Source organism: Vibrio sp., assembly GCF_984391705.1.
On record NZ_CFHWOM010000032.1, the window covers coordinates 1 to 48,352 of the forward strand.

Below are 48,352 nucleotides of genomic sequence, written 5' to 3' on the forward strand. Positions count from 1 at the left end.
CAGGTATGGACGCATCTCCAAAAGGTGTTGCAGCGTTCCTATCTGAGCACGCAGAAGACCTAAGCAAGTAATTGCTTAAACGCACCTAAGCTCAAAGGGTGTGATGGTTGGACGATATAAAGCTAATTAAAATAAGCACTAAGTGCACAGCAAACGCCAATCAGTTATAAGTAAAGTCTTAATCGAAAGCCCGAAGCAATGCTTCGGGTTTTTTTATACCTCTTTCTGCCCCTCCCCCTATATAGGCAGAAAGACAACATATCGCTAAAGAGACAAAAAATATCGGTTTACAGACTTTCTCGATTTCAGCCCTTTAAAGTCCCGATGGCTCTCTTTATGATGACTCTAACTTAATTTGAGAGAGCAACGACGCCCTCTAACCAAATACAAACACGGAGATTCAACATGGCTTACTTTTCTCTTGCTTTTGGTACCGCGACTAAAAACCGCGACGGCAAAATCATTGAAGCATTTTTTCCAAACCCAGTACTAAACCCTGCAGATGCACTTGTTGACGCAGTCGCAAAAGTGGCAGGTTACGAGCAAGGCAACCAAGCTATCGAAATCTCTGCAGCGCAAAGTGCTGAGCTTGTCGCAGCGTTTGAAGCAAACGGTGATACCGCAAACGCGGCATTCGCAGCGAAAGCAGCAGAATCAGCTCAACCACTTGTGCTTGTTGTTCTTGCAACTGATGAAAAACCTGCATCGGTTGCTGAAGGTTTCCTAAAGCTACAACTTATCTCTAACCGTCTAGTTCAGCCACACGGCACAGTACTTGATGGTATCTTTGGTCTGCTACATAACATCGCGTGGACAAATGAAGGCCCAATCGATCTACCTGAACTTGCTGAGCGTCAAATCGAAGCTCGCTTAGCGGGTCGCGCACTGTCTGTAGACTGTGTCGACAAATTCCCTAAAATGGTCGATTACGTTGTGCCAGCAGGTGTTCGTATTGCAGATACGTCTCGCGTTCGTCTTGGCGCACACGTTGGCGAAGGTACAACAGTTATGCATGAAGGCTTCATCAACTTCAACGCGGGCACAACTGGCGTGAGCATGGTTGAAGGCCGAATTTCTGCTGGTGTTGTCGTTGGTAACGGCTCAGACATCGGTGGCGGTGCCTCTATTATGGGTACACTATCTGGTGGTGGTACTGTTGTTGTTTCTATCGGTGAAAACTCACTGCTAGGTGCAAACGCGGGTCTTGGTTTCCCTCTAGGCGACCGTTGTACGGTTGAATCTGGTCTGTACGTAACCGCAGGCTCTAAAGTACGCATGCTAGACTCTTCTGGCCAAGAAGTAGAAGTGGTTAAAGCGCGCGACCTAGCTGGCGTGTCTGATCTTCTATTCCGTCGCAACTCTGTTACGGGTCAAATCGAATGTCTTGCAAACAAGTCAGCGGTTGAGCTAAACAGCGAACTACACAGCAACAACTAAAGCTAAGCGAATTCTATAAGCCGGGCTTCATAGCCCGGCTTTTTTGGACCCCGATTCCCTTAACGTGGCGCGATGCAGCGCACTCCTGACACTCGCCAAAGCAATCACTTTATGGAACGGAATAATCACAAATAAGTAGCTATACCCAATCCAGCTATAGGTGTTTACTAGTGTCGATAACGTAAACTGCCCTGGCCCACTTTTCAGTACCGACAAGCTCACCTGCATATGCTTGTCGCGTGTCGTACAAATTATCTCGCTCTCTGATAACCACTCGACTTGATGCAACCCAGGTGTGCAACCTTGCTCAAGCTGCTCTGCGCTTAAACCCTCTTCTCTTTTTGAAACCGCAAAACCTAAAGGTTCAACTAGGCGATTTCTAACCGCCAGCAAAGCTTCAACAAAAGCGGGCAGATGACCAAAAATATCCACATAGACTTGCGCTGGGCTACGCTCAAGATCAGCGAGATAAAAGCTCAAACTGTCACTAAAACCTCTTTTGTCCTGACGGCCTGCTAATCGGCTACATGTAGGAATACCTCCTGTTGTAATCCTCATCAAATCAGTTCCTTAACCATTTTCTTTAAAGCAGCCCTCACTTCAACGCCCCCGATAATGGCTAAGAACATTAAAGCTCCAGGTATCAGAATCATCATAAGCAGTGGCCGGAGAAGATAGGAGAAACACAATAGGCCCGGAATGAATATCCCCCACCGGCATAAATGAACGATGAAATTTCTAAGTATACTTTCCATAGTTGACCTCAAACAAAAAATGAGCGCGCTCAATTTTATAAATGAGCACGCTCAAATTGTCAATATCTCGTACAAAGAGTATGATTCAAACATAAGATCGAGAGCTGGAATCGAGATGAGTAAACGAGAGCAAACGAGACAAAAAATCCTTACAGCGGCATGGCAACTATTTGAAACCCAAGGCTATCAAGAAACTTCAACCCGTCAGATCGCTCGACATGCTGGCGTCGCTGATGGCACGGTGTTTAGCCACTTTGATACCAAACTAGCCATTCTTAGAGAAGGCATGTTGAGCCAACTTGCTCAACTTTCACAGCAAGCTCTCAGCTCCCCAACTCAAGATGCACTTGAACTGGGTATGCAATTTTCGCAAACCTACTATCGTTATTACTTTGCTAACATCAATCTTAGCCGCGCATTACTTAAAGAAGTCATATGGGATATGGACTACTACCAATCCTTTAATCGATCACTGTTCGAAGCGACCATCTTGCCTCCTTCAGTCATCAACAAGATGCCCGTGATCCTAGACTGCTATTTTATGACTCTGATTAGCCACCTAAGTAAAAACCAACCGGATGTAGAACTGGCACTCGAAGAGCTTGAATACAAATATCGAGTGCTACTTGGTGAGTCTTGATTAGCAATAATAAGTTTCGAACGAACAAATACTCGACATCACGGAACCACAACACTCAACAACATCCACTCCAAAATTAACATCTCATTGACATTTTTATGCTCGAACGCTCATTTTGAGCGTTTTTTGGTTTTCGTATTGATAGGACTGTGGAAAATGGGGAACGTGATAGAAAAGATCGCATGATGCGCTTGCTTACCATGCTAAAGACTAAAATATAGATAAGAGACCAAAAAAAGGATTGCAACCATGACTGAGCAAAAATACATTGTCGCGCTCGATCAAGGCACCACCAGCTCCCGTGCCGTGATTTTGGACCACGATGCAAATATCGTGAGTATATCTCAGCGCGAATTCACTCAGATTTATCCTCAGTCCGGTTGGGTAGAACACGATCCTCTAGAAATCTGGGCAACGCAAAGCTCAACCTTTATAGAAACTTTAGCAAAATCAGGGATTAGCAGCGATCAATTAGCGGCTATTGGCATTACCAACCAACGAGAAACCACCATCGTATGGAACAAAGAAACAGGCAAACCTGTTTACAATGCCATTGTTTGGCAATGCCGTCGTACAGCTGAAATCTGCGAGGAACTAAAAGCCCGTGGCTTAGAAGAATATGTAAGAGAGAACACAGGGCTAGTGTTAGACCCGTACTTCTCTGGCACCAAAGTAAAATGGATTCTGGATAACGTAGAAGGTGCGAGAGAAGCCGCTGAAGCTGGCAAACTATTATTTGGTACTGTCGATACGTGGTTAGTATGGAAAATGACCCAAGGCCGCGTTCATGTTACCGACTACACGAATGCATCACGTACCATGCTTTTTAATATCAATACCCTCACTTGGGACCAAAAGCTGCTCGATGAAATGGGGATTCCTGCATCAATGATGCCGGAGGTTAAACGCTCTTCCGAAGTGTATGGTCAAACCAACATTGGTGGCAAAGGGGGAACTCGCATCCCAATCGCTGGCATTGCAGGAGACCAGCAAGCAGCACTGTATGGGCAGATGTGTGTTGAAGCAGGACAAGCGAAAAACACCTATGGTACTGGCTGCTTCTTACTCATGAACACAGGGCAAGAGAAGGTAACATCAAAAAATGGCCTACTCACCACCCTAGCTTGCGGCCCCAAAGGAGAGCCGGCTTACGCATTAGAAGGCGCGGTATTCATGGGCGGTGCTTCTATTCAATGGCTGCGTGATGAAATGAAATTGCTCGCTGATGCGAAAGATTCAGAATACTTTGCGACAAAAGTAGACTCTTCAAACGGTGTTTATGTGGTCCCTGCTTTTACTGGCCTTGGCGCCCCTTACTGGGATGCTTACGCCCGCGGCACCATTGTCGGCCTCACTCGAGGCGTAAGTTCAAACCACATTATTCGTGCAACTTTAGAAGGCATCGCCTACCAAACAAGAGATGTACTCGATGCCATGCAAGCAGACTCTGGCATCCAATTAGCCAACCTTCGCGTTGACGGCGGAGCAGTGGCCAATAACTTCCTAATGCAATTTCAATCCGATGTTCTTAATACCGAAGTACACAGACCGCAAGTCACCGAAGTGACTGCGTTAGGGGCAGCATACCTTGCTGGCCTTGCGGTTGGCTATTGGGGTAGCATTGATGAACTGCAAGATAAAGCTGTGCTAGACCGCACGTTTGAGCCTCATGACTGTGAAGAAAAACGCAACCGCCGCTATAAGGGTTGGAAACGCGCAGTTAAGTGCGCTCAAGTATGGGCTGAGATGCACACTGAAGAGGATTAACCTTTAAAACCCCAGTTTAAATTACAAAAGAGCGTCAATTTAGACGCTCTTTTTTGCGCTTCAGCCCTGATTCCTTCGACACTAAACTTCTCACAACGAACGAATTCGAGCACAATAAACCAAAATATTGTTTTCGAATTTGACGCATTGAGTGCAATGCCTAACTCGCAGGAGCGATAAGTGAAGCAAGTACCAAGACATCAGCAAATTGTAGAGCTGGTGCAAAAGCAAGGTTATGTCAGTACTGATGAACTAGTAGAGCAATTCAATGTAAGCCCTCAAACCATTCGCCGTGATTTGAATGAGCTGGCAGATGCCAATAAAATCCGCCGTTACCATGGTGGTGCAACAATCCCATTAAGCTCGGAAAACACCTCTTATAACACGCGAAAAAGCTTAAACTTTAACGAAAAAGACGTTATCGCCGAAGAGGTAGTTAAACATATTCCTGATGGCGCGACCCTATTTATCGATATTGGCACCACCCCAGAAGCGGTAGCTCGGGCACTAAACAAAAATCATAAACAACTTCGGATTGTCACCAATAACATCAATGTTGCGACTATTTTGTTACCTAACCCTGAGTTTAAAGTGATATTGGCTGGTGGTGAGGTACGCAATAGAGACGGCGGGATCGTTGGTGAAGCAACACTAGACTTCGTAAAACAGTTTCGGCTCGATTTCGGTATCTTAGGTATCAGCGGTATCGACTTCGACGGCTCCCTACTCGACTTTGATTATCATGAAGTTCGCGTCAAGCAGGCTATCATCGAAAACAGCCGTAGCGTTTTCTTAGCGGTAGACCACTCTAAGTTTGGCCGCAATGCGATGGTGAAATTAGGTAACATCTCCCAGTTGCACATGCTGTTCACAGACAAACAACCTCCTAAAGAGATTCAAACCATATTAAAAGAATACGCCATTCCTCTAGAAGTGGTCGCAAGTTAACGCTATTTACATACTTGAAACACTGGCAACAAACCACAAGCCTCTATGACTATATAGAGGCTTTTTTTGTGCATAAATCACACAAAACGCTCACAAACGAAAATAAATAATGATCCAAAACGAAACTACCGCTACGATTCCATTATGTTCATTAATGCTCGTTCGCTCAAAAGGATCTATTTATGAGTCTCAATAACACTGCTGCCAATTCCCCTTTGGATCTTATTATCATTGGTGGCGGGATCAATGGAGCCGGAATTGCCGCTGACGCTTCTGGCCGAGGACTTTCCGTTGGTTTATATGAAGCCAGTGATTTTGCCTCTGCCACCTCTTCTGCTAGCTCCAAATTAATCCATGGTGGCCTACGTTACTTAGAGCATTACGAGTTCCGCTTAGTATCCGAAGCTCTTGCAGAAAGAGAAGTCTTACTAAGCAAGGCACCGCATATCGCACAACCGATGCGCTTTCGCTTACCTCACCGACCATTTTTGCGCCCTGCTTGGATGATTCGCTGCGGACTATTCCTGTATGATCATCTAGGCAAACGTACCACTCTGCCTGCCAGTGAATCGATCAACTTATCCGAATCAGGCTTACTCAAACAAGAAATGAAAAAAGGCTTTGAGTATTCTGACTGTTGGGTCGACGACGCGCGCTTGGTATTGCTCAATGTTATGGAAGCTCGAGAGAATGGCGCAGAGATCCGCAACTATTGCAAAGTTGAGGGGGCGACTCGTAAAGGCGATTTATGGCATGTTTCGATCCTAAACGTGATGACAGGAGAACGCTTTGAGCGTCGAGCGAAAGCCCTCGTTAACGCCGCTGGTCCTTGGGTAAAACAGTTCTACGATGATGGCCTAGAGCAAGTCTCACCAAGAAACATCCGTCTAATCAAAGGCTCCCATATCGTCATACCTCGAATTCATGATGAGCCTCAAGCCTACATTTTGCAGAACAAAGACAACCGCATCGTCTTTATGATCCCTTACTTAGATAAGTTCTCGATCATTGGCACTACAGACGTTGAATATAAAGGCGATCCAAGAGAGGTATCCATATCAAAAGAGGAAGTGGATTACTTAATTGATATCGTCAACCAGCACTTTGTTCAACAAGTCAGTCACGATGACGTGGTCTGGAGCTATAGTGGCGTTAGACCTTTGTGTGATGATGAGTCAGATTCGCCTCAAGCGATAACACGCGACTACACATTGGAGCTTGAGGCAGAGTTCGATCAAGCTCCTCTACTGTCCATTTTCGGTGGTAAACTCACCACCTACCGAAAACTGGCGGAATCAGCGATGAGAAAGCTAGAGCCTTTCTTCCCAAATATGGGCTCCCCTTGGACAGCAAGACAAGCGCTACCTGGAGGCAATTTTAGTTGTACGAGAGAACAGCTCGCCGAGACGATCCACTCTCAATACACTTGGCTGCCACTCACCCTAATTCAACGCTACGTGACCCAGTTTGGCACTCGAACTTGGCAACTACTTGAAAACACGAATGGGCTTGAAGAGATGGGGATTAAGTTTAGTGATTCCGCGGAAGGAATATTCCAGAAAGAGATCGATTATTTGATCGATAATGAGTTTGCCCAAACTTGTGAGGATATATTATGGCGCCGCACTAAGCTTGGGTTGTATATATCAGAGCAAGAGCAAAGCTCGATAACCGACTACGTACAAACTCTATCTGAAGAGGCTGTAATTAGCTTATCCCAAGTGGGCTAAAGAACCTTTTCCTCCAAGGTGAAGCCTCCTGTAACTTTCACCTTGGAGGCTTTTATTCTGCACTTTTAACCTGGGTGCCCATCGACTCTTGGCTTTGTGAGCATCGCGCCAAACTTGTAAACAAACAGACCAAATGCCAGTGCCCAAAGGGAAGCACTTATGTTTACCCACAGCATCATATTGGCAGGGTCGAAAGCGACACCTAAGCTACGCACCACCGCAGCAGCAATGATTGCGGCAAATGCGATCGCCATATTCGGTCCTTGATAGATAGCGCGCCCTGTGTGACCCATTGTCACTCGTGCAATCATCGCCAAGATCACCCCACCTATCGCGCCTATGGCGAACAAGTGCAACATATTGTGTGAAGCAAATGGGTTAGTCATCAGGCCACGCAACAATAGGCTGACGGGAATACATAAATAGGTAGCGTGCAGTGACCATACTAGTGGCTCACTAAGAGTTCGCCACGGCTGCCAGCGCATCACTCGAACTAAATGTGCTAAGCCAGAAATCACCATTAACGGTTGACCTAGCTGAGCAAAAGTCATGGGGAAAAAGCTTAAAATAAACAAACCCGCCAATGGGAGATTCGCGATCCAATCTAACCATACGAGCGGTTGAGGCTTGTCAAAGCTAAAGCGGCGCGCCGTAAAAAACGGAATGACTCGGCTGCCCATAATGGAAAGCAGCAAGGTAAACCACCAAAGCATCGCTTGCCAAACCGCAGATGCTGGAAATGGAGGCATCCCCTTTATCGCTGCATAACTGGCAAAATTCGCAGCAATGGCCAAAACAAACAGAGGAACAAAAAACAGGTTACGCCAACCTTTTGCTTTTACAACTCTGTGACCAACTTCGTACGCAGTCAGTGCAAGAAACAGAGCTTCAATACTGGAAATTAACCACAGTGGCGCTGGTGTCCAAAACAAGACTCTAGGTAAAAGCCAGAGTACGACTAACAACCCTAAACGGTGATGCTTGGTACCATTAATTCCAGTCCAGTTTTGTACCGCAGTTAAGACAAAGCCAACCACAATGGCCATGGCAAAGCCAAATAGCATCTCATGAACATGCCACCAAAGCGCCGGGACCTTTAGCGCTGAAGGCTGACCCGATTGAAACATCCATACCCAGACAAGAATAGAAAAAACGGCATAAACAGAGCCGAGTAAAAAGAAAGGTCTAAAGCCTAAACGTAACAGAGGTGGGATTGCCTCTTCGACTTTTTTGTCGGTAATATTGAGCACTGAGTGACTCCTAATGCATACACTATCAAAAACATACTTACTTCGTATCGCAAGAAACGTTCCAACTTACTAAGCCCCTACATTTCTGGCTTTAGTCACGCAAAATTAAACAGTATAAGTCAATATGACCCTACAAAAATAAGTCATTAAGACTCAACGATGTCATTGTTATCACTTTTCATCTTCCATTAAAGTCGGTAGTTTAAAACCGTATGAATTGGCAAATTTAAATCGAGCCAGACAGAGGAGAAAGGGATGACCCACTACATTTTCGGCTATGGCAGTTTAATGAACTCTGCATCACGTCAATTGACGGGGCAAACCTCGCCGGCGATTCCCGCGACCGCGCATGGGTTTAAACGTTATTGGGGAAAAGTGGATGACAGTTACATACTCTCTCCACTTGTCGTCGATAAAGGGGAAGGCCTAGTTAATGGCGTTTTATTGAAAGTCGACGAGAAAGGGTTACAAGAGTTTGACCGACGCGAGCGTGGTTATCAAAGAGTCAATATTGAACTCGTACAGCTCGATTGCCAGCAAGACCTGTCTGAACACGATCGTATTTGGGTTTACATTAAAGATTGCCCAGAGCCGCCCTGCTCACTTAGCCCCATCATGCAAACTTATGTCGATACGGTTCTAGCCGGCTGTTTAGAAATCTCAGAACATTTTGCCAAGCAGTTTGTTGAGCACACAATTGGTTGGCATTTCCCATTAGAGAATGACCGCCACCAGCCTAAGTACGGAAATTTAGCAGGAGTAAAACCAGAGCACCACAATCAGATCGATGCTCTGGTGGCTGAAGCGAGAGCCTGAACGTCAGCCAAATTAAAAGCGAGAGTAATCACTCTCGCACACTACTTTTCTTAAGCCACGCCATGGCCTTTTGATGCCGTCCAAATTCGGTACCATTGCTCTTTCGTCAAAGACAGCTCTAGCGCACCAACCGCCGTTTTAACGCGCTCGATTTTACCACTACCAAGGATAGGCAAAGGATTAGAAGGTAAGCGCATTACCCAAGCGTACACCACTTGATCAATAGAGCTCGCGCCAATTTCTTCGGCCACTTCATTAAGCGTCGTTCGTAGACGGCTCAACTGTTCACTGTCACCACTAAACAACTCACCTTTTGCTAAACATGACCACGCCATTGGTTGAATGCGCGCCTGTTGGAGCAGCTCAAGCGTACCATCTTCCGTCACTTGTAAGTTAACTGGGTTGATTTCAACCTGATTAGTGATGAGTGGCGTGTCTAAGCGAGATTGAAGCAATGCAAATTGTGCTGGAGTAAAATTCGAAACTCCGAAATGCTTTACTTTGCCTACTTGCTTAAGCTGAGCAAACGCTTCAGCGGCCTCATCAGCATCCATCAACAAATCTGGACGATGAAGAAGCAACACATCTAAGTGATCAATGTTAAGACGCATTAACGATTCATCGACAGATTTTAGAATCGCATTTTTACTGCTGTCATAGTGATTGACCTGGTTACCATAACCACGGTAGATCCCACACTTTGATACGATTTGAATTTGTTCTCGCAAACCACTATCAAGCGCCAGTACTTCACCAAACAATCGCTCACACGCTGATTCAGGACCGTAAACGGGAGCATGATCGACGGTGGTGATACCCAACTCCACATGTTGTTTTACAAAGGCATGGTGCTGCTGAGTCGTCATCCCCCACTCAGCCATACGCCAGTAGCCTTGAATCATTGGTGAAAACACAGAGTGTTCTTTTTGCATGCTTACATCCCTACTCATATAGGCCAACCAAAGCGTAGGCCAACTATTTAACTGCTTTCACTATACGCCCGAGTTACGCAGTGATTAACCCCACGTTTGAGAAAATATAATTCTATATAGAGAACAATAAATATAACTTAGTGCACTATGTTGAATTATAATCTCCCAAACGGGGTAGATAATGGGTGATAAACTATGCATAAAATGCACAAGCGATTTGAGCGTTACGCTCTGTTTAGTGAGGTCGCCAATCAGCTCAGTTTTTCAAAAGCCGCCGATCATTTAGGCATATCGCGAAGTTACCTCTCTTCACAAATTCAGGAGTTAGAGCAAGAGCTAGAGACGAGCTTGTTAATACGCTCAACTCGAAGTGTGAGGCTCACCTCTGCCGGCGAGAAGATCTTACATAAGATGCAAGGCGTTAATGCGGCTATCTTACAACTGGAGAAAGAGCTAGAGCATACCAAAAACGAGGTGTCAGGAGTGTTAAGGATCACTGCACCAACTATCTTCAGTCACCGCTTTCTGATTACAATCTGCCGCGAGTTTCAAACTCTCCACCCTCAAATTGAATTTGATCTCGACATTGGTTACACCCGAGCAGATCTGACCAAAAGTAACTTTGATCTGGCCATTCGCGCCACTAACAACCCTCCAGAGAATATGGTGGCTAAAAAGCTGATGTCATATCAGCATATTTGCTGTGCCTCACCGAAATACTTAGCGCAAGCAGGGCAGCCAAGTCATCCTCAGCAACTAACACAACACAATTGCTTATCTGATCCCCACCTGACGCGCTGGTCGTTTTTTGATGGCAAACAGCCAATTGAAGTTACCACAGATGGAGACATGTTCATCAACGATAACTTATTGTTACTTGAAGCAGCAAAACAAGGCAAAGGCGTCATTAAAATGCCCAATTATCTTGTCCAGCCTGCCATAGACAGCGGTGACCTAGTTCAGATCCTCGACGATTATTTCATTACCGAAAGTGGCATTTACTTGATATATCCACCTCAACTACGAAGTAGTACCAAGCTATCGGCATTTACTGAGTTCATGCAGCAATGGTTTAATAACAACATTGGAACCTTATCGACAAGCACTTAACCTATGCTTTCTATCACTCTCAATAGCTTTGTACATCGAGTCGCTGATAAATCGGCCGTACTATCGTTGGTCACCCAATTGGGTTGCCAACTTAAACGTATTCGCCGCTCTAGGCACTGGCAACTTAGAGGTGATGAGGAACAACTGCGTGAATTGTGTCAAAGACTCGATACAGAGAACGATCAATGGATAGTCGCAGCGATAGAAAAGTCACTACCAGCACCAGCTATCTGTTTCGAGACTCTGCTTGCTGAGACCCCTTCGATGAGTGTTAGTCAATTGGTGACCCAAACGGGTTGCTCATTAATAGAAGCGCGCCAAGCTCTAGATAAGCTTGAAGGTTTTGAATAGTTGTCACTGGTAACGAGAGGTAGAGTAAACTTTTCTCAATTTGAACCAATTAAAATGACACTCAGTTTCGGCCAATTTACTGTTCGCAAACAGCGAAGTTAAGAGAGCACTATGACCAAGGACCAACTAATACAAGCGCTAAAAGACAATGATTGCCTAGACTTGTTTGAACTCTATTACGAGAACCAACATCGCTCCTTTTACGGTTTGGTTGAAGAGCTGTACCAACTGCGTACTGAGCATGGCTTATCCACGCGTATTTCTCCCTTGCAATCCGAAATTGACACTTTAATCGATGGGAAAGCTTTGCAAGAACTGCCACCCGAGCATTTATCTCGAATCCAGCAAAGCCTCGACTTGAATCAACGAGCACATAAGATGAGCCGATTTATCCTCACCCAAGATAACCATTCCGCATTTGCACCAGCCGTTGAGCTGGTTATGTTTGGCGATTCAATAACCGAATGGGGGCCATGGCATGACGCGTTGCCAAGCATAAAATTGGCTAACCGTGGCCTTGCAGGAGATACCACCTCAGGTATGATTCGTCGACTCAGTACCACCAAAGCATGTCAGCCTAAACTGGTGTGCGTTATGGCAGGAATCAATGACCTTTCCCAAGGCTATTCGGTATCAAAAGTCGTCGAGAACTATCGCCAAATGCTCGATTTTTGGTCGAGTGAAGACATTGAGGTTTGGGTACAATCAACACTTTATGTGGGAGAAAGAATTGGTTCACTCAACCGGCTTGTTGCTGAACTCAACCAAGAGCTGCAAACACTATGCTCCGCCAGAGGACTGCGCTTTATCGATCTCAACGCAACTCTCTCACCACAAGGCAGCTTACCTTTAGAACACAGTTGTGATGATCTGCACTTGAACTCAAACGCTTACAACTTGTGGCTAGACACTTTGTCGCCTTTACTCAGTAGTTACTTTAAAACTAAATAACCAACATACGCCATAGACACCAACCGTAGAGCACGCCTGAAGTATCCTTCAGGCGTATTTCAACAAGCTCTCGCCCAGTGAGCCTGTTTTCGCCTTCGCGGTACATAAAACCGCCTTTTCAGATCATTAACAATGCTCGCTCTATTATTGAGAAAACTCGTAAACTCACACATTGGTTCACCTCCATATGGATTCAATCAATAGAGCGATAAGCGCGAGCAGAACTTGATGATACAAATGTTCCCCTACAAAGCGAGAGCTTGCCGCCCTTTTTCTTACGCACTGAGAATATATTTACCCTTACTATAAGTGTGAATATATAATCGCCAGTTAGACTTTCCTTTTACGCATCCCTATGCCAAATTCAGCCTCTTCCATCGATAAACGAATGAACATTGTCGCGCTCACCTGGCCACTGTTTGTAGAGATCTTGCTGCGAACAGCCCTGAATACCAGTGATGTGTTCATGCTTAGTGGGTATTCAGACAAAGCAGTCTCAGCCGTTGGAGTGATCTCTCAACTGTCATTCTTTTTGATTATTGTTTCTTCAATGGTCAGCAGCGGAACGGGTATACTCATTGCTCAGTACAATGGTTCTAATCGTCATCAAGATTCAGCCTACGTCGGCGTGGCAAGTATTGCCTTATCCATTATTCTTGGTATCAGCTTAAGTGTGATCGCTTTAATTGGTGCCTATCAATTCCTACCTTTGTATGGATTAGAGGCGCAAGTTGAGCAATATGCTCACGAATATCTCGTGATAAGTGGAGCGGTCACATTCAATATCACCATAGGTATTGTACTCACCACCATATTGCGCAGTCATGGCTACTCTCGCTCGCCGATGGTGGTCAATTTGATCAGCGGAGTGATCAATATCATCGGCAATTACATTGCGCTTTATCAGCCTTTTGGCCTACCGGTATATGGTGTAGAAGGCGTAGCCATCGCAACTGTAATCAGCCAAATTACAGGCACATTAATCCTTTGGGCAGTGGTAAAACGTACCGACATACCACTGCCTTTCAATGAATTTCGCCAAATCCCTAAACTTATCTACTCGCGTATTATTAAAATTGGCGTAATGAATGCTGGCGAAGTGCTGTCCTATAACATGGCACAGATCTGCATTACCTTTTTTATTGTTCAAATGGGCACCGCTTCACTAGCGGCATTCACATATGCACAAAATATTGCACGGATCTCATTTGCTTTTGCTTTAGCACTCGGTCAAGGCAGTCAAATCCAAGCGGGCTACTATATCGGTCGAGGATGGATAGATTCGATACTCAAACTGGTTCAACGGTACTTTGTGATTGGGTTTATTGTCTCGACTATTTTGACTGTAATGATCTATTTGCTGCGCGACAGCATTATTCCACTCTTTACTACAGAGCCTGAAATTGCCGCACTTACAGCAACATTAATTGCAGGTTCCATCCTTCTTGAAGCAGGTCGAGTGTTTAACCTGATTTTCATCTCTGCCCTCAAGGCTGCTGGCGACATCAAGTTTCCGGTAAAAATGGGCATTATCAGTATGTGGGGTTGGGGCGTCGCAATGAGTTACCTGTTTGGTGTGCATTGGGGTTATGGGGTGCTGGGCGCATGGATGGCCATAGCCCTCGACGAATGGTTCCGAGGCATCATCATGGCATATCGCTGGCGTTCAAAAAGCTGGACTCGCTTTACCCTCAACTAACTGATTCAAAGCTATAAATTCCACTTGGTCTGGCTTGGTGTTCTACACTTTAAAAAAGCATGGAGAATACCAAACTTGACCATGAACAATTCCAGTTCACATCAATCTCAGTGGCAACAAATAAAGCGCGATATTGTCGACGATAGGCTGTTGTACGGCTATGTTCTTGTCACCAGTGCTCTGCTTTATTTCGCATCCCAATGGTTTGTCGAGCAATCACAACTTAAGTACGACTTAACGACCTACTTGCGGGCATTACTCACGATTTGCTACATCACGTTTCTCGCATGGAGTTCGGGGTACTATATCTATTTGGCTTACCACAGAACGCCCCACCCTCTGCTTGTTTATTTAAAAACCATACGCAGCTTTTTTAATCCTATCGCCAAACCCATTAGCTTCGTTCTTTTGGTCTTATCGCTTAACTTTACGTTTTCTTGTTACACCTATTTAAAGTCGATCATCCCAGACATTAACCCCTTCCAGTACGATCTTCTCTTCTATCAAATAGATAACTGGCTTCACTTTGGCCATGATCCTTGGAGGCTGACGCACCAGTGGTTTTCTTCTATCTACAGCTCTTTCGTGATCAACTTTCTCTACAACCTATGGTTTTTGCTGATGTGGGGCAGCGTGCTGTTTTTTATCGTCCGACGAGATATGACCATTTTACGTAATCAATACTTGATCACTTTTATGTCGAGTTGGTTGGTAATCGGTGGTATTATCGCAACCTTGTTGTCTTCGGCAGGTCCTTGCTATACACACTTGATCGATGTGAACCACACTCATTATTTGGAGTTAATTGACCGGTTGTCTAACCAAAGCTTGGCACTAGAAAAACTCGGCTTCCCTCCTCTTTGGGCTCTGGATGTACAAGATCTCCTTTGGCTCAAATACTTGGGTAGGGAAAGCGGTATTGGTACTGGTATTTCAGCGATGCCCAGTATGCATGTGTCAATTGCCGTCTTGATGGCTCTTGGCGCTTACCGTCTTAACGCGCGACTAGGATACCTTATGTGGTGCTATGTGGTCGCCATTCAAATCGGCTCTGTTCATCTCGCGTGGCATTACGCCATTGATGGCTACCTGAGCATTATTCTAACGGTACTTCTGTGGACATTCAGCGGTGCTATTGTTCGCAAGCTACAAGCCGCCTGAAAACTACTTAACAACTTTAGTGACAACATCTCGAATACAGATGTTCTTTTCCTCATACTGGTTGGCCTTGAGATAAACTAAACAAATATCAAAGTCAGGGACTTCAATCGGAGTGGGGACAGCGAGTAAACCGTGACTTACTGTTTCCATTTCAGCAAAGCGATTCGGCACTATGCAGATCAGCTCTCTGCCAACTAACAAACGGCGAATGGTTAGAAAGTGCCTGGAAGCAACCCCCACCCTACGTTCATAACCTAACTTAGCTAATCGCTTATCCACTTGAGTTTGTAAGCTTCCATCAGGGCTGACCAAAGCGTGTTGCATCGAGACGAACTGCTCCAAAGTGAGTGGTAAAGACAACTCAACACTTTGTGGGTCGTACATACACACATGCTGCTCAGTATAAAGGTACTGGGAAAGGAATCGACGATTGAGGTTTTCAATACTACCGATCACCACATCCAGCTCCTCGCTCTCTGCTATATCCCAATAATTACTGCGGTTAACATTGTAGAAGCTAACCTGAGAATGTGGAGACATCGCTTTTAACGCATCGTATAGCTGTGGAGCAAACAATTGCTCCGCATAGTCAGTTAACCCAATTCGCCAAACACCTTGATAGCTTTGCGCTGAAAAATGCTTTTTGCTCAATAGATCATTTTTGATACTAGCAAGTAACTTGTCGATCAAAGGCGCCAGCTCATGAGCACGTAAAGTGGGCTCCATCCGTATGCCCACTCGCTCAAACAGGGGATCATCAAATAGCGCCCGCATTCTTTGTAAGGTGTGACTCATCGCAGATTGACTTACAAAACACTGCTCTGCGGCTAGGCTGACACTTTTCGTGAGATAAACGGCTTGAAAGGCCACCAGCAAATTGAGATCGACCTCTTTCCAATTAAACTCTTTCATCCCTTATCCCATTTGATTCATAATGTTTATTAAAACTATCAATTTGAGTCATTTTAGTCGATTCTGTACATTATCGGCAGTATTTATCACACGAGTAATGTTTCATGCTGTCGATTTTTAAAACCTTTTTCTGGCTCGGCTGGATCAGTTTTGGTGGGCCAGCCGCTCACATCGGCTATTTTCGTAACACCTTTGTAGAAAAGCTAAAATGGCTTGATGACAAAGAGTACGGACAGATTGTCGCACTGAGTCAGTTCCTACCAGGTCCGGGCTCTAGCCAAGTGGGATTTGCGCTAGGTTATAAACGTGGTGGACTTGGTGGCGCATGCATGGCGTTTCTTGGTTTTACCCTGCCTTCAGTGTTAATCATGCTTGCCTTAGCTATCTTAAGCAGCCAATTAACAGAAACCAACGCCTTTCAAAACATAGTTCATGGATTGAAGCTGCTGGCTGTCGTTGTAGTGGCTGATGCGACTTGGGGAATGTACAAAAACTTCTGTAAAGAAAAGCTCTCGGTTGCCTTATGCCTTATCACAGCTATTGCTTTGCTTCTTTTTCCAGGTATCGCGACCCAGATGATTGTCTTGCTGGCGGCGGGCCTTGTTGGCATGACATTCTTAGGTAGCCAAGATCAAAGTAAAGCTTTTGAGTTCAAGCCATCCATATTGCCACTAGCACTATTTGCCGCATTACTGATTGGTTTACCTCTCGCCTCCCAAACTGTACCGGCATTAAGCTTGTTCAACGACTTCTTTCAAGCAGGTAGCTTAGTATTTGGTGGTGGGCATGTGGTTTTACCCCTACTGCAAAACATCGTTGGCGACCAATTAACTCAGGATGCCTTTCTAACGGGCTATGCTGCAGCCCAAGCAGTACCCGGCCCAATGTTTACCTTTGCTACCTACATAGGTTATGAGTTGCTACCACAGGCACCTATTGCAGGAGCACTTATCGCGACACTCGGTGTATTCGTACCTGGTTTCTTACTATTACTAGGCGTATTGAAAAACTGGCAATCTTTGGCTCAGAACGCCAAAGTCTCAGGTGCGGTGAACGGCGTGAACGCCTCTGTTGTTGGCCTACTTGTTGCGGCACTCTACCAGCCGGTTTTCACGAGTGCTGTCCTTAATCCGCTTGATATCTCATTAGTGTTGGTCGGCTTCTACTTACTGAAACAATTAAAGCTGCCGATTGTTTGGATGGTTACCTTCTTTATCCTAGCGGGATTAATTACAGGCTACTTAATCTAACGACCTAAATTACAAGGAGAGCTATAAGCTCTCCTTTTTCACTATTGCTTCGAATCTACCTGCTCTTCCCTTACCATCGCTAGTGCCCGCTCTAGGTTTTCATTCGCAACTTTGTAATAGGTCGGTTTACTGTCTATCGCTTGCTGTAAGTATGGGATCGCTTTGTCTGGCTTACCCTGCAACATTAAAAAGTAGCCAACGTTATTCAAGGCTTCAGGTTTATCCATATGACGAGTAAACACATTCAAGGCACGGTTTATTTCACCTTTACCTAGGTAAATAAGTGCTAAGTTATTCAAGGCTTTTTCATTGTTCGGATCTTGCTCTAGTGCTTGCAGACTCAAACGCTGCGCTTGACGATAGTCGCCCGACATATAGTAAGAGTATCCACTGTTGGTCAATGTCTTCACAGAGTCAGGTTTAATACGCAGTGCATGCTGATAGTAGGCTTGCGCAAGAGTATGATCAGCATCTAAATCCGCTAATACCCCCAATCCCATGTAGGCGTAGTCAGGTGAACTCGAATCTGTTTTTAATGCAGAGACGGCTTCAGCGGTTGCGAGATCTTGATCCGACAATGTCTTCTTACTGCCAAAACGAAGTTGATCCGCATTAATCGCTTTCAAGAAATAACTCTCTCCCTGACGAATGTCCCCTGAACGACTGTAAATAATACCTAGCTGCTCTAAAGACTGAATATTATTAGGGTTTCGCTCTACGGAAAGAGTAAAAGCCCTGTCAGCTAACGCTAGATTGCCTCTGCTTTGATGGATACGTCCTATGTTATACAAGGAGCGATCTTGGAACTGGCCATTTTCAAACGACAATGAACGTATGTATTCATACAACGCGAGGTCGGTATTACCTTGGCGTAACGCGAGATCACCTCGGGTAATCGCTTCTTTCTCTGTTTTTGGAGGCTCTTCTAACGAAAGTGTGTCAATCGGCCTGCCATCGTACAACGAGGTATCCAAGGTGTTTTCATCGCTCGCGGCGCACCCGACAAGTACAAAAACAGGTAATAACCAGACGAAGAGTTGATGTTTTTTCATAATTAGTTCCCCAGCGTCGAGGTAATAGAAAGCATGGATGGCCCAATTGCGACGATGAAGAAACAAGGCCAGATAAATAACAGTAGAGGGAAGATCATTTTGGTTGGGATTTTCGCCGCGATCTCCTCAATCTCTTGATTACGTTTATCACGAAAATCTTCGGTATATTCACGTAGAGTTTGCGATAAGCTGCCACCAATTCGAGATGCGTGCGAAAGCATAGTGACAAGGCCTGCAAGCTCTTTAATACCTGTTCGCTCAACCAAGTCATTAAACGCATCCGACATTTCGACACCCGCTTTGATTTTTACACACACCGTATCTAATTCATCTGCAAAATCGGGGTGAGAAATCATCAATTCATCAGCAACGCGGCGCAGCGCAGCACTAAAACCTAATCCGGACTCGGTACATACCACCAACAAATCCAACGCATCAGGCACACCACCTCGAATACGAGACTGGCGTTTATTCACGACATAATTCAGGCCGACATTTGGCATATAAAGCCCGACCGCGACACTGATAACCATCGCGACTTTTAAGTTCGACAGATCAGGGGCAAAGAAGTACAGCAATGCCGCAATGCCGACACCTACAAGTATCGCAGCCCCTTTGATTGCGTAGAAGATGGTCAATGCGTTGGCATCATGATAGCCCGCATGCATTAATTGCTGACGTAGACTTTGGCTCTCTTTAGAGTTTGAAGGCGTTAAGGTTGGCGCCAATGAATCCAAGGTATTCCCTAGTCGGCGACCTTTTTTTAGCTTCTCTCCAGGCGCTGTTTTCTTTAGCTCCTCTAATCGAACCGACATCGGTGCGCGAGTACCAACTATCACAAGAAACAGAGTAAAGAAGACAAGTACCGTCGCAACTAATATCACCCCAAGGAAAAATACCTGCTCATCAATATGTAAGTTTTCGAGTAACGAAGATAAAAAATCCATATCACACCTCGAAATTGATAATGTTGCGAATCCAAATCGAGCCAATAAACAAACTAATAATACCGCCACTCACCAATGTCATACCTCTTGGGTCGGTATACAGCGGCTCAACATAACTCGGATTGATAAATGTAAGGAACAAAAACAGCAGGAATGGAGAGAGCACGAGTATCCATGCCGACAGGCGGCTTTCCGCAGATAATGTTTTGATTTTCCGCTGCAGCTTAAAGCGAGAACGAAGCACACGGCTAACCTTTTCCAAGTTCTCAGATAAGTTGCCCCCGGTTTCTTTTTGCAGCAACACCGCACTTGAAAAAGCCAGCATTGATACGGTAGGAGTTCGTTCAGCCATCTGCATAATTGCCATCCGCATGTCATAGCCAAAGTTGAGCAGATTAAACGTGTTTTTAAACTCCGTTCCAATTGGATCCGGCATCTCATTACCCACTTCATTAAATGCTTGAGTCACAGGTTGGCCTGCTTGAAGCATACGACGCATGATGTCTAATGCTTCTGGTAACTGCTCTTCAAATTGGGCAAGTCGATCTGAGATGCGTTTATTCAACCAAAAGTAGAGAATAAACCAGATACCAATGGACGCCGCGATACCGATATAGAAAGGTTGACCAACCAATAACACAATCAAAAATGCACAGACGGAAAGGATCAGTGTCACTGCAAGTGTTTGACTCAAGCTCCAATCATAGCCCGATAGCTCAATGGTTTTTTTCAAAGAAGAGAACAGCTCAATTTTCACCAACCTTCTATCCATTGGTGTTAGGCTTTTGATGTAATGCTCTTGGAGTAATGAGCGCGCTTCTTCGTCTAAATTAGACTGTGACTCCTTCAGTCGTTGAGACAGCTGCTTGTGTTTGGCTTTACTACCGGCAGCTGGCAATATCAGAGCTTGTGAAATAAACACCACAGCAAAGAAAAGTAAGATATAGAAAAGCGTCGCGTCCTGTTGCATGCTGTCCCCCTTTCTACGAATAAGATTCGTTAAATATGTCGAAAGGAAGGTGTAAGCCTTTTTTAGACAAATGATCATGGCACTGCGGCACAACCCCTGTCGCGGTATAGTAACCTAACACATTCCCTTCTTCGTCCATGCCCTGGCGATGGAACTTAAAAATCTCCGACATGGTAATAATTTCGCCTTCCATACCATTGATTTCACATATGCTCACCATGCGTCGCTTACCGTCTTCTTGACGCTCCATTTGCACAACTAAATGAATCGCTGAAGCAATCTGTGAGCGCAAGTTCTTAGCACTCATATTCCACCCCGCCATAGCAAACATGTTCTCAACCCGTGATAACGCGTCTCTTGGTGTATTCGCGTGGATAGTCGCTAATGAACCGTCGTGACCGGTGTTCATCGCTGCCAGCATATCCACCGCTTCTGCGCCACGCACCTCCCCCAATACAATCCTATCTGGGCGCATCCGTAGCGAGTTCTTAACCAAATCACGCTGGGTAATTTCACCTTTACCTTCTAAGTTGGCCGGGCGAGTTTCAAGGCGAACAACATGGGTTTGCTGCAATTGAAGCTCCGCGGAGTCTTCGATGGTGACAATGCGATCATCGTGAGGAATAAAGTTAGAGAAAATATTTAACGTCGTGGTTTTCCCCGAGCCCGTACCTCCGGAAATGAGAACATTAAGAGCCCCTTGCACGGCCGCTTCAACAAACTGCGCCATTTGAGGGGAAAGAGAGTTAAACGCCAACAAGTTATCCATGTTCAGTTTCTCTACCGCGAAACGACGAATAGACACAGATGAGCCATCTAACGCTAATGGGGGAATAATGGCGTTCACACGTGAGCCGTCGATCAAGCGCGCATCCACCATAGGCGAGGCTTCATCAATTCGGCGACCCACTTGGCTTACGATTCGGTCAATGATGTTGCGTAAATGCCTCTCGTCGAGAAAAGTGTATGGCGTTTGCTGTAATTTACCCCTGCGCTCTACGAAAACATGCTTAGGCCCGTTCACCAAAATATCTGATACTGACGGGTCATTCAGCAGCGGCTCTAAAGGTCCTAAGCCAAACACTTCATCCTCAATTTGCTGAATAACGCGTTTGCGCCCCTCAGCACTCAACGCATGAGTTTGATCATCCGCCATCAACTGCACAATCGCATCATGAAGATCATTTTTCGCTCTTTCCTTCTCTAGACTCGCCAAGAGTCCCAAGTCAAGGGTTTCGAGCAAACGCTGGTGGTAGTAATGTTTTACTTCTTGTTCATGCTCCAGCTGTTTTCTCGCATCATCAACCGCTTTATCGCTCGCAACCTGTTCTTTTTTCTTCTTTTCTTTCAAGGAATTAATGGACGAATCTTCATTAATTTCAACCGGAACTTCCTCCGGTTGGTTCGACTGATGTTGCTGTCTATCAGCTTCAATGACCTTTTTTTGTAGCTCAGGATTGATATTTTTTCGTTTAAAAAACATAGTCGTAATCCTTCATTGGCACCTAGCTAGGAGAAAAGCTTGCTTAGCCAGCCTTGTTTTTTTTGTTTTTGGGGAAGGAGTGAAGTGACAAACTTGCCTACCGATTTAGACAACGCACTCCCTTTTCTTGCTTCTACAAATGGACGTCCAAGATTGGCACTTTCAAGTGCTACTTTAAAGTCATTGGGGAAGGTGTGGAGTGCAACGTCCCCCACCGCTTCCTGAATGTCTTTCAACTTGATGGATTGACGCTTTTCATAACGGTTAACGATTATCTCGACCTGCTCACGGCTAATCCCAAATTCAAATGAGAGGGTTTTAATAATCTGATTACAGCTTTTGATCGCCACAAGGTTCTGTTGCGTGACCATATACAGTTTTGTCGCCGGAGAGATAACAGGCGCAAATAATCGGTCTAAACCTCTTGATAAGTCCACGACCACATATGGGTACTGCTCACGCAAGAACGGTAATAACTTATTGAGCTGGCTCGCTTTCTCATAATTCTCATGGCTATTCTCTCGCTTAAAAGCAAGGATGTGTAAGCCTGATTCATGCTTAGTCACCAAGCTGCCCAACGAGATTTCATCTAAATCAGACACGTTCGCTAATGCATCGGTCAAACTGTACGTAGGCTGAATGTTTAGATAGTCATTAACCACCCCAAATTGAATGTCTAGGTCTAGTAACATCACTTGATCTGGATGGTCGTGAGCCATTTTAATCGCCGTGTTGAGCGCCAACATCGACGCCCCGCAACCACCTTTCGAGTTCATGAACACCATCAACTCCCCGAGGTTTCGGCTCGCCACTTTTTCTTCCGCCACGTTATTGAGCAACGGCGTCAGTTCTTGAATCTCTACATGATCGGAAACGAAATCTGCAGCGCCTATTCGTAGCGCTATCTTCAGGGCCCCGCTATCGTGTTCATTACCAAACACAATCAGTGACGCCTCATGCCCATCACCATTATCTACAGGAGATTCAAATTGTTGTAATTCGACAATTTTTTGCGCCCAGTTAGGGCCTGTTTCAACAAAGATGAGATCAGGTGGAGAAAACTGAGCAAGGTTAGAAACGACCAGGCCATGAAATGAAATCATCTCGTAGCTGATGCTCTGACATTTGGAGAGCTCATGGCTAATATGCAAATGAAACGCATCTGAGGAATAAAAAACCCAAATCGTTAAATTTGTTTTTAGTCGAATTGGAGGGCTATTGCCTCCTGGTGCTATTTGCACAGCTTCTCCCATTAATTCCTCCTAGCAATCCGTACTGTTATCACCGCTGGTATCCGTCCAGCGATGGTGCCCCAAATTTTCCCTCGGTCGAATCGTTTCAAATTCGGGAACCTGCAATAAGCCAGTCAAATTTACAAAGCTCAATAAGCCTGTGAATTGATAGCTAAAGTTAACAACTCGAGCCCTTACATATCTAATTGTAGAAAACACATCGTCATCTGTCAGAGTTCCTGTTACGACATTTCCCGATTCATCCAAGTAGTCAATAACTAGATTGCCCGTCGTCATTCCCCCGGGGGCATAATCAGGCATGGCTAATGCAGGAATATCATTCCTATCTTCAACACGACATACCACAGCTAAACGAGCTGCTACACGCGTAATATCATTAATGACCTGCAGGGAATAGACGTAACGTCCGACTTCGATCACCGAAAAGATAACTAACAACAATGCCGTTGAGATGAGGGTAAATTCAATCACAGACACACCATTTTGCTTTTTCATGGAGCCGTCCTCATCATCGCAGAGGCATTCAGTGGAAAACTAAAGTTCATTCCGCTACGAAACGCCCCCATCATGGGCGTGTAAGTGTGGTTGATTGTCACTGTTACATAACCACCAGCATGGTTTACATTCACATCCGACGTCGTCAGTCCATCCACCATAGCTTTGGTACCATCACCGACGGTTGATGAGCCATAAACGACGATATTCTTTATTGCATTCACATCAGCAATTTGATCGTAGCTCGCCGTACCTGTGATTTCTGTGGTGGCATAGCGAATACCATTTTGGGCCATTTTATTGAGCGTGTTGTAACGTATAAACGCGTTTCCTACTTCCGTAATGGCCATTAAAATCAATAGTAAAACGGGGATAGTGATGATCATCTCTACCGCCGCTAGGCCTTTCTGCTTGCGACAAGTTTTCATGATTCTTCTCCGTGTGGATCTCGATACAACACAATTCGGTAAGGTCCATCGTTATCTGAATCTTGACCTGGTGTTCCACCTAAAGAAGAGCAATCCTCTATGAACTCACCATACACGGGGTCTTTACTGCCATTATTCGTTGGAGCTTGCTGCAGTAAGAAAAAACACCCCAATGCCGTGACCGTAAAAGAAGAAGTCCCCCCAGAAGCCCCCGAGCAATCAACAATTGGAACAATCAGCACTCGCCTATTCTGCTGTCCCCCTGAACCGATTTTGCAATCACTATCTCCTGTACAATCAGGAAGCGCAGCAAGGTAATCAGAGTAGGACCATGGCTGACCGCCCGCACCACTTTTATCTGAGTATGTAATGTTGCCGCTACTGTCGATTGAAGGTGATTTTTTAGGTTCTTTGACGTAAATGTCCGGTGCATAGTCAGTAGAGGAAAGACCGCCTCCTTTATATACGCCAAATCGAGTGTTCAAGCCTTGACCTACAGGACCAACTGTATTACCGGGTTTCGTTGTTACCTGGTCGCCAACTCCTACGGAGGTTGCATAATCGCCCGCAAGTGCCGTCCTAACTGTGCTAGCGCCCGATCCAAAATCCAGTAATTGATAGTTCCCTGAACCCATACTGCCTTGTTTTTGGTCTGCAATTTTCAACGCATAAAGATCGCCTGATACATATCCTGCGCTTCCCGAAGAATCACCTTCACAAACTGCCATTGGCACAATATTATTACTATCAATAACGCTAGGACTTGGTCCTGCGACTGCCGTTGACGCTAAGGTTTTATCAACACTAAACACATGAGCAAAAAAATTACTTAGCGCAAAGTCACTCACCGCCACTCGCGTGTAGCTGTCTTCATCTGGGTCAAAACCAGAGAATGGAAAAGTGGCCGGATCATTGGAAAACTGCACCACAATTTGCGCCGATGAGAAATCCATTTCTGAATTTCCAGTAGCATTGGCAACATTGGTCAACGTTGTCTTGGCGGCCGCGGTGGCTTGGGCTTCGCTACCACCATTATCTAGCACTATCGCGGCAGCCAGCGCAGCAGCATCGACACTATTTTGCAGTCGGGTCTTGTTCAACATGGCATGATTGACGTCTATTGATAACGCCGCCACACCAATTAAAGCAAGCATAGCCGCAGTCACGAGAACCAACGTCATACCCCGTTGTTTAGGTTGATTTCCCCTTTTCATAGTGCCGTCCTTAAGGCTAGTTTGAGAACCCTTCTAAGAATTGACTGTCCGTGCCTTTCAAGTCAGTATCTTGTTTACCGGTATAGACTTGATAAGCCCCCTCCATTCGTTCACCACTGCCCTCAGGAAGTAACCCTAGGTTTTCACTTGTCGCATTTGGGTTATATACCTGAGCCGTTTTGACTTTTGCGACATGTTGACCCAAACGTTCTGCATTATTGACGCAACCAACAAGCAAGGCTTGAGAGCAAAATAGCGCGACGATTAATAATTTGATGTCCATAGTGCCCCCTTATAAGCTGTGCCCAAACGTCCCTTCGGTACCACCTTTGGAATGGTCCACGAAGTTAGTCTCTTGTACGTCTTGTGTTTTACTTTGGCTCGACGGCGCAATGTAAGCACCTCGACCTAGCAAGTAGTATTCAAAGTCATTGGGTTCAACAAAAGAGTCCGTAGGCAATGACACCTTGTTTCGATCGATAGGTTTTGCCAGCCTTGGTGTCACCAAAATCACTAATTCAGTTTCTCCAGAGATATACTCTTGGCTATTAAACATTTGCCCTAACACCGGAATGTCGCTAAAGCCCGGCATACCACTCACGACATCACGCACGTTTTCACTCAGAAGGCCTGCGATACCGATAGTTTGACCATCTGCAAGCTCTAGGGTCGAAGACGCGCTACGTCGAGTGATTGGCGGAATCACATAGGTGCTATTGGTTCCACCAGGTGAGAGCGTTAGTGAAGAGCTATTGGCAATTTCGCTGACATCAACAGCGAGATTTAAATTGATGTTTTTATCATTGAGAACCGTCGGGATGAACTTAAGCCCAACGCCGTATTCTTTGTATTCAATGGTAATTCCATTCTCATCCGGAACGGGGATTGGAAACTCACCACCTGCCAGAAATTCAGCTTTTGCGCCGCTAAGTGCGGTTAAGTTCGGCTCTGCTAATACTTTTGCCGTCCCGTTTTGCTTAGCAATATCTAATGCAAAGGTGAAGAGAGTATCGCCATCAATAAAAGTCCCCAGCAATCCAGTGCTGTCTATCCCTGGCGTGTTAAATATTGGGCCAATTCCTCCACCAACGTCATCAATGATCGCTCCTGCTGACGTGCCACCCCAAGAGAAGCTGCCGTTGGTTTCGAAAAAGTGGAAGTTAGAGTCAAACTTTCGAACAAGACTGCGCTGAACTTCTGCAACAGTGACTTCCAACATAACTTGCTGAGCGCCACCAATGGTCATCAAGTTAATCACACCCGTTTTTTGGACTTGCTCGCTTAGTGATTTATTTTCTTTATCAGCCTCTTGCCCTGCCGAGTAGGTTTCCGCCACTCTTAATGCAATGTTCATAGCAGACTGACTGCTAATCTGACCGCTGAGAATCAATCGATTTTGAGCACTGTGTACTTCTATCGCTTCATCAGGCAAAAACTCATAGAGCTTCGCTTTCAAACTATTGAGGTCATGGGTAACTTCAATATTAATCGACTCAATTAATCGTCCACGACTATCCCAAGCCATTAAGTTCGTTGAACCTAATTTCTTACCAATAAGGAAGACTTCATCCGATTTAAGCATCACGATGTCGAGTACTTCCGGGTCACCAAGTGACACACGCTTTGCTTTACCAGCCAAAGTGACATGGGTCGATTTATGGTGAGGCACCTTGACGATTTTTCCTGACTGAGTTGCCGCGGTCACACTGCATGAAAAACATATACTTACTAAAATAACTAAAATCCGTTTCAACATAGCTCACCTCAATCCCTGACTCGAACATTGCTTGATTCAGTGCCTTTAAGAATCGTGACACTCGGTGCAATGTATTTTTTGACGACTTTTTCTTCTTCATGAGGGTTTCGTAGGGTTAACTGAATCTCTCCCTTACTCTTGGCCGTTAACAACTTCTCCGCATCTTTGGGAGACACTTCGAGGGTCACAGCTCGAACAATAATCGGCTTGTTCTCCTTGCTCCGAGCAGTCTGGTCAACGGCTAGTACTTTAATATCTTTCAATACAGTGACGGTGTTCGCAGAGGTTGCGCTGTATTTGATGGTATTGAGTACATCGACTCTATTTCCGGGCAAAAGAAAACCTGCGACACCAATAACGTCATTCACTCGTATCGTCACAGCCCGTTTGTTTTCAGGAATTAATGAGGCCAGAGTTGAACCTTCCCCTGGTACCGTTAAGCGGTTTTGATGTAACACCTCACCGGGGAAAATTGTTGTCGCAACCACTTGACCAATCAACTCCTCAGCAGTCGAGAACTGGCCTTCATTTCTCCACTCCACCTCTAGCAACTTACTGGTAATATGTTGCTCTTCAATTGGAGTCCCGGCCGGAATTTCTTGGCTGGCGACAATGACAGGCTCTCGCTCTACCAGCTCCATTTCTGTTTGAGGTTGTAATTGTCTATCCATCCACTGCTTAGCAAAAAAAACTGCCCCTAAGCCAAAAACTATAGATAGCAAAAATAGTAATATGACCTGATTTCTGCTCATCGCTCTCCTCCTCCTTTACCGTCAGCGGTAAAATACACTTCCCATGCGCGGCTCACTATTTCAGGGGAGATAACTGGCTCTACTTCTTCAAAAACAATGATATCTCGGCTGATACCAACAATATCCTTTGGAATACAAGGATAGAAACCGACGCGATGCTGACTATGCAATTCAAATAACTTCTCATAACTCTCTTCACTCACACTAAGCTTCTTGGATTCTGCAAACATGCTCCAAAGTGAGTGGTATTCTTCTTTTAACAGGGGTCCAAATTGGATTTTGTAGCCAAGTCGACGTAAAAAAGCGGGATCACTGATCTTCTCAGGATCTAAGTTCGTAGAAAAAGCCAGAGTTAAAATAAAAGGAATCGTGATTTGCTGGCCATTAGGTAGATTGAGGTAATCGTAAAAGTACTCCATTGGAACAATCCAACGGTTTAGCAGGGTATCGACGGGCATAGGCTGACGACCCAAATCATCGATGATGAAAATGCCGTTGTTCGCCATCATTTGCAAAGGTGCCATCCAAACTCGATTGTGTTCGGAGTGATTCACTTCCAACATATCCATTGTGAGTTCGCCCCCGACCTGAATACTTGGTCGCTCACACAACGCCCACCTACGGTCGAATTGCTCTTTAAACGTGATGGACTTTATTTCCGGACTGGAAACCCTTTTATGGTGCTGTGGCGAGAACACTTTAATAATGTTTCCTGCAGCATATACTGCGTATGGGACATAAACCGATGTGTTGAGTGAGTTGAGTAGCCTAGTCGCGACAAAAGTTTTACCTGTACCCGCATCACCATAGAGCAACAATGCTCGGCCAGAATTAATCGCAGGTCCAAGAACTGAAATCATACGTTCCGCACCCAACACTTCCGATAACGCAAAACTCACATCTTGGCGATTCACCATTTGCGCCCTTACATCTTGGGCCTTTACCATCGCTTCATAATCATTAAGAGAAACAGGTGCAGGCCCAAGGTATGCATCTTTTGCAAAAGCTTCGTCGGCTTCTTGCATCCCCTGTTCTGACAACCCATAACGCACGTTACCTGTGGTCTGAGAACCAAAACCAGCAGCAGCTCCTTGATAGACTTCCACGTGAGATTTAGCGCGCAGGTCCGCTAACATGTCCTCAATCATGTGACTGTTAATACACATCAGCTCAGTTAGCTTCAGAATGTCGGATTTAGGAAAGGCGGCTAAGTGTTTCACCAATAAGTTTTCAAGTACTGCGCGAGGTATTCTCAACGCATCAAAAGAGGTCGGGACGGGTGGTGCCTCAGCCTGAGGGGTTAGCTCTACTCGATGTTTTACTTCCTTGTTCGATTGCACCATAGAGACTCCTTTCTCGCTCTACTCGCTAAAAGTAGCTATGTAATGCCACACCAATAACCACAACAGGAGCAAAAGGCATTCTTAACTTCGCGGACTCAGTGTCATCATCTAGCAAAGCTTTCGTACCTGTTCTCCCATAAGCAAACAACATTTTGTACTTCGAAACTTGTTCTCTCATCTTGTGCTCTTTGCCAGCAACTCGAACAAGCGCATAGATGCTGCCAACTAGAATACTGGTGGCCGCAATCCATAAAGAAACGTCAAGCAACTGCCCCCAGCCAAGCCAAAAACCAATTACACCCAACAACTTAACGTCCCCAGGAGCCATAACACGTAGAACATGCAAGACAAGCGCTCCACTGAACATGACAACTAAACCCAGAAATGCGTCTGCCCAACTAGGAGAAAGCTCAGGCTGCATCACCATTTTGGCAACACAAAAACCCAATGAGATAGCTAAGAGAAGATTAGGAATGCGATGCTCTTTGGCATCAGAGACGGCGATAGTAAGCAACACAAACCAGATAAAGTACTCCACGATATACCTACCTTGACTTCATATTACTCGCTGAATAAAGAATCAAACTCTTCGGACAAAACATCGCGAAATGCAGCGAAAAGACCAGAAAGCCCAACTAGCATCACACTAGCTCCCACAACATACTCAACAACGGTTAAACCTGATTCGTCTAAAAAGAAATCTATTGTTTTTTGGTGAAGTAACATAACCAACTCCTACTGTTGTATAGATTTGGTCCTTTTCTATTACTCAAATCTATACAACTATATTAGTAGGAATTAGGAAAAATGCCTGCTTTCCTCGAAGGAAAGATTGAAGGGTGAATCGTTAGCTAAACACGCTGTTAAGCTCGGCTTCAAGTACAGAGCTAAACGCTCCAAAAATACCCGACAACCCAAGAACTAGCAGGCCTGCACCCACTACGTATTCCACCACTGTCAAACCTTCTTCATCCTTTAGAAATGCTTTGATGTTAGTTAGTACTTTAGTCATAGTCTGTCTCCTTTCGAACAAGTACCCAGCGTCTTGCTTACTTATAAATTAGGAGTTTTATGTGGGGACGAGTTAGGACTTTTTTGGCTAGTTTTGGTACTTTTTTGCTATAAGAAAAATGAAAACTTGGATATTTATGAGAAAAAACACAGGTTGCTATCGATATTTTTGTCATTAAAAGATCTAATCACGCTTTTACGAACAACCCATAAATAATTAATTATTATAAGGAAATCATATAGGAGACCTGCAATATCTAAGGAAATTACGTCTTTAATCAACCAGTCTCAGTTATGATACTTGACAAAATTAATAAGGAAACAAATGTAGATCTTACTCCCAAAAATAGTCCTAATGAAAGATAGTTATATCAAAAGGGACAGAATGATTCTCAAACCAAAGTTGTCCTTAGGTAGCCTCTAGCCTAACCTTATCTTTATAATTCAGTACTAATTTAGGGTTAACTTAATTGAACGTACTACACAGTGGTTATTGGCTCGGACAATCAATTTCGTTTGTTTCTAAAGACTTAGTTCGAGACCTCGATGAATACTTTGATATCAAAGATTACGGTTATGATGTTTCAGTACTTAGTGAGTCAAACATTCATTTCTGCTTTTTCTTCTATGATGACTCTTATCATTCACTATTCCTTACCGCTGCTAAGCTATGCCAAAACCTAAATAAAAGTTTAGTTGTCCTTCATACAGAAGAACTACCTATTGAGATTCAGACCCTCGATATCGTCCTAAAGACCTTCGATATATCCAAACCAGTTGACTCTGTCTGGGCCAAAGCTCTCAGCGAGCAAATTCACTATCAATACACTAAGCACCAAGAAATCTTGGAGATCCATAAACTCACATCAATGATCCAAAAGCAAAATGTAAGCAAAGATCTAATAGAAATTTTGCGCTATATCGACAAAAACCTTTCAAGAACAATTCGTGAAGAAGATATCGCAGAATACTGCCATTATTCAGTCACTTATTTCTCAAAATTCTTTCATAAAGCAATTGGCGTGAGCTTCCGAGACTACTTAGTTTTAAAAAGAATCAATCTTGCTAAACAGTTACTTACAAGCGAGCGAAAAGAAAAGATTTCCTTTATCGCCTTTCAATGCGGCTATCATGACGTTTCTTACTTTTCTAGAATATTTAAAAAGAAAACGGGCTTAAGTCCGGCGGTGTACCGACAACTCCATTAGTACGATCATCACACCTTACTTCATATTATTTCCTCAGCACTTCACTCTCGTTCCTCTTCCATGCTAAAGTTAACAAGCTGTTAACAATAAAAATTAAATCTCAATTTTGCCAATAACATGGAGTTAGAGAATGATTCAGCCTAACGAGTTAAGCAAACCAACTTGTGCTCTCCCTACACCGAATGAAATGATCTTAAAATGGGCCGAGGAACGTCCCAATGAGGTCTACCTAAAACAAATCATTAATCGCCAATTTGTTGAGTTCACGTATGCAGAAGTGGCCGATCAAGCACTGAAGCTTGTCTCCGCTTTAAAGGAACTCGGCTTACAACCGCGCGATAAAGTCGCACTAATATCGAAAAACTGTGCTGAATGGTTTATTTGTGATTTAGCGATGATGCTTGGTGATTTCGTCAGCGTGCCTATTTTCCCAACCGCTGGAGCCGATACGATCGAGTACTGTTTAACTCACAGTGAAAGTAAGGTACTGATCGGCGGTAAGCTAGATGATGCCGCGGCGACTCAACAAGTCATTGCATCGCAACCCGATTTGATCACGATATCTCTGCCTTACGATAGCGCACCTCAATGCCAATACAGTTTTAAAGACCTCATTGAGAAGTCTCAACCAAGTGAAGATAGACCTGAGCATTATGATGATAAGCTAATGTCACTGGTTTACACCTCTGGTACGTCGGGCTTACCGAAAGGCGCAATGCTCACCTATGGAGCGTTCAGTTGGTCAGTGCAAAAGTTGATTGACCACATAGGCATCCAAGAAAATGATCGCCTTTTCTCTTACCTACCGCTCGCGCATATCACTGAGCGAGTTTATATTTTTGGCTCATCGATTCTCGGTGGTGTACAGACCGCTTTCCCAGAGTCTCTCGATACCTTTATTGAAGATGTAAAAATGCAGCGACCTACGCTGTTTATTTCTGTTCCGCGCTTATGGACACTGTTCCAACAACGAATTCAAGACAAACTACCGCAGAAAAAACTCAACATTCTTCTGAAAATTCCATTCGTAAACTCGCTTATTAAGAAGAAACTTGCCGACGGCTTAGGCTTAGATCAAGCTCGCGTACTCGGCTGTGGCTCTGCTCCCGTTTCACCAGCGCTTCTTGATTGGTACCACAGTGTTGGCCTAAATATCACCGAAGCTTGGGGCATGACAGAAGGTTTCGCATATACCACGCTAAATTATCCGTTCCGTGCAGATAAGATTGGTACTGTGGGTAATGCCGGACCTGGCATTGAGCTTAAGATTGCGGAAGATGATGAAATCATGGTACGCAGTAAAGGTCTATTCTCGGGTTACTATAAAAATGACATAGCTACCCAAGAAACTTTCGATGCCGATGGTTGGTTGCACACAGGAGATATTGGTTCTCTTGATAATGAAGGCTATCTAACGATTCAGGGCCGTAAAAAAGACAACTTTAAGACCGCAAAAGGTAAGTTTGTTGCGCCGGTACCTATCGAGAAAAAGCTTTTTGAATACAGTCGAGTAGAGATGATGTGTTTGATTGGTCTAGGACTCCCAGCACCAATATTGTTGGTTGTCCCTCATGACTTCCCGAACTTTGATCGAGCTCGCTATGAGCGCACGACGAAGAAAGTCGTCACTCGTATGAACCAAGAGCTAGAATCACATGAGCAGATCAAAGGGGTACTGATGATCAAAGATCCGTGGAGCATTGAAAACGGTATCTTAACGCCAACCTTAAAGATAAAGCGTCATGTACTTGAACAAAAGTACCACGATATTGGCCAAAACTGGCCAAAAGGTCAGTTGGTCGTTTGGGAAGAATAATCCTAATCAACTAAAAGGAGAGCGAAAGCTCTCCTTTTGCTTTGCAATTAAAGACATTATGATTGCTCCCCTCTTTTAGATTTATACAGGATGTATGTATGGATGCTAGGTTGCATCATCTACCAGGACTACGCTATTTTGAGGTTGCGGCTCGCCTAAACAGTTACAGCCGCGCAGCTGAAGAGCTGTTTATCAGCCAAGCAGCAGTAAGCCAAAAAATACGTCAACTAGAAGATGGCTTAGGTTGTAAACTGTTTGTCCGAGATGGGCGAGAAATGCGTCTTACGGAACAAGGTAAGATCTTGTATCGTCATGTTTCACAAGGGCTTGAGACCATTGTCAGCGGTCTAAATCAAATCCAGAGTGAGCCTGTTGAAGGTTTGCTTTGTGTTAGCTCCACCCCCTCTTTTGCATCCCGTTGGCTTCTTCCAAGACTATGGAAGTTTTCCACTCAGCACCCCAATATCCCAATCCGTATTTTAACCAGTTGTGATGCCCCAAACTTAAAACAAGGGGATGCCGATCTTGCTATCTGGCAAGGTGACGAGTTAGACATAAACAGCGATAGCAAGCTGCATAAAGAGTTTTTATTTGAAGAAACCATTTATCCATTTTGCTCACCTAATCTAGCTCAAAGTATTGGTCTATATAGCCCAGAGCAACTACTCAGCACCTGGCTTATCCATTATGAATCTGGCGGTTACCCTTGGCAAACTTGGTTTGCCCAAGCTGGCGTCACTATGAACAAAGAGTCGGTACAATGGATGGATGTCAGTACTTTTGATCATGCCATGAATGCCGTAATGGCCGGACATGGAGCTTGCTTAGCCTCTGATTCACTGGCTAGTGACTATGTAGATCGAGGATTACTCATCAAGCCCTTTGAAATAGGTATGACACCGGGCATACAATTCAACTTGTTTTATGACGATGAGTCTCCTCGAAGAAAACGAATAGCCGCTTTTGCCAACTGGCTTCACAATGAAATATCCGAATCTACAGGCTCAACCTAATCCCAAAAGTGGCGAACACTTTCTTGTTGAGCCTGCTCTTCTGTTAAACCAATGTCCTCAAGCAGATGAGTAGACAAATCTTCAAGGTGTCGACGAGTGCGATAATTCCTCCACCATACACCAACTTTAGTTAAGAATTTATTTTCCCAAGCTTTCGGCTCTGAGCAGTTTGAATAGCATCTAGAGTTTGAAATATCCATCTTTGTCCCCTTTTCTTGAATTCCACGAATAAATGATTAACTATGAAGCTATATCGCTCAAACGATACAAATTGACTATCAGTTAAGGAAAACTAAAGTGAAGGATCGTCTACCTCCGTTGCAGGGAATCTATTATTTTTATACTGCCGCTCGGCTAGGCAGTTTTAAAGATGCAGCAGCAGAGCTGTATGTCACTGCGGCAGCTATTAGTCAGCAAATTCGGCAACTGGAGGATTTTTTAGGTACCGACCTGTTCCTGCGTCAACATCGCCGAGTAACCTTGACCATGGAAGGTGAAACTCTGTACGCAGAGGCTCAAAGAGGATTTGAGCACTTGCACCGAGGGATACGGCAAATAAACCAAGACCCAAATCCAAACCAACTCTCAATCTCTACATTGCCATCTTTCGCTCAACATTGGCTAGTCCCACGAATAGGCCACTTCAGACAACAAAACCCAGATCTAGAGTTAATGATCGAACCTACGAGTGATCTTGCTGACTTTCAAAATTCGAACATAGATCTGTGTATTCGTTACGGTCCAGGTAACTATCCAAACCTTCATTCAAAGTTACTTATAGAAGAGCTTTTATACCCAGTTTGTCATCCTATATACCAAGAACAGCACAATATTTACGATTTACATGACCTAACTGGAGCCGATCTAATTGAAGACTATTGGCGCGACCTAGATTGGGGGATATGGCTTAAAAATATTGGTCATAAAGCTGCTAAACCTACGCTTAAATACAATGGATCTCACTTTGTGTTAGAGGGGGCGTTAGCCGTTCAAGGCGTCGCATTAGCCAAACATACGTTAGCACAGCGATACATTAACGAGGGCAAGTTGGTGAGGATTGGTAACTTGGCTCAGCGAACCGATTACAATTATTTTCTGTGTGCGCCTAGTGCTTACTTTAAGAGAGAAAAGGTACAGCGCTTCTGCGAGTGGATTTTCAGCCAAGCTGAAGAATGCAAGAAGCTAGACCATCTAGGGCTAGAAATCATTAATAGTCCGAGTCCTAGATAGCTCTTTTGAATTCATTATTTACTAAGTTAATAAAAAAGCCCCTGAAGCTTTCACTTCAGGGGCTTTCAAAGCTATCTAGCTAAAGTAAGAATTACTTCTTAGCTTCGCGCTCTTTAACTTCTGCGATTACTTGCTCAGCAACGTTTGCTGGACAAGCTGCGTAGCGTGCGAATTCCATAGAGAACTGACCACGACCAGAAGTGATAGTACGTAGGTGACCGATGTAACCAAACATTTCTGATAGAGGAACGTCTGCTTTAATACGAACGCCTGTAGTACCAGCTTGTTGGTCTTTGATCATACCACGACGACGGTTAAGGTCACCGATTACGTCACCAACGTTGTCTTCTGGAGTGAATACGTCAACGTTCATGATTGGTTCAAGAAGTTGCGCACCAGCTTTAGGCATAGACTGACGGAATGCGCCTTTAGCAGCGATTTCGTAAGCGATAGCTGAAGAGTCAACTGCGTGGAAACCACCGTCGAATAGTTCAACTTCTACGTCTAGAGTTGGGAAGCCAGCTAGAACACCAGTTTGCATCATAGACGCGAAACCTTTCTCTACTGCAGGCCAGAATTCTTTAGGTACGTTACCACCAACAACTGTTGAAGTGAACGTGAAGCCTGAGTTTGGCTCACCTGGGCGGATACGGTAGTCGATCTTACCGAACTGACCAGAACCACCAGACTGCTTCTTGTGCGTGTAGCTATCTTCAACTGCTTGAGTGATAGTTTCACGGTAAGCTACCTGTGGAGCACCTACTTCTAGCTCAACGCCGTAAGTACGCTTAAGGATGTCTACCTTGATGTCTAGGTGAAGTTCACCCATACCTTTCAGGATAGTTTCACCTGAATCTTCGTCAGTCTCAACTTGGAAAGATGGATCTTCTGCAACCATCTTACCGATAGCGATACCCATCTTCTCTGAACCGCCTTTATCTTTTGGCGTTACAGCGATAGAGATTACTGGTTCTGGGAAGATCATAGCTTCTAGAGTACATTCGTGCTTAGGATCACATAGAGTGTGACCAGTTTGAACGTTCTTCATACCTACGATAGCGATGATGTCACCAGCTTGTGCTTCAGTAAGTTCGTTACGCTCGTCCGCTTGCATTTCACACATACGGCCGATACGTTCAGTTTTACCAGTCGCAGAGTTAAGGATAGTGTCACCCTTCTTCAGACGGCCAGAGTAGATACGAACGAATGTTAGTGCACCAAAACGGTCATCCATGATCTTGAATGCTAGCGCTTTTAGTGGCTCATCTGCAGATACAGTAGCAACTTCGCCAGTTGGCTCACCAGTTTCTGGATCTGTTAGAGGCTGAGGATCAACTTCTGCTGGAGCTGGTAGGTAATCTACAACAGCGTCAAGGATAAGTTGCATACCTTTGTTTTTGAATGCAGAACCACAGAACGTTGGGAAGAACGCTAGGTCACGAGTACCTTTACGGATACAAGCTTTTAGTTGCTCGATAGTTGGCTCTTCGCCTTCCATGTAAGCTTCCATTAGGTCGTCGTCTTGCTCTACAGCAGTTTCAACTAGCTCTTCACGGTACTGTTCTACATCATCAACCATGTCAGCTGGGATGTCTTGAATTTCGTAGTTTTCTGGTAGACCAGTTTCGTCCCAAACGTAAGCTTTACGGTTTAGTACGTCTACAACACCAACGAAATCGTCTTCACGACCGATTGGCAGAGTCATAACTAGTGGGTTAGCGCCTAGTACGTTCTTCACTTGATCAACAACGTTGAAGAAGTCTGCACCCATACGGTCTAGTTTGTTTACGAAGATCAGACGAGCAACTTCTGAGTCGTTCGCGTAACGCCAGTTTGTTTCTGACTGAGGCTCAACACCACCAGAACCACAGAATACACCGATACCACCGTCAAGAACTTTAAGTGAACGGTATACTTCTACTGTAAAGTCAACGTGTCCCGGAGTATCGATTACGTTTAGGCGGTGGCCATTCCACTCACAAGTTACAGCTGCAGACTGGATAGTAATACCACGCTCAGCTTCCTGCTCCATGAAGTCAGTTGTAGACTCACCGTCGTGTACTTCACCAGTTTTGTGGATTTTACCAGTAAGCTTAAGGATACGCTCAGTGGTGGTAGTTTTACCCGCATCAACGTGCGCGAAAATACCAATGTTTCTGTACTTTGATAAATCTGCCATTGTCTTACTCTGTTTATAAGGTATAAATTGCGCGCAGAGTATATCACAATCTGTCAAGACTGATACCCTTGCGTGCTGTTGTCATAAAAAAAACTTTTCTCACCAATATTAGCAGTAAATTCGCCCCTTTTTGGGCTCAAGCTTGCTCATCAGTTAAGTTTTCTCAGAATAAAAATGCTGCTTATATTCATACAAGCAGCATTCTAATGATTGCTTTTGTCCTTAGCTTATCGAGGACAAATTTCCGACTCTGGGAAGAAGAACTCGATTTCACGAGCTGCTGATTCCGGACTATCTGAACCGTGAACTGAATTATAGCGCATGCTGACAGCGTAATCTGCGCGAATTGTACCGCAAGCCGCTTCTTCAGGGTTTGTTTTGCCCATCAGCTCACGATAACGTGCAATTGCATTTTCACCTTCTAACACCTGAACCATGATCGGTCCTGATGTCATAAATTCTTTTAGTGCAGGGAAAAACTCTTTGCCTTCATGTTCTGCGTAAAAGCCACTTGCTTGCTCTTCGGTTAGGTGAACCATTTTAGCGGCAATGATCTGTAGACCCGCTTTCTCAATGCGATGATAGATTTCACCAATCAAGTTACGTTCTACTGCATCGGGCTTAACGATAGAAAAAGTTCTTTCTAGAGCCATAAGGTATCCTTTCGTTTTCTCTTGTTTTGATAAAGAAGAGGCTCTGCGGCCTCTTAATCATTAAATTACTTGTTTGCTTGCTGGATCAATAAACCTGCTAGGCTACGGACTCCAACTCCTGTCGCACCTGCTGCCCACTTGTCTGTCGCTGACTTGCGGTAAGTCGCGGCACAATCAAAGTGCAACCAACCTTTTGTGTAGTCTTCCACAAAGTAAGATAGGAAAGCCGCTGCAGTGCTTGCACCCGGAGAGTAATCACCGCTGCTGATGTTAGACAAATCAGCGAAGTTTGATGGCAACATACCTCTGTGGAAGTCAGCCAAAGGCAAAGGCCATAGACCTTCTTTCTCTTCACGTGCCGCCGTCAATGCTTGGTGAGAAAGCTCATCATCAAAACTCATTAGCGCATGGTAGTCATTACCTAATGCATTCTTCGCAGCACCTGTTAGCGTTGCACAGTCAATGATCAGTTCTGGATTTTGCTCACTCGCATAAATAAGACCGTCAGCTAAAACTAGACGACCTTCCGCATCCGTATTCATGATCTCAACCGTCTTACCATTTTTATAGGTAATGATGTCACCAAGCTTAAGTGCGCGGCCAGAAATCATATTCTCTGCACAACATAGGATTAGCTTCACGCGCTTATTTAAACCACGCATGATCGCCAGACCTAGACCACCAGTAATGGTACCTGAGCCACCCATATCTGCTTTCATGGCCGTCATAAAACCAGAAGGTTTGATGCTGTAACCACCAGAATCAAAAGTAATACCTTTACCCACTAAACAAGCAAACACTGGCGCGTTTTCATCACCTGTCGGGTTAAAGTCAAGCTGCAACATTGCCGACGTGCGGTCTGAACCTCGGCCTACGGCGTAAATACCTTGCCAACCTTCAGCCAGAAGATCTTTATCTTTTACAATACGAGCTTTAACCGTACCTTCTGGCGCCACAGATTTAATAAATTCTGCCGCCATCGTTGCCAATTGGCGAGGTGCAACTTCTTCGGCTGTTTTGTTGATAATATCGCGAGTGAAATCAGTCGCTTTAATACGAGCAGTAAGCTCTAGTTGCTCGGTTTCAGCAAGCGCGCACCACTCAAACTGATTTGCTTTTTTAGGGCCACGATAACCTTGGTGGAAAGCCCACACACTTTCCAAATCCCAGCCTTCACCAGCGAGCGAGACTGAAGCGATACCTTGACCATCAAGCTTACGGGCGGCCCTCTGAATTACACCAAGATCGTCTCCTTCACCTAGGTGAATTGTTGCACCACTATCAGAGAATGAAAGAATTGCTTTATCACCCCAGTGTGGAGCAGCTACATTTTGGCTTAGAAATACTGACATCTGTGTAGACATGGTTTCTCCTTGTCTGTATCGGCGCTGCCTACGCCTTTTTCTATTCACTCAGGGATGTTAACACTTTAATGTTAAATTGATAAAAAAACGGACCCAAAGGTCCGTTATTTTTAGTAAATTTTGTTAACTGCGAGGGGTTTCCCGTTTGGGTTAATCCATTTCATCCATCCAACACAGGATCACAGCTTCTAAAATTTTTTCGTTTGAACGATTAGGCTCATCATCAAACTCTTCTAGTTCGAGAATCCATTGATGAAGATCGGTAAAACGTACCGTTTTCGGATCTATCTCTGGAAACTTATCACATAGCTCAATAGCAATATCGCGTGAATCGGTCCATTTCATTGCTTACTTTCCTATTCGATGATTTATTTATGATTTTAGTCTTATCGCTAAATACAGTTTCGCCAAATTAATGGTCTTCTGATGCGTGGTTTAACGTGTACTTTGGAATTTCCACTACTAGATCTTCATCAGCAACTTTTGCTTGGCAACCTAGGCGAGACTCAGGCTCTAGACCCCACGCTTTGTCTAACATGTCATCTTCAAGCTCATCACTCTCTTCAAGAGAGTCAAAACCTTCACGAATAACTACGTGGCATGTTGTACATGCACATGACTTCTCACACGCATGCTCAATACCGATACCATTTTTCAGCGCCACATCTAAAACTGTGTCACCTGTATTAGCTTCAAGCACCGCACCTTCTGGGCATAGGTCTTCATGTGGTAATACAATAATCTTAGGCATAACTAGTTCTCTTAAATATCATCTACTGACTGACCAGACAGTGCAGCTCGAATTGATTTATCCATACGACGTGATGCGAAATCTTGGCTCGCTTTGTCTGTGTCTTTGATGCCTTGTTCAATAGCATCTGCACTATCACCATTACGAAGTTCAATAAGAGCTTCGATTGCTTTTAACAGTGCTTGTCGTTCTTCTTCAGATAGAAGTTCATCGCCATCGGCTTGCATTGCTGCAATTAACCCTTCGATCACGCGATCTGCTTCAACACGCTGCTCAGCTAGTGCGCGAGCCAACATATCATCTTTTGCGTGAGTCATAGAATCTCGAAGCATGTTCGCGACTTCATCATCACTTAATCCATACGATGGCTTCACTTGAATTTCAGACTGAACACCAGTGCTCTTTTCCATCGCGGTGACTGACAGTAGACCGTCAGCATCAACTTGGTAAGTCACACGAATATGCGCAGCACCAGCCGCCATTGCAGGGATACCTTTTAGTGAGAATCGAGCCAGAGAGCGGCAATCATCAACCATTTCACGTTCACCTTGCACAACGTGTACACTCATCGCCGTTTGGCCATCTTTGAACGTGGTAAATTCCTGTGCTCGAGCAACTGGGATCGTGGTGTTTCGAGGAACGATTTTCTCGACTAGTCCCCCCATGGTTTCAATACCAAGAGACAGTGGAATAACATCCAGAAGCAGCATCTCAGAATCTGGTTTATTGCCAGCTAAGATATCGGCTTGGATACCAGCACCGATCGCGACAACTTCATCAGGGTTAATGCTTGTCAGCGGTTTACGATCAAAGAAATCACCCACCATTTCACGAACAAGAAGCGTACGAGTTGAGCCGCCAACCATCACGACTTCTAGAACTTCATCTGAGTCAACTTCTGCATCTTTTAATGCACGTCGACATGACATCAGTGTTTTCTTCACCAATGGACGGATAAGGTCTTCAAACTCTTCACGGCTAACACTGCCTTTCCAACCGAAGACGTCAACTGAAACGTTATCCATCTCAGAGAAAGCAATCTTAGTCTCCGCTGCGATGTTGAGTAACACGCGAGTCTTTTCAGGAGATAATGGTGCTTCAAGGCCAGCTTGCTCCATCAAGTGTTCAGCAAGTAAGTGGTCAAAGTCATCACCACCTAACGCAGAGTCACCGCCAGTCGCCAATACTTCAAACACACCTTTAGACAAACGAAGGATTGAAATATCAAACGTACCACCGCCTAAATCGTAAACGGCAATAACACCTTCTTGGCCAGAATCTAAACCATAGGCAATAGCCGCAGCGGTTGGTTCATTCAATAAACGTAGAACGTGCATACCTGCCAACTTAGCGGCATCTTTTGTACCAGCACGCTGCGCATCATCAAAATAGGCAGGAACTGTAATCACAACACCTGCAAGCTCACCGCCTAAAGTTTGCTCTGCACGTTGACCTAAAGACTTAAGGATATCAGCAGAAACTTCAATCGGGTTCTTATCGCCCACTTGAGTTTCCAGAACAGGTAAACCGTTGTCGCTTGATTTAAATTGGTAAGGCAAGTTTGGGTAGCGCTTTTGGATGTCATCCAAAGAACGACCCAGTAAGCGTTTTACTGAAATAATTGTGTTTGATGGGTCTTGCTCAGATAACGATTTCGCAGCTTGACCAACAATAGGTGTGTCGCCCGAATAATTTACAACTGAAGGCAGAATACTCTGACCATGTTCATCTTTTAAGGTTGCCGCATCGCCACTACGCACCGATGCAACTAAAGAGTTTGTAGTACCTAAATCGATACCCGCTGCAAGTTTATGCTCATGAGGAGCCGAGCTTTGACCCGGTTCCGCAATTTGAAGTAATGCCATGAGTGGTCCTTGTGATTCTCTAGCCGAGGAGCTTGTCTTCCACTAGTTCGATTTCGTGTTTTAATTTAGAGATAAACTTTAGCTTACGCACGCACTCTGCTGCTTGAGTCCATAGTGCGTCATTCAATTCTTGTTCAACCTGGGCAAGGTGTTGTTTAAACATCTTGCTCACTTTTCCTTCAAAATCGAACAGCGCATCTTCTGGTTCGGAGCTATTAGCAATATCTTCCAGTTCTTCACGTAATTCCATCTGTTCCATTAAGAACATAGGATCTTGCATAGTCTGCTGTTCACCGCGAATTTCCACGCCATTAATTGACAGAATATATTCAGCACGAGAGATAGGACTCTTAAGCATCTGATACGCATCATTGATTTCAGCTGCTTTCTGAACCGCCATCAAACGGTCGCGCTCTGAAGCAGTCGCAAATCTGTCTGGGTGAAATTGTTTTTGAAGTTCACGGAACTGTGAAGAAAGAAGGCTACCATCCAGCTTAAACTGACTTGGTAGCCCAAATAATTCAAAGTAATTCATTTCGAATTCGGTCCTTGGTAAGTAACCTGTGAGCAAGAGGCCCACAGGCGCTATCAATTAAACGTTGAAGCTTTCACCACAACCACATTCGCTCTTAGCATTTGGGTTATTAAACTCAAACCCTTCGTTCAAGCCTTCTTTAACGTAGTCAAGCTCAGTACCGTCCAAATAAACCAGGCTCTTTTGGTCAATAATCACCTTAACGCCTTCATGTTCGAATACTGAATCTTCTTCGTTTAGCTCGTCAACAAACTCAAGCACATAAGCCATGCCAGAACAGCCTGTCGTCTTTACACCCAAGCGGAGACCGATGCCTTTGCCTCGGTTATCTAGGAATGTCCTAACGCGACTTGCCGCGGTTTCTGTCATTGTGATGGCCATACTGCACCTTAGTTTGTCTATGTTGCGAATGAAATAGGAGGATTAACCTCCTATTATATACAGATTACTTATTCTTGGTGTTTTTTCTTGTAGTCAGCAACGGCTGCTTTAATTGCATCTTCAGCAAGAATCGAACAGTGAACTTTCACTGGTGGAAGTTCTAGCTCTTCTGCAATTTCTGCGTTTTTGATTGCAGCTGCTTCATCAATGCTCTTGCCTTTAACCCATTCAGTTACAAGTGAGCTTGAAGCTATTGCACTGCCACAACCGTAAGTTTTAAATTTTGCATCTTCGATAATACCTTCCGGTGTTACCTTAATTTGCAGTTTCATAACGTCGCCACAAGCTGGTGCACCAACCATGCCGCTACCAACTGCTGGGTCTTCTTTGTCAAAAGAACCAACGTTACGTGGGTTCTCGTAGTGATCGATTACTTTTTCGCTATATGCCATGATAATTTACCTCGAATCCTCTATTAATCTTTGGGAATAACCAGTGATTAGTGGTGAGCCCACTCAACCGTATCTAGGTCGATTCCTTCCTTGTACATATCCCATAGAGGAGACATGTCACGCAGCTTAGTTACTGCTGTACGAATTTGTTCGATTGCGTAGTCAATTTCTTCTTCTGTTGTGAAGCGACCGAAAGAGAAACGAACTGAACTGTGTGCTAATTCGTCATTTAGACCAAGAGCACGAAGAACGTAAGATGGTTCTAGACTTGCTGATGTACAAGCACTGCCTGACGATACGGCTAGATCTTTCAGAGACATAAGCAGTGACTCGCCTTCAACGAAAGCAAAGCTAACGTTTAGGTTATGTGGTACACGCTGCTCTAGATCACCATTCACTGTAACGGCTTCAAGATCTTTTACGCCATCAAGAAGGCGGTTGCGAAGCGCAAGTGCGTGGTCAAAGTCCTTCTGCATATCTTCTTTAGCAATACGGAAAGCTTCACCCATGCCCACGATTTGGTGAGTTGGAAGCGTGCCCGAACGGAAACCACGCTCGTGACCACCACCGTGCATTTGTGCTTCTAGACGAATACGAGGTTTACGGCGTACATATAGGGCGCCAATACCTTTCGGGCCATAGATTTTATGAGCAGACATAGAGATGAGGTCAACTTTCATCTCTTGCACGTCAATAGGTAGCTTACCAGCAGATTGCGCAGCATCAACGTGGAATACAACTTTACGCTCACGGCAGAGTTCACCGATTGAAGCGATATCTTGGATTACACCAATTTCATTGTTCACATGCATGATAGAAACAAGAACAGTGTCATCACGCATTGCCGCTTCTAGCTTCTTAAGATCAATAAGACCATTTGATTCTGGTTCTAGATAAGTAACCTCAAAACCTTCACGCTCAAGCTGACGACATGGATCCAGAACCGCTTTGTGTTCTGTTTTACAAGTAATAACGTGCTTGCCTTTCTTAGAGTAGAAGTGCGCTGCACCTTTGATTGCAAGGTTGTCAGACTCGGTAGCACCAGATGTGAATACGATTTCGCGTGGGTCTGCATTCAAAAGGTCTGCGATTTGTTCGCGCGCAGTATCTACTGCTTCTTCTGCCTGCCAGCCGTAACGGTGTGAACGTGACGCTGGGTTGCCAAACGTACCGTCCATAGTCATGTACTGAACCATTTTTTCAGCTACACGAGGATCAACAGGACAGGTCGCTGAATAATCTAAATAAATAGGCAGTTTCATTTTCTACTCCAATGTAACAGGCAAACCGCTTAAGAGCGGACGTTTACACCGATGGGTGCGGTGCTTGTATTTTTATTTGCAAACCCATGGTTCACCGCAAGATCTAAGTCTTGGCGGTCAGAAATTTCTAGCACTTCATTGTCTTTCATCAACTCCCCAAGAGTGATGTTATTCAAGAAGTCACTGATTCGTGAACTCAAATCACGCCACAGTGTATGTGTTAGGCATCGAGAACCACCTTGGCAGTCTCCTTTGCCATTACACTTTGTCGCATCGACAGATTCGTCAACAGCTGCGATCACAGTTCCAATCGCAATCGAGTATGCGTCTTCGCCTAGTCGGTAACCACCACCCGGCCCTCGCACACTCGCTACTAAACCAGCTTTACGTAACTTCGAGAAAAGCTGCTCTAGATAAGATAAAGAGATACCTTGACGTTCTGAAATATCTGCCAGAGGTACAGGGTTTTGTTGCGAATGCAGAGCCACATCTAACATGGCTGTCACTGCGTATCTTCCTTTAGATGTAAGTCTCATATAACACCATATCCACACCGTTTATGTGGTATGAATTTTTTCATACCTGACTGTTTTGGTCAAGTATTTAATTGACTATTTTAGTCAGGTATTTAACCCTTATATCTAAATGGTTAATTCTATTTAGAGATACGCTTCTCAATAGAAGTCAAAATACCGCGTAAGATATTGAGCTCCTGGGCTTCAGGACGTGCTCGATTGAAAAGTCGGCGTAGCTTGTTCATTACTTTGCCAGGCTGATCTTCATTGATAAATTGGGTATTAGTTGCCACTTTTTCAAGGTGTTCAAAGAACAATTCCAATTCTTTATGTCTTGGGTACTCGCTTTGTTCCTTAACTTCATATTGGCTTTGCTCACGTTCTAAGTAGGCCATACGAATTTCATAGCTTAAGGTTTGCACAGCCATCGCCAAGTTGAGCGAGCTATACTCAGGATTTGCCGGGATACAAACATGGTAGTGGCATGTCTGTAACTCTTCATTCGTTAACCCCGTACGTTCGCGGCCAAACACAAGTGCAACTGGAGAGCTCTCACCTTCTTCAACAAACTTAACGCCACATTCTCGTGGTTCAAGCATAGGCCACTCTAAAGTTCGGGAACGAGCACTAGACCCGACAACAAGAGCACAGTCCTCTACCGCTTCAGCTAGGGTATTCACAATTACGGCATTCTCGGCGATATCTCCCGCTCCGGCAGCCAATGCTAATGCTTGCTCATCAACGCTACATTGCGGGTCAACTAAGACTAAATTAGAGAGCCCCATGACTTTCATAGCACGAGCTGCTGAGCCAATATTGCCCGAGTGAGAAGTCCCGACGAGGACAACTTTTACATTGTTAAGCATTGATGAGTTCCAAGAGAGATTTAAAGCCGCAAGATAGTATCATATACCTGACTAAAATGGTCAGACCCTTTCAATGAATAAAGTTAAAAGTGCAAAAATTAACCACTTCCATTTGGCAATATATCTGGTATACTGCCGCCCGTTTTTCTGTTCTTTAACATCCGTTGGGAAATTAGTATGCATCCAATGCTTAATATCGCTATTCGTGCTGCACGAAAAGCAGGCAATCATATTGCTAAATCTTTAGAAAATGCTGAGAAGATCGAATCAACTCAGAAAGGCACGAACGACTTTGTTACTAACGTAGACAAAGAAGCAGAAGCTATCATCATCGATACTATTAAAGCGTCATACCCTGAACACTGTATTGTGGCAGAGGAAAACGGCGTTATCGAAGGCAAAGATAAAGAAGTACAATGGATCATCGACCCACTGGATGGCACTTCAAACTTTGTAAAAGGTTTACCACACTTTTCTGTATCCATCGCTGTTCGCTTTAAAGGCAAAACAGAAGTTGCTTGTGTTTACGACCCAATGCTAAACGAGCTATTCACAGCTCAACGTGGAGCTGGCGCTCAACTAAACAATGCACGTATCCGTGTTAAGCAACTTAAAGATCTTCAAGGTACTGTTCTAGCGACAGGTTTCCCATACAAACAAAAGCAGCACTCTGAATCTTACTTCAAGATCATGTCTGCTCTATTTGTAGATTGTGCTGACTTCCGTCGCACTGGTTCAGCGGCTCTAGACCTATGTTATGTTGCTGCAGGCCGTGTAGATGGTTTCTTCGAGCTAGGCCTTAAGCCATGGGATATTGCTGCAGGCGAACTAATCGCTCGTGAAGCAGGCGCGATCATCACAGATTTCGCAGGTGGTACTGACTACATGAAGTCAGGTAACGTTGTTGCTTCTAGCGCTCGTGGCGTTAAAGGCATGCTTAAGCATATCCGTGAAAACGGTAACGAAGCAATGCTTAAGTAATCCAGCTCCCGTCACAGCTGAATACCAAAAGCCCGCTCATAGAGCGGGTTTTTTTGTACCTAACACTTGCTGCTTGCCCTCTGCTTATTCGCAATGACTCTACTAGATTCACTTCACTATCTATTGCTGCTTTTCATATACCAACACTTAAGCTGATTTTAAGTATGATACTTATTCTAGAGCCTTGCATAGTGACTATTTGGGGGAGGTGGCGATACCGAGAGAAATAATCTCAGCGCATTCTTTTGAGATCTTGTGAAATTCCCCCGACTACTCACTAGTGGCGAGAGATGTATAGACAGGTCGCAGCACCTATGTTTGAAAACATGTGGCCTAATACACCAGTGATCTAGATAGGTGCCCCAAAGATATGCATGTTCAACGCAGGCTTTGTCGTGGAAGGACTAGGAGAATCTATGGAGCTTAGAGTTGAAGCTGGAAATATATTAATCACCAATACAAAAAAGCCCCAGTCTTTCGACTAGAGCCTTAAATATGGCAGGGATGGACCGGGCTGGCGCTCCAGAGATTCGACTGAGCTGGCATGCCAGCTCCCAACACGAGCGGTTTCTGGTAAGTCTAGGAGTCCGCTGCTTGGCTAATTGAATACTTCAATATCAAAAAGCAAAATGGCTCCAGTCTTTCGACTAGAGCCTTAAATATGGCAGGGGTGGACCGGGCTGGCGCTCCAGAGATTCGACTGGGCTGGCATTCCAGCTCCCAACACGCGCTGTTTCTGATAAGTCGAGGAATCCGCTGATCTGTCAATTGAATACTTCAATATTAAAAAGCAAAAAGGCTCCAGTCTTTCGACTAGAGCCTTAAATATGGCAGGGGTGGAGAGATTCGAACTCCCAACACGCGGATT

General features: G+C 44.6%; 49 protein-coding genes and 1 pseudogene. 18 read left to right on the plus strand and 32 right to left on the minus strand.

Going from position 1 to position 48,352, the window contains the following annotated elements:
- Positions 1 to 71: pseudogene (locus AC4MRV_RS14785) on the plus strand (peroxiredoxin); the annotation flags it as partial.
- A 334-nt stretch (positions 72 to 405) separates the two neighbouring features.
- A complete protein-coding gene (dapD, locus tag AC4MRV_RS14790) occupies positions 406 to 1,437 on the plus strand; it encodes a 2,3,4,5-tetrahydropyridine-2,6-dicarboxylate N-succinyltransferase (protein ID WP_491188098.1) in 1,032 nt (343 codons plus the stop codon).
- Positions 1,438 to 1,464: 27 nt separating this feature from the next.
- Here dapD and AC4MRV_RS14795 read toward each other — a convergent pair whose 3' ends face one another.
- Positions 1,465 to 1,995 carry a DUF2867 domain-containing protein gene (locus tag AC4MRV_RS14795; RefSeq protein WP_491188099.1) on the minus strand — a complete coding sequence of 177 codons (531 nt, stop codon included), beginning with the start codon at positions 1,993 to 1,995 and terminating at the stop codon, positions 1,465 to 1,467.
- A 312-nt stretch (positions 1,996 to 2,307) separates the two neighbouring features.
- On the opposite strand from AC4MRV_RS14795, the gene AC4MRV_RS14800 reads away from it, so the two are divergent.
- The 4 genes from AC4MRV_RS14800 (at position 2,308) to glpD (ending at position 7,277) form a co-directional block, all read left to right on the plus strand.
- Positions 2,308 to 2,832, plus strand: a complete 525-nt coding sequence (locus AC4MRV_RS14800) for a TetR/AcrR family transcriptional regulator (protein WP_491188100.1) — start codon at positions 2,308 to 2,310, stop codon at positions 2,830 to 2,832.
- A 249-nt stretch (positions 2,833 to 3,081) separates the two neighbouring features.
- Complete coding sequence (gene glpK / locus AC4MRV_RS14805; RefSeq protein ID WP_491188101.1) at positions 3,082 to 4,599, plus strand: glycerol kinase GlpK; 1,518 nt, start codon at positions 3,082 to 3,084, stop codon at positions 4,597 to 4,599.
- Positions 4,600 to 4,779: 180 nt separating this feature from the next.
- Positions 4,780 to 5,547 (plus strand): DeoR/GlpR family transcriptional regulator, encoded by a 768-nt coding sequence (locus AC4MRV_RS14810; protein WP_491188102.1) that lies wholly within the window; start codon positions 4,780 to 4,782, stop codon positions 5,545 to 5,547.
- 182 nt (positions 5,548 to 5,729) lie between these two features.
- Positions 5,730 to 7,277, plus strand: coding sequence for a glycerol-3-phosphate dehydrogenase (gene glpD / locus AC4MRV_RS14815; RefSeq protein ID WP_491188103.1), 1,548 nt, complete (start codon positions 5,730 to 5,732; stop codon positions 7,275 to 7,277).
- 65 nt (positions 7,278 to 7,342) lie between these two features.
- Here the strand turns inward: glpD and AC4MRV_RS14820 are convergent, their stop codons facing one another.
- Positions 7,343 to 8,527, minus strand: a complete 1,185-nt coding sequence (locus AC4MRV_RS14820) for an NnrS family protein (RefSeq protein ID WP_491188104.1) — start codon at positions 8,525 to 8,527, stop codon at positions 7,343 to 7,345.
- A 255-nt stretch (positions 8,528 to 8,782) separates the two neighbouring features.
- On the opposite strand from AC4MRV_RS14820, the gene AC4MRV_RS14825 reads away from it, so the two are divergent.
- The gene (locus AC4MRV_RS14825; RefSeq protein WP_491188105.1) at positions 8,783 to 9,343 is read left to right on the plus strand and encodes a gamma-glutamylcyclotransferase family protein; all 561 of its coding nucleotides are present in this window, start codon (positions 8,783 to 8,785) and stop codon (positions 9,341 to 9,343) included.
- Between the two features lie 50 nt (positions 9,344 to 9,393).
- Here AC4MRV_RS14825 and AC4MRV_RS14830 read toward each other — a convergent pair whose 3' ends face one another.
- Complete coding sequence (locus AC4MRV_RS14830; RefSeq protein WP_491188106.1) at positions 9,394 to 10,275, minus strand: aldo/keto reductase; 882 nt, start codon at positions 10,273 to 10,275, stop codon at positions 9,394 to 9,396.
- A 195-nt stretch (positions 10,276 to 10,470) separates the two neighbouring features.
- Between AC4MRV_RS14830 and AC4MRV_RS14835 the strand changes: the two genes are divergently transcribed.
- The 5 genes from AC4MRV_RS14835 (at position 10,471) to AC4MRV_RS14855 (ending at position 15,547) form a co-directional block, all read left to right on the plus strand.
- Positions 10,471 to 11,385 (plus strand): LysR family transcriptional regulator, encoded by a 915-nt coding sequence (locus AC4MRV_RS14835; protein ID WP_491188107.1) that lies wholly within the window; start codon positions 10,471 to 10,473, stop codon positions 11,383 to 11,385.
- Positions 11,386 to 11,388: 3 nt separating this feature from the next.
- The gene (locus AC4MRV_RS14840) at positions 11,389 to 11,736 is read left to right on the plus strand and encodes a ribosome recycling factor family protein (protein WP_491188108.1); all 348 of its coding nucleotides are present in this window, start codon (positions 11,389 to 11,391) and stop codon (positions 11,734 to 11,736) included.
- Between the two features lie 111 nt (positions 11,737 to 11,847).
- Positions 11,848 to 12,687: an SGNH/GDSL hydrolase family protein gene (locus tag AC4MRV_RS14845; protein WP_491188109.1), complete on the plus strand. Its 840-nt coding sequence runs from the start codon at positions 11,848 to 11,850 to the stop codon at positions 12,685 to 12,687.
- Between the two features lie 355 nt (positions 12,688 to 13,042).
- Complete coding sequence (locus AC4MRV_RS14850) at positions 13,043 to 14,386, plus strand: MATE family efflux transporter (RefSeq protein ID WP_491188110.1); 1,344 nt, start codon at positions 13,043 to 13,045, stop codon at positions 14,384 to 14,386.
- 81 nt (positions 14,387 to 14,467) lie between these two features.
- Complete coding sequence (locus AC4MRV_RS14855) at positions 14,468 to 15,547, plus strand: phosphatase PAP2 family protein (protein WP_491188143.1); 1,080 nt, start codon at positions 14,468 to 14,470, stop codon at positions 15,545 to 15,547.
- 3 nt (positions 15,548 to 15,550) lie between these two features.
- On the opposite strand, the gene AC4MRV_RS14860 is transcribed toward AC4MRV_RS14855, so the two are convergent.
- Entirely contained in the window at positions 15,551 to 16,459 is a 909-nt protein-coding gene (locus tag AC4MRV_RS14860) for a LysR family transcriptional regulator (RefSeq protein ID WP_491188111.1), read from the minus strand.
- Positions 16,460 to 16,563: 104 nt separating this feature from the next.
- Between AC4MRV_RS14860 and chrA the strand changes: the two genes are divergently transcribed.
- Positions 16,564 to 17,709 (plus strand): chromate efflux transporter, encoded by a 1,146-nt coding sequence (chrA, locus tag AC4MRV_RS14865; RefSeq protein WP_491188112.1) that lies wholly within the window; start codon positions 16,564 to 16,566, stop codon positions 17,707 to 17,709.
- Positions 17,710 to 17,750: 41 nt separating this feature from the next.
- Here the strand turns inward: chrA and AC4MRV_RS14870 are convergent, their stop codons facing one another.
- From AC4MRV_RS14870 to AC4MRV_RS14940, 15 genes are all read right to left on the minus strand, one after another.
- Entirely contained in the window at positions 17,751 to 18,761 is a 1,011-nt protein-coding gene (locus AC4MRV_RS14870) for a tetratricopeptide repeat protein (RefSeq protein WP_491188113.1), read from the minus strand.
- A gap of 2 nt (positions 18,762 to 18,763) precedes the next feature.
- Positions 18,764 to 19,708: a type II secretion system F family protein gene (locus AC4MRV_RS14875; RefSeq protein WP_491188114.1), complete on the minus strand. Its 945-nt coding sequence runs from the start codon at positions 19,706 to 19,708 to the stop codon at positions 18,764 to 18,766.
- A gap of 1 nt (position 19,709) precedes the next feature.
- Positions 19,710 to 20,678, minus strand: a complete 969-nt coding sequence (locus AC4MRV_RS14880; protein WP_491188115.1) for a type II secretion system F family protein — start codon at positions 20,676 to 20,678, stop codon at positions 19,710 to 19,712.
- 13 nt (positions 20,679 to 20,691) lie between these two features.
- A complete protein-coding gene (locus AC4MRV_RS14885) occupies positions 20,692 to 22,161 on the minus strand; it encodes a TadA family conjugal transfer-associated ATPase (protein ID WP_491188116.1) in 1,470 nt (489 codons plus the stop codon).
- A 26-nt stretch (positions 22,162 to 22,187) separates the two neighbouring features.
- Positions 22,188 to 23,414, minus strand: coding sequence for a CpaE/TadZ family protein (locus tag AC4MRV_RS14890; protein WP_491188117.1), 1,227 nt, complete (start codon positions 23,412 to 23,414; stop codon positions 22,188 to 22,190).
- Positions 23,415 to 23,423: 9 nt separating this feature from the next.
- Complete coding sequence (locus tag AC4MRV_RS14895; protein ID WP_491188118.1) at positions 23,424 to 23,909, minus strand: TadE/TadG family type IV pilus assembly protein; 486 nt, start codon at positions 23,907 to 23,909, stop codon at positions 23,424 to 23,426.
- Positions 23,906 to 24,337, minus strand: a complete 432-nt coding sequence (locus tag AC4MRV_RS14900; protein ID WP_491188119.1) for a TadE/TadG family type IV pilus assembly protein — start codon at positions 24,335 to 24,337, stop codon at positions 23,906 to 23,908. The genes AC4MRV_RS14895 and AC4MRV_RS14900 overlap by 4 nt, the downstream gene beginning before the upstream one ends.
- Positions 24,334 to 25,551: a Tad domain-containing protein gene (locus tag AC4MRV_RS14905; protein WP_491188120.1), complete on the minus strand. Its 1,218-nt coding sequence runs from the start codon at positions 25,549 to 25,551 to the stop codon at positions 24,334 to 24,336. The genes AC4MRV_RS14900 and AC4MRV_RS14905 overlap by 4 nt, the downstream gene beginning before the upstream one ends.
- A gap of 16 nt (positions 25,552 to 25,567) precedes the next feature.
- Positions 25,568 to 25,834: a hypothetical protein gene (locus tag AC4MRV_RS14910; protein ID WP_491188121.1), complete on the minus strand. Its 267-nt coding sequence runs from the start codon at positions 25,832 to 25,834 to the stop codon at positions 25,568 to 25,570.
- A 9-nt stretch (positions 25,835 to 25,843) separates the two neighbouring features.
- A complete protein-coding gene (locus AC4MRV_RS14915; RefSeq protein WP_491188122.1) occupies positions 25,844 to 27,307 on the minus strand; it encodes a type II and III secretion system protein family protein in 1,464 nt (487 codons plus the stop codon).
- 8 nt (positions 27,308 to 27,315) lie between these two features.
- A complete protein-coding gene (gene cpaB, locus AC4MRV_RS14920; protein ID WP_491188123.1) occupies positions 27,316 to 28,059 on the minus strand; it encodes a Flp pilus assembly protein CpaB in 744 nt (247 codons plus the stop codon).
- Positions 28,056 to 29,402: an ATP-binding protein gene (locus AC4MRV_RS14925; protein WP_491188124.1), complete on the minus strand. Its 1,347-nt coding sequence runs from the start codon at positions 29,400 to 29,402 to the stop codon at positions 28,056 to 28,058. Before AC4MRV_RS14925 ends, cpaB begins: the two co-directional genes overlap by 4 nt.
- A 25-nt stretch (positions 29,403 to 29,427) precedes the next feature.
- Positions 29,428 to 29,940, minus strand: a complete 513-nt coding sequence (locus AC4MRV_RS14930) for an A24 family peptidase (protein WP_491188125.1) — start codon at positions 29,938 to 29,940, stop codon at positions 29,428 to 29,430.
- Positions 29,941 to 29,963: 23 nt separating this feature from the next.
- Positions 29,964 to 30,128 (minus strand): Flp family type IVb pilin, encoded by a 165-nt coding sequence (locus tag AC4MRV_RS14935; protein WP_491188126.1) that lies wholly within the window; start codon positions 30,126 to 30,128, stop codon positions 29,964 to 29,966.
- Positions 30,129 to 30,249: 121 nt separating this feature from the next.
- Positions 30,250 to 30,414, minus strand: coding sequence for a Flp family type IVb pilin (locus AC4MRV_RS14940; protein ID WP_491188127.1), 165 nt, complete (start codon positions 30,412 to 30,414; stop codon positions 30,250 to 30,252).
- A 469-nt stretch (positions 30,415 to 30,883) separates the two neighbouring features.
- On the opposite strand from AC4MRV_RS14940, the gene AC4MRV_RS14945 reads away from it, so the two are divergent.
- The 3 genes from AC4MRV_RS14945 to AC4MRV_RS14955 all read left to right on the plus strand — a co-directional run bounded on the left by AC4MRV_RS14945 (position 30,884) and on the right by AC4MRV_RS14955 (position 34,450).
- Positions 30,884 to 31,621 (plus strand): helix-turn-helix domain-containing protein, encoded by a 738-nt coding sequence (locus tag AC4MRV_RS14945; protein WP_491188128.1) that lies wholly within the window; start codon positions 30,884 to 30,886, stop codon positions 31,619 to 31,621.
- Between the two features lie 130 nt (positions 31,622 to 31,751).
- Positions 31,752 to 33,437: an AMP-binding protein gene (locus AC4MRV_RS14950; protein ID WP_491188129.1), complete on the plus strand. Its 1,686-nt coding sequence runs from the start codon at positions 31,752 to 31,754 to the stop codon at positions 33,435 to 33,437.
- 98 nt (positions 33,438 to 33,535) lie between these two features.
- A complete protein-coding gene (locus AC4MRV_RS14955) occupies positions 33,536 to 34,450 on the plus strand; it encodes a LysR substrate-binding domain-containing protein (RefSeq protein ID WP_491188130.1) in 915 nt (304 codons plus the stop codon).
- Here the strand turns inward: AC4MRV_RS14955 and AC4MRV_RS14960 are convergent.
- Positions 34,447 to 34,650 carry a DUF1127 domain-containing protein gene (locus AC4MRV_RS14960; RefSeq protein WP_491188131.1) on the minus strand — a complete coding sequence of 68 codons (204 nt, stop codon included), beginning with the start codon at positions 34,648 to 34,650 and terminating at the stop codon, positions 34,447 to 34,449. The genes AC4MRV_RS14955 and AC4MRV_RS14960 overlap by 4 nt on opposite strands.
- A 97-nt stretch (positions 34,651 to 34,747) precedes the next feature.
- Between AC4MRV_RS14960 and AC4MRV_RS14965 the strand changes: the two genes are divergently transcribed.
- Positions 34,748 to 35,680 carry a LysR substrate-binding domain-containing protein gene (locus AC4MRV_RS14965; protein WP_491188132.1) on the plus strand — a complete coding sequence of 311 codons (933 nt, stop codon included), beginning with the start codon at positions 34,748 to 34,750 and terminating at the stop codon, positions 35,678 to 35,680.
- A 91-nt stretch (positions 35,681 to 35,771) separates the two neighbouring features.
- Here the strand turns inward: AC4MRV_RS14965 and fusA are convergent, their stop codons facing one another.
- The 12 genes from fusA to trmJ all read right to left on the minus strand — a co-directional run bounded on the left by fusA (position 35,772) and on the right by trmJ (position 46,503).
- Complete coding sequence (gene fusA / locus AC4MRV_RS14970; protein WP_491188133.1) at positions 35,772 to 37,859, minus strand: elongation factor G; 2,088 nt, start codon at positions 37,857 to 37,859, stop codon at positions 35,772 to 35,774.
- Positions 37,860 to 38,086: 227 nt separating this feature from the next.
- Positions 38,087 to 38,512, minus strand: a complete 426-nt coding sequence (gene ndk, locus AC4MRV_RS14975) for a nucleoside-diphosphate kinase (RefSeq protein ID WP_491188134.1) — start codon at positions 38,510 to 38,512, stop codon at positions 38,087 to 38,089.
- Between the two features lie 65 nt (positions 38,513 to 38,577).
- Positions 38,578 to 39,876, minus strand: coding sequence for an aminopeptidase PepB (gene pepB / locus AC4MRV_RS14980; RefSeq protein ID WP_491188135.1), 1,299 nt, complete (start codon positions 39,874 to 39,876; stop codon positions 38,578 to 38,580).
- Between the two features lie 150 nt (positions 39,877 to 40,026).
- Positions 40,027 to 40,221 carry a Fe-S cluster assembly protein IscX gene (iscX, locus tag AC4MRV_RS14985; RefSeq protein ID WP_491188136.1) on the minus strand — a complete coding sequence of 65 codons (195 nt, stop codon included), beginning with the start codon at positions 40,219 to 40,221 and terminating at the stop codon, positions 40,027 to 40,029.
- A 67-nt stretch (positions 40,222 to 40,288) separates the two neighbouring features.
- The gene (fdx, locus tag AC4MRV_RS14990) at positions 40,289 to 40,627 is read right to left on the minus strand and encodes an ISC system 2Fe-2S type ferredoxin (RefSeq protein WP_005476776.1); all 339 of its coding nucleotides are present in this window, start codon (positions 40,625 to 40,627) and stop codon (positions 40,289 to 40,291) included.
- An 11-nt stretch (positions 40,628 to 40,638) separates the two neighbouring features.
- The gene (gene hscA / locus AC4MRV_RS14995; RefSeq protein WP_491188137.1) at positions 40,639 to 42,492 is read right to left on the minus strand and encodes a Fe-S protein assembly chaperone HscA; all 1,854 of its coding nucleotides are present in this window, start codon (positions 42,490 to 42,492) and stop codon (positions 40,639 to 40,641) included.
- 19 nt (positions 42,493 to 42,511) lie between these two features.
- Positions 42,512 to 43,027 (minus strand): co-chaperone HscB, encoded by a 516-nt coding sequence (hscB, locus tag AC4MRV_RS15000; protein ID WP_491188138.1) that lies wholly within the window; start codon positions 43,025 to 43,027, stop codon positions 42,512 to 42,514.
- A 57-nt stretch (positions 43,028 to 43,084) separates the two neighbouring features.
- Positions 43,085 to 43,408: an iron-sulfur cluster assembly protein IscA gene (gene iscA, locus AC4MRV_RS15005; RefSeq protein WP_408687831.1), complete on the minus strand. Its 324-nt coding sequence runs from the start codon at positions 43,406 to 43,408 to the stop codon at positions 43,085 to 43,087.
- 68 nt (positions 43,409 to 43,476) lie between these two features.
- Positions 43,477 to 43,860 (minus strand): Fe-S cluster assembly scaffold IscU, encoded by a 384-nt coding sequence (iscU, locus tag AC4MRV_RS15010; RefSeq protein ID WP_004412993.1) that lies wholly within the window; start codon positions 43,858 to 43,860, stop codon positions 43,477 to 43,479.
- 47 nt (positions 43,861 to 43,907) lie between these two features.
- Positions 43,908 to 45,122 (minus strand): IscS subfamily cysteine desulfurase, encoded by a 1,215-nt coding sequence (locus AC4MRV_RS15015; RefSeq protein WP_491188139.1) that lies wholly within the window; start codon positions 45,120 to 45,122, stop codon positions 43,908 to 43,910.
- Between the two features lie 29 nt (positions 45,123 to 45,151).
- Complete coding sequence (gene iscR / locus AC4MRV_RS15020) at positions 45,152 to 45,658, minus strand: Fe-S cluster assembly transcriptional regulator IscR (RefSeq protein WP_491188140.1); 507 nt, start codon at positions 45,656 to 45,658, stop codon at positions 45,152 to 45,154.
- A gap of 119 nt (positions 45,659 to 45,777) precedes the next feature.
- On the minus strand, positions 45,778 to 46,503 hold the full coding sequence (gene trmJ / locus AC4MRV_RS15025) for a tRNA (cytosine(32)/uridine(32)-2'-O)-methyltransferase TrmJ (protein ID WP_491188141.1): 726 nt from the start codon (positions 46,501 to 46,503) through the stop codon (positions 45,778 to 45,780).
- A 177-nt stretch (positions 46,504 to 46,680) separates the two neighbouring features.
- Between trmJ and suhB the strand changes: the two genes are divergently transcribed.
- Complete coding sequence (gene suhB / locus AC4MRV_RS15030) at positions 46,681 to 47,484, plus strand: inositol-1-monophosphatase (RefSeq protein WP_491188142.1); 804 nt, start codon at positions 46,681 to 46,683, stop codon at positions 47,482 to 47,484.
- Positions 47,485 to 48,352: the final 868 nt, after the last annotated feature.

Excerpts from the sequence above, each read along its gene's own strand:
- dapD (WP_491188098.1), top strand. The coding sequence starts at position 406 with ATGGCTTACTTTTCTCTTGCTTTTGGTACCGCGACTAAAAACCGCGAC.
- AC4MRV_RS14795 (WP_491188099.1), bottom strand. The coding sequence starts at position 1,995 with ATGAGGATTACAACAGGAGGTATTCCTACATGTAGCCGATTAGCAGGC.
- AC4MRV_RS14800 (WP_491188100.1), top strand. The coding sequence starts at position 2,308 with ATGAGTAAACGAGAGCAAACGAGACAAAAAATCCTTACAGCGGCATGG.
- glpK (WP_491188101.1), top strand. The coding sequence starts at position 3,082 with ATGACTGAGCAAAAATACATTGTCGCGCTCGATCAAGGCACCACCAGC.
- glpD (WP_491188103.1), top strand. The coding sequence starts at position 5,730 with ATGAGTCTCAATAACACTGCTGCCAATTCCCCTTTGGATCTTATTATC.
- AC4MRV_RS14825 (WP_491188105.1), top strand. The coding sequence starts at position 8,783 with ATGACCCACTACATTTTCGGCTATGGCAGTTTAATGAACTCTGCATCA.
- AC4MRV_RS14830 (WP_491188106.1), bottom strand. The coding sequence starts at position 10,275 with ATGCAAAAAGAACACTCTGTGTTTTCACCAATGATTCAAGGCTACTGG.
- AC4MRV_RS14835 (WP_491188107.1), top strand. The coding sequence starts at position 10,471 with ATGCATAAAATGCACAAGCGATTTGAGCGTTACGCTCTGTTTAGTGAG.
- AC4MRV_RS14840 (WP_491188108.1), top strand. The coding sequence starts at position 11,389 with ATGCTTTCTATCACTCTCAATAGCTTTGTACATCGAGTCGCTGATAAA.
- AC4MRV_RS14845 (WP_491188109.1), top strand. The coding sequence starts at position 11,848 with ATGACCAAGGACCAACTAATACAAGCGCTAAAAGACAATGATTGCCTA.
- AC4MRV_RS14850 (WP_491188110.1), top strand. The coding sequence starts at position 13,043 with ATGCCAAATTCAGCCTCTTCCATCGATAAACGAATGAACATTGTCGCG.
- AC4MRV_RS14855 (WP_491188143.1), top strand. The coding sequence starts at position 14,468 with ATGAACAATTCCAGTTCACATCAATCTCAGTGGCAACAAATAAAGCGC.
- AC4MRV_RS14860 (WP_491188111.1), bottom strand. The coding sequence starts at position 16,459 with ATGAAAGAGTTTAATTGGAAAGAGGTCGATCTCAATTTGCTGGTGGCC.
- chrA (WP_491188112.1), top strand. The coding sequence starts at position 16,564 with ATGCTGTCGATTTTTAAAACCTTTTTCTGGCTCGGCTGGATCAGTTTT.
- AC4MRV_RS14870 (WP_491188113.1), bottom strand. The coding sequence starts at position 18,761 with ATGAAAAAACATCAACTCTTCGTCTGGTTATTACCTGTTTTTGTACTT.
- AC4MRV_RS14875 (WP_491188114.1), bottom strand. The coding sequence starts at position 19,708 with ATGGATTTTTTATCTTCGTTACTCGAAAACTTACATATTGATGAGCAG.
- AC4MRV_RS14880 (WP_491188115.1), bottom strand. The coding sequence starts at position 20,678 with ATGCAACAGGACGCGACGCTTTTCTATATCTTACTTTTCTTTGCTGTG.
- AC4MRV_RS14885 (WP_491188116.1), bottom strand. The coding sequence starts at position 22,161 with ATGTTTTTTAAACGAAAAAATATCAATCCTGAGCTACAAAAAAAGGTC.
- AC4MRV_RS14890 (WP_491188117.1), bottom strand. The coding sequence starts at position 23,414 with ATGGGAGAAGCTGTGCAAATAGCACCAGGAGGCAATAGCCCTCCAATT.
- AC4MRV_RS14895 (WP_491188118.1), bottom strand. The coding sequence starts at position 23,909 with ATGAAAAAGCAAAATGGTGTGTCTGTGATTGAATTTACCCTCATCTCA.
- AC4MRV_RS14900 (WP_491188119.1), bottom strand. The coding sequence starts at position 24,337 with ATGAAAACTTGTCGCAAGCAGAAAGGCCTAGCGGCGGTAGAGATGATC.
- AC4MRV_RS14905 (WP_491188120.1), bottom strand. The coding sequence starts at position 25,551 with ATGAAAAGGGGAAATCAACCTAAACAACGGGGTATGACGTTGGTTCTC.
- AC4MRV_RS14910 (WP_491188121.1), bottom strand. The coding sequence starts at position 25,834 with ATGGACATCAAATTATTAATCGTCGCGCTATTTTGCTCTCAAGCCTTG.
- AC4MRV_RS14915 (WP_491188122.1), bottom strand. The coding sequence starts at position 27,307 with ATGTTGAAACGGATTTTAGTTATTTTAGTAAGTATATGTTTTTCATGC.
- cpaB (WP_491188123.1), bottom strand. The coding sequence starts at position 28,059 with ATGAGCAGAAATCAGGTCATATTACTATTTTTGCTATCTATAGTTTTT.
- AC4MRV_RS14925 (WP_491188124.1), bottom strand. The coding sequence starts at position 29,402 with ATGGTGCAATCGAACAAGGAAGTAAAACATCGAGTAGAGCTAACCCCT.
- AC4MRV_RS14935 (WP_491188126.1), bottom strand. The coding sequence starts at position 30,128 with ATGTTACTTCACCAAAAAACAATAGATTTCTTTTTAGACGAATCAGGT.
- AC4MRV_RS14940 (WP_491188127.1), bottom strand. The coding sequence starts at position 30,414 with ATGACTAAAGTACTAACTAACATCAAAGCATTTCTAAAGGATGAAGAA.
- AC4MRV_RS14950 (WP_491188129.1), top strand. The coding sequence starts at position 31,752 with ATGATTCAGCCTAACGAGTTAAGCAAACCAACTTGTGCTCTCCCTACA.
- AC4MRV_RS14955 (WP_491188130.1), top strand. The coding sequence starts at position 33,536 with ATGGATGCTAGGTTGCATCATCTACCAGGACTACGCTATTTTGAGGTT.
- AC4MRV_RS14960 (WP_491188131.1), bottom strand. The coding sequence starts at position 34,650 with ATGGATATTTCAAACTCTAGATGCTATTCAAACTGCTCAGAGCCGAAA.
- fusA (WP_491188133.1), bottom strand. The coding sequence starts at position 37,859 with ATGGCAGATTTATCAAAGTACAGAAACATTGGTATTTTCGCGCACGTT.
- ndk (WP_491188134.1), bottom strand. The coding sequence starts at position 38,512 with ATGGCTCTAGAAAGAACTTTTTCTATCGTTAAGCCCGATGCAGTAGAA.
- pepB (WP_491188135.1), bottom strand. The coding sequence starts at position 39,876 with ATGTCTACACAGATGTCAGTATTTCTAAGCCAAAATGTAGCTGCTCCA.
- iscX (WP_491188136.1), bottom strand. The coding sequence starts at position 40,221 with ATGAAATGGACCGATTCACGCGATATTGCTATTGAGCTATGTGATAAG.
- fdx (WP_005476776.1), bottom strand. The coding sequence starts at position 40,627 with ATGCCTAAGATTATTGTATTACCACATGAAGACCTATGCCCAGAAGGT.
- hscA (WP_491188137.1), bottom strand. The coding sequence starts at position 42,492 with ATGGCATTACTTCAAATTGCGGAACCGGGTCAAAGCTCGGCTCCTCAT.
- hscB (WP_491188138.1), bottom strand. The coding sequence starts at position 43,027 with ATGAATTACTTTGAATTATTTGGGCTACCAAGTCAGTTTAAGCTGGAT.
- iscA (WP_408687831.1), bottom strand. The coding sequence starts at position 43,408 with ATGGCCATCACAATGACAGAAACCGCGGCAAGTCGCGTTAGGACATTC.
- iscU (WP_004412993.1), bottom strand. The coding sequence starts at position 43,860 with ATGGCATATAGCGAAAAAGTAATCGATCACTACGAGAACCCACGTAAC.
- AC4MRV_RS15015 (WP_491188139.1), bottom strand. The coding sequence starts at position 45,122 with ATGAAACTGCCTATTTATTTAGATTATTCAGCGACCTGTCCTGTTGAT.
- iscR (WP_491188140.1), bottom strand. The coding sequence starts at position 45,658 with ATGAGACTTACATCTAAAGGAAGATACGCAGTGACAGCCATGTTAGAT.
- trmJ (WP_491188141.1), bottom strand. The coding sequence starts at position 46,503 with ATGCTTAACAATGTAAAAGTTGTCCTCGTCGGGACTTCTCACTCGGGC.
- suhB (WP_491188142.1), top strand. The coding sequence starts at position 46,681 with ATGCATCCAATGCTTAATATCGCTATTCGTGCTGCACGAAAAGCAGGC.